The organism is Rhodococcus opacus (genome assembly GCF_012396235.1).
Classification (GTDB): domain Bacteria; phylum Actinomycetota; class Actinomycetes; order Mycobacteriales; family Mycobacteriaceae; genus Rhodococcus_F; species Rhodococcus_F opacus.
Map to the genome: position 1 here is coordinate 173,015 of NZ_JAAXPA010000010.1, position 57,671 is coordinate 230,685.

Annotated in this window: 53 protein-coding genes (2 of these 53 running past the window's edge); 41 read left to right on the forward strand and 12 right to left on the reverse strand. The window is 68.8% G+C overall.

The window, feature by feature from the left end:
• Nucleotides 1-1,615, reverse strand: partial view of a transglycosylase domain-containing protein gene (locus tag HGB39_RS16030; RefSeq protein ID WP_005262572.1) — the 5' portion only. 449 nt of this gene lie to the left of the window's left edge; only the first 1,615 of its 2,064 coding nucleotides appear in the window; it begins with the start codon at nucleotides 1,613-1,615; its stop codon lies beyond the left edge, outside the window.
• Between the two features lie 172 nt (nucleotides 1,616-1,787).
• Nucleotides 1,788-2,072 (reverse strand): hypothetical protein, encoded by a 285-nt coding sequence (locus HGB39_RS16035; RefSeq protein ID WP_005568900.1) that lies wholly within the window; start codon nucleotides 2,070-2,072, stop codon nucleotides 1,788-1,790.
• Between the two features lie 294 nt (nucleotides 2,073-2,366).
• Here HGB39_RS16035 and HGB39_RS16040 point away from each other — a divergent pair, with 294 nt between their 5' ends.
• From HGB39_RS16040 to HGB39_RS16055, 4 genes are all read left to right on the forward strand, one after another.
• Nucleotides 2,367-2,696 (forward strand): VOC family protein, encoded by a 330-nt coding sequence (locus HGB39_RS16040; protein WP_005568901.1) that lies wholly within the window; start codon nucleotides 2,367-2,369, stop codon nucleotides 2,694-2,696.
• A 247-nt stretch (nucleotides 2,697-2,943) separates the two neighbouring features.
• Nucleotides 2,944-4,791 carry a molecular chaperone DnaK gene (gene dnaK, locus HGB39_RS16045; RefSeq protein ID WP_005568902.1) on the forward strand — a complete coding sequence of 616 codons (1,848 nt, stop codon included), beginning with the start codon at nucleotides 2,944-2,946 and terminating at the stop codon, nucleotides 4,789-4,791.
• Nucleotides 4,788-5,459 carry a nucleotide exchange factor GrpE gene (gene grpE / locus HGB39_RS16050; RefSeq protein ID WP_005568903.1) on the forward strand — a complete coding sequence of 224 codons (672 nt, stop codon included), beginning with the start codon at nucleotides 4,788-4,790 and terminating at the stop codon, nucleotides 5,457-5,459. The genes dnaK and grpE overlap by 4 nt, the downstream gene beginning before the upstream one ends.
• Before the next feature lie 85 nt (nucleotides 5,460-5,544).
• On the forward strand, nucleotides 5,545-6,624 hold the full coding sequence (locus HGB39_RS16055; RefSeq protein WP_043790857.1) for a DnaJ C-terminal domain-containing protein: 1,080 nt from the start codon (nucleotides 5,545-5,547) through the stop codon (nucleotides 6,622-6,624).
• A 57-nt stretch (nucleotides 6,625-6,681) separates the two neighbouring features.
• Here the strand turns inward: HGB39_RS16055 and HGB39_RS16060 are convergent, their stop codons facing one another.
• Together HGB39_RS16060 and HGB39_RS16065 are read right to left on the reverse strand one after the other, a co-directional pair.
• Nucleotides 6,682-7,212 carry a DinB family protein gene (locus tag HGB39_RS16060; RefSeq protein ID WP_005568905.1) on the reverse strand — a complete coding sequence of 177 codons (531 nt, stop codon included), beginning with the start codon at nucleotides 7,210-7,212 and terminating at the stop codon, nucleotides 6,682-6,684.
• 25 nt (nucleotides 7,213-7,237) lie between these two features.
• Nucleotides 7,238-8,107, reverse strand: a complete 870-nt coding sequence (locus HGB39_RS16065; RefSeq protein WP_064081066.1) for a helix-turn-helix domain-containing GNAT family N-acetyltransferase — start codon at nucleotides 8,105-8,107, stop codon at nucleotides 7,238-7,240.
• 101 nt (nucleotides 8,108-8,208) lie between these two features.
• Between HGB39_RS16065 and HGB39_RS16070 the strand changes: the two genes are divergently transcribed.
• The 4 genes from HGB39_RS16070 (at nucleotide 8,209) to HGB39_RS16085 (ending at nucleotide 12,527) form a co-directional block, all read left to right on the forward strand.
• Nucleotides 8,209-9,465, forward strand: coding sequence for an NAD(P)-binding domain-containing protein (locus tag HGB39_RS16070; protein ID WP_052024008.1), 1,257 nt, complete (start codon nucleotides 8,209-8,211; stop codon nucleotides 9,463-9,465).
• 235 nt (nucleotides 9,466-9,700) lie between these two features.
• The gene (locus tag HGB39_RS16075) at nucleotides 9,701-10,627 is read left to right on the forward strand and encodes an ATP-binding cassette domain-containing protein (RefSeq protein WP_054247873.1); all 927 of its coding nucleotides are present in this window, start codon (nucleotides 9,701-9,703) and stop codon (nucleotides 10,625-10,627) included.
• A complete protein-coding gene (locus tag HGB39_RS16080; protein WP_005574260.1) occupies nucleotides 10,624-11,433 on the forward strand; it encodes an ABC transporter permease in 810 nt (269 codons plus the stop codon). The genes HGB39_RS16075 and HGB39_RS16080 overlap by 4 nt, the downstream gene beginning before the upstream one ends.
• A gap of 476 nt (nucleotides 11,434-11,909) precedes the next feature.
• Entirely contained in the window at nucleotides 11,910-12,527 is a 618-nt protein-coding gene (locus HGB39_RS16085) for a sigma-70 family RNA polymerase sigma factor (protein WP_005574258.1), read from the forward strand.
• A gap of 544 nt (nucleotides 12,528-13,071) precedes the next feature.
• On the opposite strand, the gene HGB39_RS16090 is transcribed toward HGB39_RS16085, so the two are convergent.
• The 3 genes from HGB39_RS16090 to HGB39_RS16100 form a co-directional block, all read right to left on the reverse strand.
• Entirely contained in the window at nucleotides 13,072-13,446 is a 375-nt protein-coding gene (locus tag HGB39_RS16090) for a WhiB family transcriptional regulator (RefSeq protein WP_005574257.1), read from the reverse strand.
• Nucleotides 13,447-13,451: 5 nt separating this feature from the next.
• Nucleotides 13,452-13,742 carry an ANTAR domain-containing protein gene (locus HGB39_RS16095; RefSeq protein WP_005262351.1) on the reverse strand — a complete coding sequence of 97 codons (291 nt, stop codon included), beginning with the start codon at nucleotides 13,740-13,742 and terminating at the stop codon, nucleotides 13,452-13,454.
• A gap of 1,220 nt (nucleotides 13,743-14,962) precedes the next feature.
• Nucleotides 14,963-15,361: a RidA family protein gene (locus HGB39_RS16100; RefSeq protein WP_005574254.1), complete on the reverse strand. Its 399-nt coding sequence runs from the start codon at nucleotides 15,359-15,361 to the stop codon at nucleotides 14,963-14,965.
• 108 nt (nucleotides 15,362-15,469) lie between these two features.
• Between HGB39_RS16100 and HGB39_RS16105 the strand changes: the two genes are divergently transcribed.
• Nucleotides 15,470-16,513, forward strand: a complete 1,044-nt coding sequence (locus HGB39_RS16105) for an Rv2578c family radical SAM protein (RefSeq protein ID WP_005574252.1) — start codon at nucleotides 15,470-15,472, stop codon at nucleotides 16,511-16,513.
• Here HGB39_RS16105 and HGB39_RS16110 read toward each other — a convergent pair.
• The gene (locus tag HGB39_RS16110; protein ID WP_005574251.1) at nucleotides 16,500-16,922 is read right to left on the reverse strand and encodes a PPOX class F420-dependent oxidoreductase; all 423 of its coding nucleotides are present in this window, start codon (nucleotides 16,920-16,922) and stop codon (nucleotides 16,500-16,502) included. The two genes, HGB39_RS16105 and HGB39_RS16110, sit on opposite strands and share 14 nt — an antisense overlap.
• A 125-nt stretch (nucleotides 16,923-17,047) precedes the next feature.
• Here HGB39_RS16110 and HGB39_RS16115 point away from each other — a divergent pair, with 125 nt between their 5' ends.
• Nucleotides 17,048-17,503: a hypothetical protein gene (locus HGB39_RS16115; RefSeq protein WP_043793763.1), complete on the forward strand. Its 456-nt coding sequence runs from the start codon at nucleotides 17,048-17,050 to the stop codon at nucleotides 17,501-17,503.
• A 17-nt stretch (nucleotides 17,504-17,520) separates the two neighbouring features.
• Here HGB39_RS16115 and HGB39_RS16120 read toward each other — a convergent pair whose 3' ends face one another.
• The 3 genes from HGB39_RS16120 to ypfJ all read right to left on the reverse strand — a co-directional run bounded on the left by HGB39_RS16120 (nucleotide 17,521) and on the right by ypfJ (nucleotide 19,858).
• Nucleotides 17,521-18,237, reverse strand: coding sequence for an SRPBCC family protein (locus HGB39_RS16120; RefSeq protein WP_005574247.1), 717 nt, complete (start codon nucleotides 18,235-18,237; stop codon nucleotides 17,521-17,523).
• A gap of 2 nt (nucleotides 18,238-18,239) precedes the next feature.
• Nucleotides 18,240-18,866, reverse strand: coding sequence for an ArsR/SmtB family transcription factor (locus tag HGB39_RS16125; RefSeq protein ID WP_005262343.1), 627 nt, complete (start codon nucleotides 18,864-18,866; stop codon nucleotides 18,240-18,242).
• A 65-nt stretch (nucleotides 18,867-18,931) separates the two neighbouring features.
• Nucleotides 18,932-19,858 (reverse strand): KPN_02809 family neutral zinc metallopeptidase, encoded by a 927-nt coding sequence (ypfJ, locus tag HGB39_RS16130; RefSeq protein WP_005574245.1) that lies wholly within the window; start codon nucleotides 19,856-19,858, stop codon nucleotides 18,932-18,934.
• Nucleotides 19,859-20,001: 143 nt separating this feature from the next.
• Between ypfJ and aspS the strand changes: the two genes are divergently transcribed.
• The 14 genes from aspS to aroB all read left to right on the forward strand — a co-directional run bounded on the left by aspS (nucleotide 20,002) and on the right by aroB (nucleotide 38,673).
• Nucleotides 20,002-21,810, forward strand: coding sequence for an aspartate--tRNA ligase (gene aspS, locus HGB39_RS16135; protein ID WP_005574242.1), 1,809 nt, complete (start codon nucleotides 20,002-20,004; stop codon nucleotides 21,808-21,810).
• 70 nt (nucleotides 21,811-21,880) lie between these two features.
• Nucleotides 21,881-22,852 (forward strand): DUF389 domain-containing protein, encoded by a 972-nt coding sequence (locus HGB39_RS16140; RefSeq protein WP_005574240.1) that lies wholly within the window; start codon nucleotides 21,881-21,883, stop codon nucleotides 22,850-22,852.
• Nucleotides 22,852-25,431 carry a circularly permuted type 2 ATP-grasp protein gene (locus tag HGB39_RS16145; RefSeq protein WP_064080038.1) on the forward strand — a complete coding sequence of 860 codons (2,580 nt, stop codon included), beginning with the start codon at nucleotides 22,852-22,854 and terminating at the stop codon, nucleotides 25,429-25,431. The genes HGB39_RS16140 and HGB39_RS16145 overlap by 1 nt, the downstream gene beginning before the upstream one ends.
• Nucleotides 25,428-26,378 (forward strand): transglutaminase family protein, encoded by a 951-nt coding sequence (locus HGB39_RS16150; protein WP_005573021.1) that lies wholly within the window; start codon nucleotides 25,428-25,430, stop codon nucleotides 26,376-26,378. The genes HGB39_RS16145 and HGB39_RS16150 overlap by 4 nt, the downstream gene beginning before the upstream one ends.
• A gap of 65 nt (nucleotides 26,379-26,443) precedes the next feature.
• On the forward strand, nucleotides 26,444-27,619 hold the full coding sequence (locus HGB39_RS16155) for a phosphotransferase family protein (protein WP_043793408.1): 1,176 nt from the start codon (nucleotides 26,444-26,446) through the stop codon (nucleotides 27,617-27,619).
• Nucleotides 27,620-27,673: 54 nt separating this feature from the next.
• Entirely contained in the window at nucleotides 27,674-29,107 is a 1,434-nt protein-coding gene (locus HGB39_RS16160) for a replication-associated recombination protein A (RefSeq protein WP_005262330.1), read from the forward strand.
• Between the two features lie 122 nt (nucleotides 29,108-29,229).
• Entirely contained in the window at nucleotides 29,230-31,902 is a 2,673-nt protein-coding gene (alaS, locus tag HGB39_RS16165; RefSeq protein WP_005573023.1) for an alanine--tRNA ligase, read from the forward strand.
• Between the two features lie 2 nt (nucleotides 31,903-31,904).
• A complete protein-coding gene (ruvX, locus tag HGB39_RS16170; RefSeq protein ID WP_039950486.1) occupies nucleotides 31,905-32,441 on the forward strand; it encodes a Holliday junction resolvase RuvX in 537 nt (178 codons plus the stop codon).
• Entirely contained in the window at nucleotides 32,438-34,147 is a 1,710-nt protein-coding gene (locus HGB39_RS16175) for an endolytic transglycosylase MltG (protein ID WP_054248843.1), read from the forward strand. Before ruvX ends, HGB39_RS16175 begins: the two co-directional genes overlap by 4 nt.
• Nucleotides 34,137-34,964 carry a shikimate dehydrogenase gene (locus HGB39_RS16180; RefSeq protein ID WP_054248842.1) on the forward strand — a complete coding sequence of 276 codons (828 nt, stop codon included), beginning with the start codon at nucleotides 34,137-34,139 and terminating at the stop codon, nucleotides 34,962-34,964. Before HGB39_RS16175 ends, HGB39_RS16180 begins: the two co-directional genes overlap by 11 nt.
• Before the next feature lie 34 nt (nucleotides 34,965-34,998).
• Complete coding sequence (locus tag HGB39_RS16185; RefSeq protein ID WP_064080204.1) at nucleotides 34,999-35,658, forward strand: prepilin peptidase; 660 nt, start codon at nucleotides 34,999-35,001, stop codon at nucleotides 35,656-35,658.
• A 75-nt stretch (nucleotides 35,659-35,733) separates the two neighbouring features.
• Complete coding sequence (gene aroC / locus HGB39_RS16190; protein WP_005262318.1) at nucleotides 35,734-36,921, forward strand: chorismate synthase; 1,188 nt, start codon at nucleotides 35,734-35,736, stop codon at nucleotides 36,919-36,921.
• A 38-nt stretch (nucleotides 36,922-36,959) separates the two neighbouring features.
• Complete coding sequence (locus HGB39_RS16195) at nucleotides 36,960-37,466, forward strand: shikimate kinase (RefSeq protein WP_005241678.1); 507 nt, start codon at nucleotides 36,960-36,962, stop codon at nucleotides 37,464-37,466.
• Nucleotides 37,467-37,560: 94 nt separating this feature from the next.
• On the forward strand, nucleotides 37,561-38,673 hold the full coding sequence (gene aroB, locus HGB39_RS16200) for a 3-dehydroquinate synthase (protein WP_007295895.1): 1,113 nt from the start codon (nucleotides 37,561-37,563) through the stop codon (nucleotides 38,671-38,673).
• 88 nt (nucleotides 38,674-38,761) lie between these two features.
• On the opposite strand, the gene HGB39_RS16205 is transcribed toward aroB, so the two are convergent.
• On the reverse strand, nucleotides 38,762-39,508 hold the full coding sequence (locus HGB39_RS16205; protein ID WP_005572579.1) for a B-4DMT family transporter: 747 nt from the start codon (nucleotides 39,506-39,508) through the stop codon (nucleotides 38,762-38,764).
• 136 nt (nucleotides 39,509-39,644) lie between these two features.
• Between HGB39_RS16205 and HGB39_RS16210 the strand changes: the two genes are divergently transcribed.
• From HGB39_RS16210 to rox, 17 genes are all read left to right on the forward strand, one after another.
• Nucleotides 39,645-40,748 (forward strand): M24 family metallopeptidase, encoded by a 1,104-nt coding sequence (locus tag HGB39_RS16210; protein ID WP_005572578.1) that lies wholly within the window; start codon nucleotides 39,645-39,647, stop codon nucleotides 40,746-40,748.
• Between the two features lie 34 nt (nucleotides 40,749-40,782).
• Complete coding sequence (gene efp, locus HGB39_RS16215) at nucleotides 40,783-41,346, forward strand: elongation factor P (RefSeq protein ID WP_005241702.1); 564 nt, start codon at nucleotides 40,783-40,785, stop codon at nucleotides 41,344-41,346.
• Nucleotides 41,347-41,856 (forward strand): transcription antitermination factor NusB, encoded by a 510-nt coding sequence (gene nusB, locus HGB39_RS16220; protein WP_005241711.1) that lies wholly within the window; start codon nucleotides 41,347-41,349, stop codon nucleotides 41,854-41,856.
• A gap of 140 nt (nucleotides 41,857-41,996) precedes the next feature.
• Entirely contained in the window at nucleotides 41,997-42,626 is a 630-nt protein-coding gene (gene pyrR, locus HGB39_RS16225; RefSeq protein WP_005572577.1) for a bifunctional pyr operon transcriptional regulator/uracil phosphoribosyltransferase PyrR, read from the forward strand.
• Nucleotides 42,627-43,571, forward strand: a complete 945-nt coding sequence (locus HGB39_RS16230; protein ID WP_064080203.1) for an aspartate carbamoyltransferase catalytic subunit — start codon at nucleotides 42,627-42,629, stop codon at nucleotides 43,569-43,571.
• A complete protein-coding gene (locus HGB39_RS16235) occupies nucleotides 43,568-44,911 on the forward strand; it encodes a dihydroorotase (RefSeq protein WP_064080202.1) in 1,344 nt (447 codons plus the stop codon). Before HGB39_RS16230 ends, HGB39_RS16235 begins: the two co-directional genes overlap by 4 nt.
• The gene (locus HGB39_RS16240) at nucleotides 44,908-45,474 is read left to right on the forward strand and encodes a PH-like domain-containing protein (RefSeq protein WP_005569136.1); all 567 of its coding nucleotides are present in this window, start codon (nucleotides 44,908-44,910) and stop codon (nucleotides 45,472-45,474) included. The genes HGB39_RS16235 and HGB39_RS16240 overlap by 4 nt, the downstream gene beginning before the upstream one ends.
• A complete protein-coding gene (gene carA / locus HGB39_RS16245; protein WP_005569135.1) occupies nucleotides 45,471-46,631 on the forward strand; it encodes a glutamine-hydrolyzing carbamoyl-phosphate synthase small subunit in 1,161 nt (386 codons plus the stop codon). Before HGB39_RS16240 ends, carA begins: the two co-directional genes overlap by 4 nt.
• Complete coding sequence (gene carB / locus HGB39_RS16250; RefSeq protein WP_005569134.1) at nucleotides 46,631-49,999, forward strand: carbamoyl-phosphate synthase large subunit; 3,369 nt, start codon at nucleotides 46,631-46,633, stop codon at nucleotides 49,997-49,999. Before carA ends, carB begins: the two co-directional genes overlap by 1 nt.
• Complete coding sequence (gene pyrF, locus HGB39_RS16255) at nucleotides 49,996-50,835, forward strand: orotidine-5'-phosphate decarboxylase (RefSeq protein WP_043790962.1); 840 nt, start codon at nucleotides 49,996-49,998, stop codon at nucleotides 50,833-50,835. Before carB ends, pyrF begins: the two co-directional genes overlap by 4 nt.
• Before the next feature lie 126 nt (nucleotides 50,836-50,961).
• A complete protein-coding gene (mihF, locus tag HGB39_RS16260) occupies nucleotides 50,962-51,282 on the forward strand; it encodes an integration host factor, actinobacterial type (RefSeq protein ID WP_005262298.1) in 321 nt (106 codons plus the stop codon).
• 8 nt (nucleotides 51,283-51,290) lie between these two features.
• Nucleotides 51,291-51,914, forward strand: coding sequence for a guanylate kinase (gene gmk, locus HGB39_RS16265; protein WP_043790960.1), 624 nt, complete (start codon nucleotides 51,291-51,293; stop codon nucleotides 51,912-51,914).
• A 41-nt stretch (nucleotides 51,915-51,955) separates the two neighbouring features.
• The gene (gene rpoZ / locus HGB39_RS16270; RefSeq protein ID WP_005569129.1) at nucleotides 51,956-52,261 is read left to right on the forward strand and encodes a DNA-directed RNA polymerase subunit omega; all 306 of its coding nucleotides are present in this window, start codon (nucleotides 51,956-51,958) and stop codon (nucleotides 52,259-52,261) included.
• A gap of 14 nt (nucleotides 52,262-52,275) precedes the next feature.
• Nucleotides 52,276-53,580 (forward strand): bifunctional phosphopantothenoylcysteine decarboxylase/phosphopantothenate--cysteine ligase CoaBC, encoded by a 1,305-nt coding sequence (gene coaBC, locus HGB39_RS16275; RefSeq protein ID WP_064080201.1) that lies wholly within the window; start codon nucleotides 52,276-52,278, stop codon nucleotides 53,578-53,580.
• A 132-nt stretch (nucleotides 53,581-53,712) separates the two neighbouring features.
• Entirely contained in the window at nucleotides 53,713-54,927 is a 1,215-nt protein-coding gene (metK, locus tag HGB39_RS16280; RefSeq protein WP_005241739.1) for a methionine adenosyltransferase, read from the forward strand.
• Between the two features lie 46 nt (nucleotides 54,928-54,973).
• Nucleotides 54,974-56,992, forward strand: coding sequence for a primosomal protein N' (locus HGB39_RS16285; RefSeq protein ID WP_081276510.1), 2,019 nt, complete (start codon nucleotides 54,974-54,976; stop codon nucleotides 56,990-56,992).
• A 171-nt stretch (nucleotides 56,993-57,163) separates the two neighbouring features.
• Nucleotides 57,164-57,671: the 5' portion of a rifampin monooxygenase gene (gene rox, locus HGB39_RS16290; RefSeq protein WP_054248883.1), read on the forward strand. The gene runs 920 nt beyond the window's last position; 508 of the gene's 1,428 nt are visible here — the first part of the coding sequence; it begins with the start codon at nucleotides 57,164-57,166; its stop codon lies beyond the right edge, outside the window.

Genomic DNA, 57,671 nt, shown 5'->3' on the forward strand with positions numbered 1-57,671 from the left:
ACCACTTGCCGTGTGAGGCCAGGGTCGCGGCGACATTCGACAATTCGAGCGGATTGATCCACACCGGGCCCAGGGTGAACGACCCCAGATTCTGGTCCTTCTGCATGTCGGCCAGGCTCTGGTCCCCGAACCCGGAGGTTCCCGGTTCGGTGTACGACCGCATGCCGAGGCGCACCGCCATGTCCACCGTCGCATCCACGCCGGTGGCCTGGAGAAGTTTCACGAACGCGGTGTTCGGGGACTGGGCGAGGGCGTCGGTGACCGACAGCGCCCGCGGATACGGGGCGGCGTTCTGCACGCAATAGGTCGCCGCAGGGCACCCGGGGGCACCGCCGTCGCCCATCCCGCGGGCGTCGAACCGCCCGGGCACGTCGAGGATCGCGTTGAGCCGCAAACCCTTCTCCATGGCTGCTGCGGTGGTGAAGACCTTGAACACCGATCCGGCACCGTGCCCAGACAGTGAATAGGGCAACTCCTGGACCGTCTCCGCGGCGGCTGCGTCCAGGCCGTAGTTGCGGCTCCCCGCCATGGCCAGGACCCGGTGTTGGTCCTGCCCGGGCTGCACGACGTTCATCACGCTCGCGATGTCCGGGAGTTTCGGGTCGGCGTAGGTGGACACCGCCGCCTTCACCGAACCCTGCACGGCCGGATCGAGGGTGGTGCGGATCAGGTAGCCGCCCTTTTCGAGTTGCTCCCGGGACAGCCCGGCGGTCTGGAGGTACTGCAACGCATAGTCGCAGAAGAACCCGCGGTCGCCGGCGGCGATGCATCCGCGGGGCAGGTTGTTCGGTTTCGGGAGCACCCCGAGCGGCGTTTCCTTCAGGGCGCGGATCTCGGCGGCCCGATCCGGAACATTCACGACCAGGGTGTCGAGAACGACATTGCGGCGCTCGAACACCCCCTCGGGGTTGGTGTAGGGGTTGAGCGCGGAGCTGGACTGCACCATACCCGCGAGCATCGCCGACTGCGCCAGGTTCAGGTCCTTGGCGTCGATGCCGAAGTACGTGCGGGCGGCGTCCTGCACCCCGAAGGAACCGTTGCCGAACGGCACCAGGTTCAGATACCGGGTGAGAATTTCCTCTTTGGAGAGTTCCTGATCGAGGGTCATCGCCATCCGGATCTCCCGGATCTTGCGGACCGGCGTGGTCTCGATCGCGGCACGGCGTTCGGCGTCGGTCTTGGCAACCACGTGCAGCAGGTAGTTCTTCACGTACTGCTGATTGATGGTAGAGGCACCCTGTTCGATCTGACCGCTGGTGGTGTTGGTGAAGAACGCCCGCATCGTGCCCTGCCAGTCCACCCCCTGATGTTCGCCGAACCGTCTGTCCTCGATGGAGAGAATCGCCAGTTTCATCTCGTTGGAGATCTGGTCGCTGGGAACCTCGAATCGGCGCTGGTCGTACAGCCAGGCGATCGGGTTCCCGGTGATGTCGGTCATCGTCGTCACCGCCGGCACCACTCCGTCGGCCAGTTCGGCCGAGGAATTACCGACGCTGTCGGCGGCACGGTTGGATGCGTACCCCAGCCCGGCGGCTACCGGGAACATCACCCCGGCCAGCATTACCCCCGCGGCCACGGTGGCGCCGGCGAGTTTGAGAACGGTCCTGGAATGCAATTACGGCACCTCATTCCGACGGGGTGCACCGGAACGAATCTACCGGTGCTGGAACGATAATCGAGCCGCGCGGCACGGTCGGGGAGAGGTGTGGCGCGCGTACCCGTGGCGGTCACGAGAGGGTGGCTGTGGCGTCAGATCCGATGATGGGACGGTAGCCGGTGCCGGTCGGTCACACCCGCAGCACACAGGTGCTGTTCCGCACGGACATGGGCGACTCGGCCGAGGTCGATGACGGTGCCCGGGCGCGGCCCGGCAGGGACAGCCGTGTGCCGACGGCACCGCGCCCCGGGGTGCGGCGCCGCGCGAGCGTCCCGACGAGATCTGGGAGGGTCTCGAGCACATCGCCCGCCGCATTGTTGTGACCAATCCGCACGACCATCCGCTCGGCGGCGATCACCGCCAGCACGGTGAGCAGCGCCGTGCGCCGCCGCGAGGATTGCCGACCGCCACACACAGGGCTCAAGGTAACACCGATAGCGCGTTCCCCAACGGGTTCCGGGGTCAGAGCATCAAAGGCGGTGAAGCGGTGGGCGATCCGCCACCGCTAGGGGAGGGCGGATCAGCGACCACGCCGAAACGGCCGGCCGAAACGTCACCGGAACCTGCGTGCGTCGATACGCTATGGCGGACACACACCGACAGAACGGTCAGGAATCGAGAAGAGCCCGCCCTCGCGCGCACAAAGCGTGGTTGCTGCCATCGCCGACGAGGCGGTCGCCGATGACCGCCGTAGCCCGAGGAGACGAACATGAGCCCCACGATCCGCAGCCTGGTGATCCCCGTGTCCGACCTGAACGCCGCCAAGGCGGTCTACACCGCGCTGCTCGGCGCACCTCACACCGACGAGTCCTACTACGTCGGGTACAACGTGGACGGCTTCGAGGTCGCCCTGAATCCAGGTGACGAGACCGCCGGCCCGGTTGCCTTCGCCGACGTCGAGGATCTCGACGCGACACGCGAAACTCTGCTTGCCGCCGGCGCAACCGAGCGCACCGCTCCGCGTCACGTCGCACCCGAGACACGGATTTGCGTGCTCGCCGATGCCGACGGAAACCCGTTCGGGCTGCGCGGCCGATAGACGTCGGCGTTGCCGGGCGCGAGCGGCGGCGCGGTCTCCGGTGGCTAGTTCGTCGAGGAGATCGAGATGGTGGTGCTGTGACGCCGAGCAACACGCACAATGTTGAGCGTTCTACGCTCAATTCTTCGCCTTGACCTCGATCTCTCCCGGGGAGAAAATTGAGTCGATAACACTCAAGTTCGGTGGGTGTGATGCCGAACGATCGGCGGAAGCACCACACCCACCCGGTGTGGTGCTGGAGGCGGTCATGGCTCGCGCGGTGGGTATCGATTTGGGGACCACGAACTCGGTGGTGTGCGTGCTCGAGGGCGGCGACCCGAAGGTGGTCGCCAACTCGGAGGGTGCGCGCACGACCCCGTCGGTGGTGGCATTCGCGAAGAACGGTGAGGTGCTGGTCGGCCAGCCCGCGAAGAACCAGGCAGTCACGAACGTGGACCGGACGGTGCGCTCGGTGAAACGGGAGATCGGCACCGACTGGCATGTGGCGATCGACGACAAGAAATACAGCGCGCAGGAGATCAGTGCCCGGGTGCTGATGAAACTGAAGAGGGACGCGGAATCGTATCTGGGTGAGGACATCACCGACGCGGTGATCACCGTCCCCGCGTACTTCGAGGACGCCCAGCGTCAGGCCACGAAGGAAGCCGGCCAGATCGCCGGTCTCAACGTCCTGCGGATCGTCAACGAGCCCACCGCGGCCGCACTGGCCTACGGCCTGGACAAGGGCGACAAGGAACAGACCATCCTGGTCTTCGACCTCGGTGGCGGCACCTTCGACGTCTCGCTGCTCGAAATCGGTGAGGGCGTCGTCGAAGTCCGGGCCACCTCCGGTGACAACCACCTCGGTGGTGACGACTGGGACGACCGGATCGTGAAGTGGCTCGTCGACAAGTTCAAGGCTCAGAACGGCATCGATCTGACCAAGGACAAGATGGCCCTGCAGCGTCTCCGTGAGGCCGCGGAGAAGGCCAAGATCGAACTGTCCTCCTCGCAGAGCACGTCGATCAACCTGCCCTACATCACCGTCGACGCGGACAAGAACCCGCTGTTCCTAGACGAGCAGCTGTCGCGCAGCGAGTTCGAGAAGATCACGTCCGATCTCCTCGACCGCACCCGGGCCCCGTTCCAATCGGTGATCAAGGACGCGAAGATCGCCGTCAAGGACATCGACCAGGTCGTGCTCGTCGGTGGTTCCACCCGTATGCCCGCCGTGACGAATCTGGTGCGCGAGCTTACCGGCGGAAAGGAACCGAACAAGGGTGTCAACCCGGACGAGGTCGTCGCCGTCGGCGCTGCCCTGCAGGCCGGTGTTCTCAAGGGCGAGGTCAAGGACGTGCTGCTCCTCGACGTCACCCCGCTGTCCCTCGGCATCGAGACCAAGGGTGGCGTGATGACCAAGCTCATCGAGCGCAACACCACCATCCCGACCAAGCGTTCGGAGACCTTCACCACCGCTGACGACAACCAGCCCTCGGTGCAGATCCAGGTGTTCCAGGGTGAGCGCGAAATCGCCTCGCACAACAAGCTGCTCGGCTCGTTCGAGCTCGCGGGGATTCCGCCGGCCCCCCGTGGGGTGCCGCAGATCGAGGTCACCTTCGACATCGACGCCAACGGCATCGTGCACGTGACCGCGAAGGACAAGGGCACCGGTAAGGAGAACACGATCAAGATCCAGGAGGGCTCGGGCCTGTCCAAGGAGGAGATCGACCGGATGATCAAGGACGCCGAGGCGCACGCCGCGGAGGACGCCCAGCGCAGGGAGGAAGCGGAGGTCCGCAACCAGGCCGAGTCGCTGGTGTACCAGACCGAGAAGTTCATCAAGGACAACGAGGACAAGGTACCCGCCGACGTCAAGGAGAAGGTCGAGTCGTCGATTGCGAATGCCCAGGAGAAGTTGAAAGGCAGCGATGTCGCGGCGATCAAAACGGCCATCGAAAAACTGGCCACCGACTCGCAAGCCCTGGGTCAGGCGATCTACGACGCGCAGGCGAAGGACTCGGCCGCTCCCGGCGGGGGGAACGGGTCCTCTGAAGGCACCGATGAAGTCTTCGACGCTGAGGTGGTGGACGAACCTGGACGGGAGGACACCCGATGAGTGGGAGCGAGCGCCGCAACGGCGACAAGCCGCCGCGGGAACCGATCTCGATCACCGACAAACGCCGCGTCGATCCGGAGACCGGCCGGGTACGTGGGCACACCCCGAGCGAGCCTGTCACCCCGACCCCACAACGGGAACCCGACCCGACCACGCCGGACGCCGAGATGCACCCTGGTGACCGGACCGATCGAACCGCGGGCGAAGACCCTGATCGAGTGACGGAGTTGACCGCCGATCTGCAGCGGGTGCAAGCCGAGTACACCAACTACCGACGCCGGATCGAACGCGACCGGCACGCGGCCGTCGAGGCCGCGACGGCGTCGGTGGCGGCGAAATTTCTCGGGATCCTCGACGACCTCGACCGCGCCCGCGAGCACGGCGACCTCGAAAACGAACCACTGCGTGCGATCGCGGCCAAGCTCGGTGCAATCCTGAGCGGCCTGGGAGTGGCCGCATTCGGCGAAGAGGGCGAGCGCTTCGATCCCACCCTGCACGAAGCGGTCCAGCACGAAGGCACCGGGGGTGATCCCGTTGTAGACCGGGTGCTGCGCCGCGGCTACACATTCGGTGACCACAAGGTGCTGCGGACCGCGACGGTCTCCGTCGTCGAGGGGGTGGCCCCGCCGGGAAATGTCACGGGCACGGCACCGGCCGGCGATTCCTGAGACGCCGACCGACAGCCTGACGGCGCCGGTCTCGGAGCGCACGGCGCTCTCGCGCAGCGGCCCCGCGAAGGAAGGAGGATGCCAAGTGTCGCAGCAGGAATGGTTCGACCGTGACTTCTACGCCGCCCTGGGTGTCCCTTCGACGGCGTCGGCCGAAGAGATCAAGAAGGCGTACCGCAAGCTGGCGCGGGAGCTGCATCCGGACGCCAACCCGGACAACACCGAGGTGGAGGAACGATTCAAGAAGGTCAGCGAGGCGCATGCGGTGCTCTCGTACCCCGCCAAACGCAAGGAATACGACCGCATGCGCAGGCTGTACCGGTCCGGGGCGTTCACCGGGACGGGTTTTCCTCCGCGCGCCGGGTCGGGCGGCTTCGACTTCGGGGACCTGTTCGGGAGCGGTTCACCCTTCATCGTGGGCGATCCTCTGGGCGGGGTCGGTGACGTGCTCGGGGATCTGTTCCGGCGCGCCGGAACCCGAACTGCGTCGGCCCGGCCGAGGCGGGGCAGTGACGTCGAGACCGAGACCCGGCTGTCGTTCCGGGAGGCGGTCGCCGGGATGGTGTTGCCGCTGCGGGTGAGTGGGCCGATGGTGTGCACCAGCTGTCACGGCTCCGGCACACGACCGGGAACCCGGGGCACGGGATCGATCGTCGACGCCCCGTGCCCGGACTGCCAGGGCGCCGGGATCGGGGACCGCACCCGCACCGTCTCCGTCCATGTTCCGCCCGGGGTGAGCGACGGGCAACGCATCCGGCTACCGGCGCAGGGCGAACCTGGTCTCGGCGGGGCGCCGTCGGGGGACCTGTACGTCACCGTGCGCGTGGACCCGGACCCGGTGTTCGCCCGCAGCGGCAATGACCTCACCGTCACCGTTCCCGTGTCGTTCGCCGAACTAGCCTTGGGGACAATGCTGTCCGTGCCCACCCTCGAAGGTCAGGTCAGTGTGAAGATCCCGCCAGGCACCCAGTCCGGGAGAACGTTCCGACTGCGCGGACGCGGGGTGCCCCACCGCGGCGACGCGGCGGGCGATCTGCTGGTCACCGTGGAGGTCGCGGTCCCGCCCGATCTCGGCCACGAAGCCGCTGAGGCGCTGCGGGCGTACGCCCGGGCAGAGGAAACAGGAGGATTCGACCCCCGCGCCGGCTGGGCCGACGGTAAGTGATGTCGGGAACGATCCCGAACATGCCCCGGTCCTCAGCGGTGTCACCTCGACACTCATTCAGTCGAGGGTGAGCTGGTGGCGGTGGAAGTCGAAGTGCAGGCCAGGGTAGCGGTAGAGCTGTTCGGCGGTCATGTAGTCGTCGAAGAACGGATCCCAGCGGACTGGAAAGTACATGCCACGGTGCAGGTTCGCGTCCGTCTCCCGGGCCAAGGAACGTTGCAGCGACGCAATGAGGCGGTCGAAGTGGCGGCCCATCCGGCGTCGGTTGTAGACGCGCGCCGCCAGGGCGGAGCCTCGATAGTTGACCTCGTCGAAGACTGGGGTGGCGGCATCGAGCGCATGCGCGAACCGTCGGCTCGCCCCCTCAGGCAACCAGGAGAACATCCGGATCAGCAGGAGCAGCCGGCGAACCACCATGTAGCCGAAGACCATGTGGAACAGCAGCTGCTCGTTGGTCCACCGGGTACCGGACGAACGCCGCGAGAGCTCGACGGAACTCGCGGCGTCGAGCAACTCGTGCAGCACGCTGCGGGCGCGCTCGAGGTCCGCGGCGATCGCGGCACGATCGACAGGTGGCTGCTCGGACATGATGCTCCCCAACTGATTCGGAAGCTTAGCCGGCGACGGGGGAGCGGCGTTCGAGGACGACGGTGTCGCGCCAGATGCCGTCGAGTTGGGCGATGCGTTCGCGGACACCGAGGGTCCGGAATCCGGCGGAGTGGTGCAGGGCGATGCTGGCACGGTTCTCCGGGAAGATCGAGGTCTGCAAGGTCCACAGCCCGGCCTCGTCGGCGGCGATCACCTGGGTGCGCAGCAGGACTTTGCCGACACCGCGCCCGCGCATCCCGTCGGCGACGTAGATCGAGTTCTCGGCCACCCCGGCGTAGCAGGCCCGCCCGGACGTCGGGGACAGGGCGGCCCAGCCGACCACGACGTCGTCGATCTCGGCGACCCACCGATGCCCGGGAAGCCATTGCGCGTCCAGGGTTTCCCGGGCGGGGACTTCGGTGGTGAAGGTGGCGTTGCGGGTGGCGATGCCCTCGCCGTAGATCCGGCGCACCGGCTGCCAATCCTCGTTGCGCATCGGGCGAACCGTGACGTCTTGGGGCAGGTCGTCCGGGCAGCAGGGGCGCGCGGTCAGCACCCCCATCACTGCGTCGGCGGCGTGCGGCAGACCGGTGCAGCAGGACGGGTTGACCCTGACCACAGTGCTGGTGCCGTTCTTGTGGACAGACACGAACCCGACATCGGCGAGCCTGCGCACGTGGTGCGAGACGGTGGGCTGGCCGATGCCCAGTGCCTCGGCCAGCGCGCCAACGGTGATCCCGGCCGGGCGGGAGGCGACCTGATGCAGCAGCCGCACCCGGGTGGGATCGGCCAGACAGGCGAACCACCCGGCGTAGGCCAGCGCGTCCTCCGGCGCCAACGCATCCACCTGATCGGCGCCGGAGGTGTGGACGGCCGGCATGTCCAGGGAAGTCATACCTCACTATATCGATATTGATCGATGGTTGCCTTCATCGACACGCATCGATACTCTCTGGGGTCAGAGGATCGATGAACATCGATGGAAGGATGATCGAGATGAGCACCTTGCCCGTAGTCGTCGTCGGCGGCGGACCGATCGGCCTCGCTGCCGCGGCGCAGCTGTGTGAGCGCGGCCTGACCCCGCTGGTCTTCGAACGCGGTCTCGCGGCCGGTGCGGCGATCTCCGAGTGGAACCACGTGCGGCTGTTCTCCAGTTGGGCTGAGCTGATCGACCCGGCCGCCCGCCGCCTGCTCGACACCACCGACTGGACCGCCCCTGACGACGACGCGTACCCGACCGGCCAGGACTGGACCGACAACTATGTGCAACCCCTCGCCGCCGCCCTCGGCGACATCGTGCAGCTGGGCACCGAGGTGATCGGCGTGGCCCGCCGCGGCCGGGACCGGGTCGTCGACGCCGGCCGCGACACCGAACCCCTGTCCGTGCACATCCGTCGCGCCGACGGCACCGAGGACCGCGTCCTCGCGCAGGCTGTCATCGACGCTTCCGGCACATGGGGCACCCCCAATCCGCTCGGTGGTGAAGGCCTGCCCGCGCTCGGCGAGCGCGCCGCCACCGAGGTCATCGAGTACCGGGTCCCGGACGTCGACGACCCCGACGTGCGGGACCGGTACGCGAGCAAGCACATCGTGATCGCCGGCAGCGGCCACTCCGCGCTCACCGCGATCGTGGCGCTGGCCGATCTGGAGCAGCAGGCCCCGGGCACCCGGATCAGCTGGGTGCTGCGCCGCGGCGACGTCGGCTCCACCTTCGGCGGCGGCGACGACGACGAGCTGCCCGCCCGCGGCGCCCTCGGCCTACGCGCCAAGCGAGCGGTCGACGAAGGACTGCTGACGGTGGTTCCCGGGTTCCGCACCGCCACCATCGAACCCGACGGCGACAGCGGCCGGGTGGCGTTGATCTCCGACACCGGCGCCCGCATCGAGGACGTCGATCAGGTGGTGGTGCTCACCGGATTCCGGCCCGACCTGTCCTGGCTCTCGGAAATCCGCCTCGGCCTGGATCCGGTGCTGCAGGCCCCGGTCGAGTTGGCGCCGCTGATCGACCCGAACGTGCACTCCTGCGGCACCGTCTACCCGCACGGGGTCGCCGAACTGTCCCATCCGGAGCCGAATGTGTTCCTGGTCGGGATGAAAAGCTACGGCCGCGCCCCGACGTTCCTGGCGATGACCGGGTACGAGCAGGTCCGCAGCATCGCCGCCGCCCTGGCCGGCGACCACGACGCCGCCGCCCGCGTCGAACTCACGTTGCCCGAGACCGGCGTCTGCGGTGGCGCCGGGGTGCCTGCCTGACCGCGCCCGGTGCCGCGGCTGATCGAACGGGGCTCCGTCCCGTCTCCGGCCGCTCACCGGGCATCCCGCAATACCGGCGCCTAGTTCTGTGGCAGGTGCGTCCAACTCGAAGTTGGTTCGTCTGAAGAAGCGGACTCTCACTCACCACCGGGTGGGAGCACACCTTCCGAGAGGAACTTCCGATGACCACCCACCCGATTACCCGCCCCGCCCCTTACCGGTTCGGGGGTGTGCGATGAGCGCCCCGGCCGTCGTGATCGAAGATGTGCACGTCGCCTACGGCACAACGTGGGCTCTCGACGGCGTCGACCTGGTGGCCGCCGCCGGGACCACGCTCGGGGTGCTCGGCCATAACGGTGCCGGCAAGACCACCCTGATCCGCACCCTCACCACCCTGGTGCGTCCCACCATCGGCCGCGTGCAGATCGAGGGCCTGGACGTTGTCGCCGACGCTACCGAGGTCCGTCGCCGGATCGGGGTGACCGGCCAATACGCCGGGCTCGACGAATTCCTCACCGCCCGGGAGAATCTGGAGCTGATCGGCCGCCTGACCGGGCTGCGGCGCACCGCCCGAGCGCGGGCCGACGCGTTGATCGACCGGCTCGGTCTGGACGAGTACGCGGCTCGGCGGGTCGGGGAACTCTCCGGGGGCTCGCGCCGCCGGATCGATCTGGCCGCCAGTCTCGTCGGATCCCCGTCGGTGCTTTTCCTGGACGAGCCGACCACGGGCCTGGACCCCCTCGCCCGCGCCGGGCTGTGGGACGTCGTGGACGAGCTCACCGAGGCGGGCACCACGGTCGTGCTCACCACCCAGTACCTCGAGGAAGCGGACCGGCTCGCCGACCACATCGTGGTCCTCAGCCGGGGCCGGGTCGCCGCCCGCGGCACCCCGACCGATCTGAAACGGATCGTCGGCGGCAAGGTCGTCAGCGCGACCGTTCCCGCCCATCAGCTCGCCGCGCTGCCGTTCATCCCGGACACCGACCGGGTCGACGACAACCGGGTTCGGGCGTCGGTCACCGTCGACGACGCCCCCGCCGCGATCGCGCTGGTCGCCGACCTGCACGACCGCGGCATCGAGGTCACCGACCTGGACGTAGCTTCCCCGAGCCTCGACGACGTCTTCACCCACCTCGCCCACAGCGCCGGAGCCCACAAATGACCACCATTCGCACCACGGCCGAGCGGTCCCCGATCGGGGACCAGCTCGCCGCGCTCACCGTCCGGAACCTGCGCACCAGCTCGCGTGTTCCGCAGCTGTTGATGTTCTCGCTGACCATGCCGATGGCGATGCTGGTGCTGTTCAGCCAGGTGTTCCGCAGCGTCGCGGCCGGACCCGGCTTTCCGGCCGGGGTCAGTTACATCGTCTTCCTCACTCCGGCGATGCTCGCCGTCTCCACCGTGATGGCCGGCACCAACGCCGGAGTCTCCGCCGCGATCGATCACACCAACGGTGTGCACGACCGCTTCGCTGCCCTGCCGATGCGGGCGGCGTTGCCGGGGGTGGCCCGCACGATCAACGAGGCCGTCTTCACCCTCGCCCGGGCTGCGTTGCTCGGGATCGCCGCCGTGGCTTTGGGTTTCGAGTTCCACGGCACTGCAGGTGATGCCGTCGCCGCGGTCATCGTGCTGGTGGTGCTGGCTGGGGCGATGAGCGCCCTGTTCGGGCTGATCGGGGACCGGCTCCGCCGCCCGGACGTCGTCCAGTTCGCCGGGATGATGGTGATGATGCCGCTGATGTTCGTCTCGAGTGCGTTCGCGCCGATCGAGACCATGCCCGGCTGGATGCAAGCCATGGCCACGGTGAATCCGGTCGCGCACGCCACCGACGCCCTACGCGGCCACGTCCTCGGCACCGCCACCGCCGGCGACACCGCCGCAGCCCTGGTCGCGGCGATCGGGTTGTGGGCGGTGGTGACCGCCGTGCCCGTGCTGACCCGCCTGGTTCGGTCGGCACGCACCCGCTGAACGACGAACCCGCCCTGCCCATCCCGCAACGGGAGGGGCAGGGCGGGTTTGGTGTGTGCCCTCCTGGTCCGGAGCCGGGCACTCTTCTGGCCCCTACCCCGGTGGAGTGGGGTAGAGGCTGGGAGAGCGCTGTGGTCAGCGGATGCGCCCGGTGCGGGCGTCGACGGCGCTCATGCGGCGGCGTCGAGCAGATGCAGTTCCTCCGCCACGATCAGATCGACCTCTTCGCTGGTCAGACCCGACAACAGATGTGTGGTCAGCATCGCTCTCACCTCCTCACCGCGCTTCTACTGGTACGTCGAACCGGAGAACCCGGAATCGACATCGACACCCATACAGACGAGGAACTTCGGATTCGGACGCACTGCGTCCGATCGCGGTCACTGTCGTCCGAACCTCTGGAAGGACCCTGACCCGAGGGGTCGCCACCGCGCCTCGGGGCGAGGATCCTGTAAGACGGAGAGGAACCACAGATCATGAACGAGGACACGGCCACCACCGCGACGACACCAGCGGATCTCGACCAGCTCTGGCGCCGCTTCTCGAGCGACTTGCGGGCCTTCATCGCCCGCCGGGTCTCGCGTCCCGAGGACGCCGACGACATTCTGTCGATCGTGTTCCTGCGGATGGCCAAGAGCCTGGACAACCTGCGCGAGCAGGACCGCCTCCTCGGCTGGATGTATGCGATCACCCGCAACGCGATCACCGACTACTACCGGTCCGCGCCCCATCGCCGCGAGCTGGCGGTCGATACCGTCCCCGACAACCCCCTCGACGGCGAACCGGACGCCGACGAGACGGCGGAGAAGGAACTCGCCTCCTGCCTGGTACCGATGCTCTCGAGGCTGCCCGCCGAGCAGGCCGCGGCGGTGAAGATGGTCGACCTCGACGCCCGAACCCACGCCGCGGCCGCCGGGGAGGCCGGGATCTCGGTGTCCGGGATGAAATCCCGGGTCCAACGCGGCCGCGCTGCCCTCCAGTCCCAATTGCACGCCTGCTGTCAGATCAGCCAGGACCGGACCGGTCACGTGCACGACTACCAGCCTCGCAGCGGATCCTGCGCCTGCGGAGCCACACCCACGGATGGCCGGTAGACCGGAGCATCGGCTCTGCTGACAGCGATCGCACCGCCGTTGTTGCCGAACTAACGGCTACTGGCAGCCGCATCCGCCGCCCGCCGTCGCCGCCGGACCGCAGCACGTCGACTTCTCACTGTGATCGCAGCAGGTGGCTTGTCGTTCGGTGCTGCAACACGTGGGCGCCGCAGCCTGAGGGGTTGCGTCCGTCCGATCCGTCGACGGGTTTTCGAACTCATTGGGGTTGGTCATGGTGACTCCTCGATCCGTGGGGATGGGTACCAGAACAGACGGAGGAGATCGAGGATGGACGCACTGGCCCCTCGGCAGTAGCCGGTCAGGTGAGCACAGCGGCGGGTGCACCGCCCGGTGCGCCGGTGACGGCATACACGGCGCCGTCGGCGTAGGCGGTCACGTACAGCGTGCCGGCGGTGTCCGGATCGACGAGCAGGAATCGGTGGGGTCCGAACGACCCGGAGGTCGAGTAGTCCGCGCCGGAGACGGATAGCAGATCGCCGTCCGCGACGTCCCACAGGTCTCCGAACGGTCTACGGCCGAAGAGTCAATGCCGAGCGTCGTATTCGCGGGACGGTCGGTCACGGGTGGGGTGCTGGGAGCCGAGTGGTCGGCGCTCACCGCGGTGGAGTCGCTTGGTGTGCCTTCGTCGGTCCGTTTCCGTCATGCCACCCCACACACCATAGGGTTCACCCACCGCGAGTGCGTGATCGCGGCACTGTTCGAGCACGGGGCAGGGCAGGCAAATCTGCCGGGCCTGTGCTTCGCGCCGGTTGCGGGCGTGGCCGCGTTCAGCGTCGGGTGAGAAGAACACTGCCAGATCGTTACCACGGCACGCGGCACGTGCCTGCCAGTCACCGGAATCGCGTGTGACGTTGTCCCTGCGCGTGGGGGAATCGTCGAGGGGCGGAGGATGCGGCATCGTGTTCATTCGAACACCGCCGGCGTCGTGGGCGCCGCACGTTGCGGAGGGACCGCAATGCGAGGTTCCTGCTGCTCTCTCCGGCCGTCAACGGCCGATGGCCTGGACAGGACGTGCTCGGCCGCGTTGGCCACGCTGGCGTGGTTGCGGCGGGCAATGTCGAGGAGAGCATCAAAGGCGGCATCCCGGCTGCAGCCATAGTGCTCGGCCAGGAGTGTTGCCGCGGCGGACAGTTGCGGTGCCCGCGCGTTGTCCGAAGGGTCCCGTCCGTCTGCGGCAGCGGTGTCAGTGGGCATGGAGAGTCCTTTCGCTGCGTACGCGGTCCAGGCGGCATGGGCGGCCACGCATCACCGCCGGCGCGGCGGGTTCTCTCTCCAGAGTCGTCGGCGAGACGATCGGAGAACACCGACATTCACCTAGTCATACCTAGGCGCGTGGTACGACGAGATTCAGCATCCGGCCACGATGCGCCACGCGTTGCAGTTCACCGACGCCGTTCGATACGGCGAGTCTCGGCGATCGCCGTGCTGGTCGACTCGGCGGAAACGACTCGTCCGGGGGTGGTCGGGGGCCGACACCGCCGATGATTGGCGGTGTCGACGAGGTGACCAACGGGACGGCGCCGAGCGATTCCCCCGAACCCGAGGCGGCGATGGCGAAACTGTCAACACCTCGATGCTGGGCCGCAACCGGGTGGGTTGACGCAGAACCGACAACGGTCACCCGGTGCGCCGGGGCCGGGATCCATCGTGCTGACACCTCATTGCGTGGCGACCGAAAGTCCGCACACCGACTGCACATTCCTCACCGGTGTCTGTCGACGACGCGCCCAGACAGTCGTCGATCCACATGCGGGTGGACCGGTGTGACCACGACAGAGGTCAGACTCCCGATGATGGGCTTCCGGGCACCGGGCTGACGGTGTCGCTGTCCCACGTTGTCTTCTGATCGGGAGTTGGCGGGGAGTGCTTCAAGTTCAGGGGCGGAGAGACGGCCTCGACGCAGTCCGCTGACGCACAGAGGCAGGTCGTCATGAGGTCGATGGCGATCGCCACGCACCATGCGTGATCCTCGGGCCACCACAGATGCGCGCTCATTTCGCGAGCGGTGATGCGGCCGGGTTGGTACGTGCCCATTTCTGGACGAATGGCGCGGTACGCGCTGATCGAATGCAACGGCAGTGGATGGGCCTGAGCTGACCCACGTGCCACGGCGACGGAAGACCGCACCTTGCGACTACCTCACACACCAGTCGTCGCGTTCGGGAGATACGGGATCTGCACTGCCCGAAACCCGAGCTCGCTGATGGTGGCCCGTGCTCGGCCCTCGGTGTTACTTCCTTCGGGAAGCCGGTGTTCCTCGAAAGCATCGGGGGCCGCCTGGTGCGAAGCCCCGGGCGGCCCCACCTCCTCGTCCTCGGACCCGCTATGGTGCCGCCCGGTCGGAAGTCGAGACGGTGCTGATCACGCTGTTGCGTGCGGCGTGAGCGCTGGGTGAGGGGCCGCCTCCGAGTGGGTCAGTCGCGGATGACGGCGTCGGCCTCGATCTCGATGAGCAGGCCGGGGGCGATCAACGCGCTGACCTCCAGGATCGTGGTGGCGGGACGGATTTCGCCGAAGACCTCGCCGTGAGCGATGCCGGCCTCTTCCCACCGGCTCATGTCGGTGAGGTACATGCGGGTGCGGATGACATCGGTCGTGCTCGCGCCGGCCTCGGTGAGTGCTGCCTCGATTCGGCGCAGTGCCTCCCGGGTCTGTTCTCCGAGATCGTCTCCACCGACGGGACCGTCGGGGCCTGAGGCTGTGGTGCCTGACACGGACACGAGCTGACCGATCCGCACGGCTCGGGAATAGCCGATCTTGGCTTCCCACTCGGAACCGGACGAGACGTTGTTTCTGTTCGACATGAGCGACATTGTCGCAAGCGCCGATCCGGCGCTCACCAGCGCGGTCGTACTCGACGGTCCGGTCTCCTCGCGGGTCGAAGTCTTGACACCGGTTAGAACAAATGTTCGCATGTACCCATGAGGTGGGATGGGCAAGCGGTCGACGCCGACGACGGTGCATTGCCGGGGCTGGAGCGCGCCGGGCTCGTGCGCAGCGTGCAGACGCCCGAGTTCGACGGCATCACCTTCCACGAGGTGCTCTGCAAGAGCGCGCTGAACAAGATGCCCGAGGAGTCGCAACTGCCTTTCCGCTTCACTGTCAACGCTTTTCGCGGATGCTCACACTCGTGTCGCTACTGCTTCGCACGGCCCACCCACGAATACCTCGACCTCGACGCGGGCCGCGATTTCGACAGTCAGATCGTCGTGAAGACCAACGTCGCGGCGGTGCTGCGCAAGGAACTGGGGCGTAGGTCTTGGAAGCGGGAACACGTCGCTCTCGGCACCAACACCGATCCCTATCAGCGAGCGGAGGGCCGGTACCGTCTGATGCCCGGCATCATTCGGGCGCTGGCCGAATCCGCCACTCCGTTCTCGATACTCACCAAGGGGACGTTGCTGCGGCGCGACCTCCCGCTGCTGACGCTCGCAGCCCAGCAAGTGCCGGTGAGCATCGGCGTGTCGCTGGCGATCCACGATCCCGACCTCCAGAAGTCGATCGAGCCGGGCACACCCTCGCCGAAGGCGCGCCTCGATCTGATCCGGGCGATCACCGACGCCGGACTGCCCTGCAATGTGATGGTGGCCCCCGTCATTCCCTTCCTGACCGATTCGGTACGGCATCTGGACGGTCTACTCGAATCGATCGCCGACGCCGGCGCCTCGGGTGTGACCGTCTTCCCGATGCACCTGCGGGGCAGCACCAAAGGCTGGTTCATGAACTGGCTGTCGACGGAGCATCCCGCGCTCGTCCGTCAATACCGGCAGTTGTACGGGCGGGCGGCCTACGTTCCGCCCGAATACAAGTCGTGGCTGAAGCAGCGAGTCGACCCACTCGTCGACCGGTACGGTCTGGGCGGCGGGGCGAACCATCGGGAGGCCGGGCGCACCGAGGCCGTCGAGTCCGATCGCGGTGAACCGGTCGGTGTCGGTCGTCCCGGACCGGCGCTCACTCTGTTCTGACGTGAACGGTCCGCCTCGGCTCGTACCATTCGGCGCCGGCAGGTTCTCCCGCCATGTTCCAGCTCCACGAGATGGTCGGTGCGATGCGCACGTAGAGACCGGGACCGACCATTCCGTCCCGCTCCACCGGCTGATCGGCCGTGCCGTAGACCCGGATGGATCGCGCGACGAACGGCTCGAACGACACCAGGTCGTCGACGACCAGCGACACCTTGTCGTTCCCGGCCCGGATGTTCCGGAACTTGCGGGTACCGGTGACGGACGGTCCGGAACCTCCCACCCAGAAGTCCGTTCCGTCGAACTCGAACGCGAGGGGAACCACGTCGGGTTGCCCGTCTGCGCCCACGGTGGCGACGCGGGCGATCGGCTGCGACCGCAGGTAGGCGATCTCTTCGTCCGTGAACGACATGGAAACTCCTCGAAGTCAACCGATGTTCCTGCGTCGACACTAGCCAAGCGGACGAGTAACGCTCCCCGCATTCCCGGAGACAAGGGGAGAGGGGTTCGCCCGACGCACAACGACCGAGGAGCGCCATGCCTGTGGGAAATCTGGTTGTCCGATCGGCGGTGGTGGGTTCGCTCGCCGCGGCCGCACTGCTCGGTGCACCGGCCGCCGCCGCGGCGGATACGGCGACCCTGACCCCCACCTACACGATCGGCCACGGTCTGAGCCCTGGCGACATCAGCGTGTGCGGAGGGCGGATCGACGCCCAGGCGTCGTCCGACTACCCGGAGCCGCACGGGCCGAACTACGTTCTGTTGAAGACGTACTTCGTGGGCACCTCCCGGGTCTGCCTGGTCGACGGAACCCTGCACTGGCGCAACCTCGACACCGGCGCCTCCGGAACGAAGCAGTGGGCGTTGAGCGGATGGGACGGTCCGGGCGCACCGACAGCCGTGTACTTCGATCCGGGGCCGGGCCGGGTCGGCATCGAGATCACCACCAGCACCCCGAACATTCCGGGTCGGGGCGAGTTCACCGCGTCCTGAGCGTCGTTGCCGCGGGTTCAGGCGAACACGTTGTCCAGCCAGGACTGCCACGCGTCCTGCGACTTCTCCTGGTCGGCACCCGCGGCGAACAGGTGGTGCGCCGCGTCGACCGTCCCGCCGAACGCGTTCCGGCCGTAGAACCGGTACAGCGCATCGGCGGTCCGGATGCCGATGAAATGCGGCGTCAGGTAGTCGACGACGCCGTCGACGGTGCCGAAACCGGGGACGTCGACGGACACGGTGTCGCCGGTGGTCGAGGTGTCGGTCAGGCCGAGCGCGCCGCGGAGGGTGGCCATTGCGCCGGGACCGGTGGACGTATCCGGGCCGCCGGTCGTGATGTAGGTGGCCGCCCGGCCTGCGAAGTACTGGACGTACTGGCAGAGGCTGTGAAGGTAGAACGTGGTGTGCTTGTCGGCGCCGTCGTACTGCGCGTCCCAGTCGTCGGTGAAGATGCCGCTGTGGACGTAGCGCAGCGCCGCGGTTCCGCCGTCGCGGGCCTCGATGAGGTATTCGAGGGCGTTGAACCAGCCGTCGGGACCTTCCTGGCGCACGGCGAACTTCTGCGGCGGCTCCCACGCGACGACGGTCGGGTCGTCCGGTCCCTCGCTGCCGACGCCGGGATCGAGTTCGGAGGGGAACATCCACCCGCCGGTGCCGCTGGTGACGGCGGCGAACACCTCTTCCGGGGTGGCGTTCAGGACGACCTCGCGGCGAATCTCGAAGTTCTCGGACATGGCTAGCTCTCCTCGTGGCGGTTGTCGGGTGACTTCGCTTGCTCGGACGGTGTTTTCAGGCTGGGGTGCAGTGCGACGACGAGTCGGTGTCTGCGGCCGTTCGGGGCGTTCTCGTCGTGGTATCGGGCCACCAGGTGCTTCACGGACTCGCCGAGTTCGTCGGCGAAGGCGGACCGGTCGGCCGCGGACGCGAACCGGATGTCGCTGTCGATCGCGTAGGTGGCCAGCGGCTGACGCGCCGCCGTGGCACCGGCGATCAGCTCGCCGACCTCACGCACCAGGCGCGCGGCCAGTGCCACCAGCCAGCGGGCCGACAGTTGGTCCGGCGACCGGTCGGGATCGGGGGCGAGGGCGGCGAACGCAGCGGGGGAGATGACGTACGACGCCGCGGTGGCCTGGAAGACCCGTTCGGTGACGTTGCCCTTCTTGCGTTCCTCGACGAGTTCGACGAGGCCGTGCTCCTCGAGCGCCCGCAGGTGGTAGTTGGCCTTCTGTCGCGTCAATCCGACCGTCGCGGCGATGGAACTCGCCGAACCGGGTTCGGCCAGCGCCGCCAGCAGCCGTGCCCGGACCGGGTCCAGGGAGATCTCGGCGGCGCCCGCTTGATCGATCACTGCTACGTCCAACATGCGTCAACTCTCGCACCGACAGTAAATTCTGTCAAGACAAATATAATTGTCGGTGATGCAAGTGGTCAGCGCAGCGCCGGCGGAGTGTTCAGATCGCGTGCCGAATAGGTGTCGCAGGCCTGGACCTGACCCGTCCGGTACCCGGTGGCGAACCACTTCTGGCGCTGCTCCGAGGAGCCGTGCGTCCAGCCCTCCGGATTCACCCGAGCGCCCGCGGACTGCTGGATCCGGTCGTCACCGACCGACGAGGCGGCGGAGAGGGCGTCGTCGATATCGGTGTCGGTGAGGGGGTTCAGGAACGGCGGCCCACCGTCGGGGCCGGGGAGGGTATCGGCGTAGTGGGCCCACACGCCCGCGTAGCAGTCGGCCTGCAACTCGGTTCGCACCGCGGCCGAGTCGGCGCCCCGCGGGTCGGCCTGCGCCCGCCCGATGTCGCCGAGCTGGTTCTGGATGTGATGGCCGAACTCGTGCGCCACGACGTACTCCTGTGCCAGCGGTCCGCCGCTGGACCCGAAGCGGTCGACGAGGAGCTGGAAGAAGCTGGTGTCGAAGTACGCCGTCGAGTCCGCCGGGCAGTAGAACGGTCCGACCTCGCTGGTGGCGTTGCCGCAGCCGGTGTTGACCGAACCGGAGAACAGCACGACCTCCGGCGGCACGTACGCCGTGCCGGTCTGTGGCGCGAGTTCCTGCTGCCACACGGAGTCGAGACTGCCTGCGGTGAACACCACCCGGCAGTTCACGTCGCGGTTGGCGTCCGCGCCGGTCTCGCATCCGGCGAGGCCGGCGCCGGAATTCTGGCCGGCGGAATCGGTGGTGCCGCTGAGGCCGCCGAGCAGCGAGCCGGGATCGCCGCCGAGGAGCAGTGCGAGGACCAGCACGATCAGACCGCCGGCGCCGCCGCCCATCGCGAACTTGCCGCCGAGACCACCGCCGCCCCCGCCCCCGACCGACACCCGGCCGGAGTCCATTCGGGCGCCCTCGTTGAAGGTCATGTGTCGTCGCTTTCTCGTGAGTTTTCCGGTGCGTGCCGATCGAGCCTCGCACGTGAAGCGGGTATGCGTTTCCGCTCACGCACGGTGTCTCCGTAGGATCTCAGCCAACGAAGTAGCTTGCCCCATGTTTCGAAAGGAATCCCGTGCTGCGCACACATCTCGCCGGTTCATTGCGAGCCGAGCAGGCCCAGCAGACCGTAACCCTCACCGGTTGGGTTGCCAGGCGTCGTGATCACGGCGGGGTGATCTTCATCGATCTACGTGACGCGTCGGGTGTCTCCCAGGTGGTGTTCCGGGAGGGCGCCGCCGCCGAGCAGGCTCACCGTCTGCGCGCGGAGTACTGCGTCAAGGTGACCGGTGTGGTCGAGGTGCGTCCCGAGGGCAACCAGAACTTCGAGATCCCCACCGGGGCCATCGAGGTCAACGTCACCGATCTCGAGGTCCTCAACGAGAGCGCGCCGCTGCCGTTCCAGCTGGACGATCAGGCCGGTGAGGAAGCGCGCCTGAAGTACCGCTACCTGGACCTGCGCCGTGAGGGACCCGGTCACGCCATCCGGTTGCGGTCCAAGGTCAACGCCGCGGCGCGCGCCGTGCTCGCGCATCACGAGTTCGTCGAGGTCGAGACACCCACGTTGACGCGGTCGACGCCGGAGGGCGCCCGCGACTTCCTGGTTCCCGCGCGACTGCAGCCGGGCAGCTTCTACGCGTTGCCGCAGAGCCCGCAGCTGTTCAAGCAGCTGCTCATGGTCGGTGGCATCGAGCGCTACTACCAGATCGCGCGCTGCTACCGCGACGAGGACTTCCGCGCGGACCGCCAGCCCGAGTTCACTCAGCTCGACATCGAGATGAGCTTCGTCAACCAGGACGACGTCATCCTCCTCGCCGAGGAGGTGCTGTCGTCGCTGTGGAAGCTGGTCGGGCACGAGATCAAGACGCCGATCGCGCGGATGACCTACGCGGAGGCGATGCGACGCTACGGCTCCGACAAGCCGGACCTGCGTTTCGGTGTCGAACTGGTGGAGTGCGCCGAGTTCTTCAAGGACACCACGTTCCGGGTCTTCCAGCAGGAATACGTCGGCGCTGTGGTCATGCCCGGCGGTGCGAGCCAGCCGCGTAAGCAGCTCGACGCCTGGCAGGAATGGGCGAAGCAGCGCGGGGCCAAGGGCCTGGCGTACGTGCTCGTCGGCGAGGACGGCACGCTCGGCGGACCGGTGGCCAAGAACCTCACCGACGCCGAACGCGAGGGGCTCGCCGCGCACGTCGGCGCGAAGCCGGGCGACTGCATCTTCTTCGCCGCCGGCGCCACCAAGTCGTCCCGTGCGCTGCTCGGCGCCGCGCGTGGCGAGATCGCCCGCAAGCAGAACCTCATCGACCCGGACGCGTGGGCGTTCGTGTGGATCGTCGACGCACCGCTGTTCGAGCCGACCGCGGACGCCACCGCGAGCGGCGACGTCGCGCTCGGCTACAGCGCCTGGACGGCGGTGCACCACGCGTTCACCTCGCCCAAGCCGGAGTCTTTCGACACGTTCGACACCGACCCGGGTTCCGCGCTGGCGTACGCCTACGACATCGTCTGCAACGGCAACGAGATCGGTGGCGGCAGTATCCGTATCCACCGCAAGGACATTCAGGAGCGAGTGTTCAAGGTGATGGGCATCTCCCACGAGGAGGCCGAGGAGAAGTTCGGCTTTCTGCTCGACGCGTTCGCGTTCGGCGCCCCGCCGCACGGCGGCATCGCGTTCGGCTGGGACCGCATCACCGCCCTGCTGGCCGGTGTCGACTCGATCCGTGAGGTCATCGCGTTCCCGAAGTCGGGCGGCGGCGTCGATCCCCTGACCAGTGCTCCGGCTCCGATCACCGCGCAGCAGCGCAAGGAGTCCGGGGTGGACGCCAAGCCGGAGCCGAAGGGCGAGGCCGCGGCGGCCAAGCTCGACGCACCCGCAGCCAAGTAGGCGGGCCCGCCGGCGCGATCTGCCGGCGGGACTCGATTGACCGGACGATGCGGAACAGCCGGGGGACACCATGTTGCACCTGCGAGTGATCTGTCCGGCCGAGCGCACCGAGGACGTCCTCGGTGTGCTCGCCGCGGAGCCTGGCGCCACCCACGTGGTGGTGCTGCGCGCCGCCGCGATCGACCCCGCCGGTGACGCGATCCAGACCGACGTGGCCCGCGAGGCCGCGAACGACGTGATCGACGCGCTCGAGGCCCTGGGAATCGACCGCACCGGTGCGATCACGGTGGAGCCCGTCGACACGGTGCTGTCGAAATCCGCACACGACGCGGAGAAGGCGGCTCCGGGTGATCCCGCGGACAGCGTCGTGTGGGAGGAACTGGTCAGCCGGACGCGCGAGGAGTCGACCCTCAACGGCACGTTCCTCGCGTTCCTCACCATCGCCTGCCTGCTGGCCGCGGTGGGGGTGGTGACCGACTCGCCGATCACTGTCGTCGGGGCCATGGTGGTGGGGCCGGAGTTCGGTCCGCTCGCCGCACTCGCCGTCGCGCTGATGAGGCGCAAGCTCGGTCTGGCCCGGCGGTCGCTGATCGCCCTGCTCTTCGGTTTCCCGTTCGCGATGGTGGCGACGCTGGTCGCGACGCTGCTGATGGAGCGGGTCGGCTGGATGGAGTTCGAGAGCATCGAGTCCCTCGACCAGGTCGATTTCATCTACCGGGTCGGACCGCTCTCACTGATCGTCGCGCTCCTCGCCGGCGCGGCCGGCATGCTCGCGCTCGTGTCCGCGAAGTCGGCGGCACTCGTCGGGGTCTTCATCTCGGTCACCACCGTTCCCGCGGCGGGATTCGCCGTCGTCGCGGTCACCGTGGGCGAATGGCGCGTCGCGGCGCTGGCGGCGCTCCAACTCGGCGTCAACATGGTGGGCATCGTGATTGCAGGCGTTCTGGTTCTGGCACTGCGATTGCGCAGCGGCGGCGATCCGCGCCGGCTCCTCGAACAGGCACGGAAAGAGCGCTCGCCGGCACAGAGGCGGAGGGCCTGATGATCGTCTCACCGCACGACGGCGCGGGCTACGACGAACTCTTCGACGACGGCGGCGACGTCCGGGAACCGTGGGCGGAGTTGGCGCAGGACTTCACCGGCGGCGGGCCGGACTCCGTCCGCCGCCTGCAGTCCCGCATCCGGCTTCTCGTCGACAATCACGGGATCACCTACAACCCCCTCGACGGGTCGGACGCCCCGACCGCGCCGCCGCGGTGGGAGATCGACGCGGTCCCGCTGATAGTCGCGGCCGAGGAGTGGGAGCAGCTCGCGGCGGGCTTCGTGCAGCGCTCCCGCCTCCTCGACGCGGTCCTCGCCGATCTGTACGGACCGATGGCGCTCGTCCGGAGCGGCGCCGTGCCGGCCCGCACGGTGTTCGGGCACCCGGGTTACGTCCGTGCGGCGCACGGCATCACGGTGCCGGGCCGCCATCAACTGTTCCTGCACGGACTCGACGTCGGCCGCGGGGCGGACGGCACCTTCCACGCGCTGCGCGACCACACGCAGTCCCCGGCAGGCGCCGGCTACGCGATGGCGGACCGCCGCGTCGTCGCCAGGGCGATGCCCGGCATCTACGAGACGGTGGGCCCGCGCCCGCTGTCCTCGTTCGCCCAGTCGATGCGGCTCGCGGCGATCGATGCCGCCCCCGCGGGCACCGAGGACCCCCTGGTCGTGGTCCTCAGCCCTCGTACCCGGTCCGAGGCGGCATTCGATCAGGCGTATCTCGCGACAGTCCTCGGCTTCCCGCTCGTGGAGAGCGCAGACCTGGTCGTCCGCGACGGCCACGTGTGGATGCGCTCCCTCGGCAATCTGGAACGTGTCGACGTCATCGTCCGGCGGGTGGACGCCGACCTCGCCGACCCGCTCGACCTGCGCCCCGACTCCCGGTCCGGCGTGGTCGGGCTCGTCGAGGTGCTGCGCCGGGGAGCGGTGACCGTCGTCAACCCCCTCGGCAGCGGAATCCTCGAGAACCCGGCCCTCACCCGGCTGCTCCCGGACCTGTGCCGTCGTCTCTTCGACGAGGACCTGCTGCTGCCGTCCGTGCCGAGTTTCTGGGGTGGCGACCGGTCGGAGCTGTCGCACATCCTCGCGAATGCCTCGTCGATGGTGCTGCGTGCGGTGCACGGGGGTTCGCCGATCGTGCCCGCCGAGCTCGGTGACGCCGACCGGGACACCCTGCTGGACCGGGTGCGGGCCGAACCCGAGCGGTGGGTCGGGCAGATCGTGCCGGACCCCTCGTATGCGCCCGCAGCCGACGGATCCGGGGACGTCTTCCTCGCACCGGTCGGAATGCGGCTGTTCGGTGTCGCGCAGCAGGTGGGATTCACCCCGATGGCCGGAGGTCTCGGCACGTCCCTCGTTCCCGGGGCCGAGCGCGGGGACCGGCGCCACGCCGGCGCGAAAGACGTCTGGATCCGGCTGGCCCAGCGCACCGCGTCCACCGATCCGGGGGACGGCGCCGACCGGGACGGGGAAGCCCTGCCCACGTATGCGGCGACGACGTCCGATCTGATGACGTCGCCGCGCGCACTGACCGAACTGTTCTGGATGGGCCGGTTCGCCGAGCGCGCCGAGGGTGCGGCACGCCTCATGATCGCCGTCGGCGAGAAGTACCGCGACTACCGCCTGCGACCGTGGCTCGCGGGCGGGGGAAGCCTCCCGATCCTGCTGGACACGGTCCTGCGGGTCGCCGACGCCGGGAAACGCCCGGAGGGGCCCGGTCACGGCGCCGACTCCGGCTCGGATCCGGCCGCCGACCAGCGACGGGTGCGCTCGGAATTCCGTTCGCTGACGATCGACCCCGACCGGGACGGGTCGCTCGCGCACGCGGTCCGCGGCGTCGAGCAGGCCGCGCGGGCCGTGCGCGGGCAATTGTCGAACGACATCTGGGCCGTCCTCAGTTCCGTCGAACGCGCGCTCGGACAGGTCGCCGCCGACACGGTCGACGACGGGTCCGTGCTGTTCGAGGCGCAGTCCGCGGTGCTCGGCGGGATGCTCGCCCTGTCGGGAGTCGCTGCGGAATCACTGGTCCGGGACACCGGCTGGCACGTCATGGACATCGGCAAACGGATCGAACGGGCATCCACCCTGATCGCGCTGGTGGAGTCCACGCTGCGACGGAAGACGGATCCGGCGACCGAGCGGGCGGTGATCGAATCGCTTCTCGTCGCCACCGAGAGTTCCGTCGTCTACCGCCGCCGCAATCGGAGCATCCGCCCGGCCGCCGTGGCCGAGTTGCTGCTGTTCGACGTGAAGAACCCGCGGTCGCTGGCGTTCCAGCTCGAGGCGCTCCGTGCGAATCTGGCCGCACTGCCGGACGCCTCGGGTGCGTCGCGTGCGGAGCGGCTCGTCGAGGACATGGTCAATACCGTGCGACGCGTCGACCCCGCTCGACTCGAATCGGTGGACGCGAACGGGTCCCGGAAGGAGCTGGGTGGGCTGACGACCACGATGCGCGCACTGCTGAGCGAACTGTCCGACGTGATGCTGAAAGGTCAGCTGTCGCTGCCGGGTGGCACCCAGCCGCTGTGGGGCAGCGGGACGACGTGGAGCGCCTCGCAGGGAGGGGTTCCCGCATGACCGACGCGTCGCCCCGTACGGACGAGGTAGCGGAACGGCCGGTGCTGCGCCGATACAAGATCACCCACCGCACCACGTACACGTACTCGGGGCCGGTGTCCTCGTCGTACGGCCGGGGTTACCTCCTGCCCCGTGACACCGAGGAACAGCGGTGCGTGAGTTCGATCGTCGACATCTCGCCGGTGCCCGCGGACCGCTCCACCGGGTCCGACGTCTACGGCAACCGGGACCTGTACTTCCAGGTGAGCGCGCCGCACGAGGAACTGGTCGTGGCGGCCGAGTCCGAGATCGAGGTGTACGGTCCGGACAAGACCAGGCTCGCCGCCGCACCGGCGAACGCGCCGTGGGAGTTGTCCCGCCCCGTGGGAACCGAGGGGGCGATGGCGCAGCAGTTCGTGCTGGACCTCGAACCCCCCGAGATCAGCGATGCGGTCCGCGAGTACGCGGCGCCGAGTTTCCCGCCGGAACGGCCCCTCGTCGACGCGGTGGTCGATCTCACCACTCGCATCCACCGCGACTTCCAGTACAAGTCGGGCTCGACGTCGATCTCCACGCGTGTCGCGGAGGTGCTGGAGAAGCGGTCGGGGGTGTGCCAGGACTTCGCCCGGCTCGCCATCGCCTGCCTGCGGTCGCGCGGACTCGCGGCCCGGTACGTGTCCGGTTATCTGGCGACGCAGCCGCCGCCCGGCAAGGAACGGATGATCGGCGTCGACGCGACCCACGCCTGGGCGGCCGTGTGGATGCCGGGGGACCGGTGGCTCGCCTTCGACCCCACCAACGACCAGCTGGTCGACGAGCGGTACACCGTGGTCGCGTGGGGTCGGGACTACGCTGACGTGCCGCCGCTGCGGGGTGTCATATACACAGAGGCACGAAACAGCACCATTGCGGTGTCGGTTGACGTGGCGCCGATCGAAGTGCTCGCGCCGGATCAGCCGAAATGCTGAAATTCATCCGGGCTTCCGGTGGAGGACTCGATGATCCGTGTCACTAGCAGGTAAGTTGGTCCGCGATGACTGCAATACTGGCAGACCCCGTTTCAGAGGTAGTTGCCGCAGCCGAGAAGCTGCTCACCCGTCGCACAGGGGCACCCGTGACACTGGTGGATCCCGTGGATCTCGGCGGTAGTGGCCGCACCATCGTGCTTCGTGTGCGCGTGGCGGAGAATCCGTTCTCCCTGCCGCGGACGTTGGTGATCAAGCAGGTCCGTGAGGAGTCCGGGGTGTCCGGCGCGCGGGCCGTCGATCCCGACGATCTCACCGGCGACAGCCGCAGCGCCTTCCTCCGGGAGGCCGTCTCGTACCAGTTCGCCACGGCGCTGGCGACGGACAGCCGCCCCGGAGCCGAACTGCTCGCCTCCGACCTCGACGCCCGGCTCCTCGTGCTCAGCGACCTCGGGGACGCCACCCCGATCAGCGCCCTCCTCGAGCACTCCGACTCCGACACCGTCACGAACACCTTGATGGCCATGGCCCAGGCACTTGGGCGCATGCACGCAGCCACCGTGGGCCGCGAGGAGGACTTCACCGCGCTGCTGCGCCGCGCCGAGGTGGCGCACTGCGACGACACCGTGGCCGAGCAGGTGGAGCGTGCGGTGCCCGCCGTGCCCGGCCTGCTGTCCGAGATCCTCCGCGTCGACGTCTCGCCGGATCTGACCGATCAGGTGGCGCGTGCCGCGAAGCTGTTCGAGAGCGGCCGGTTCCGGGCGTTCAGCCCGTCCGACCTGTGCCCGGACAACATCATCGTCAACGACGAGGGCGTGCGGTTCCTCGACTACGAGTGGGGCGGTTTCCGCGACGCCATGCTCGACATCGCGTACGCGTTGGTCTCGTTCCCCGGCTGCCTGTGCAGCATCGACCTGTCCGAGGACCGGACACAGGCGATGATCGAGGCCTGGCGCGCGGAGGTCGTGGGGATGTGGCCCGCGCTCGCCGACGACAACGTGCTCGCCGCCCGCATGGTCGAGGCGCAACTGATCTGGGTGTGGCTCAGCACCTACCTGTTCCTGCCGGAGAACCACACGCGGATCGCCGCCGTCCGCGAGCACCACCTGTCCGTGCCGCGGTCCGAGGCGCTGACCCAGCGCTGGGACAAGCTGGCGCGTTCGGCGGATCACGCCGGGAACACGGTGGTCGCCCACCATGCCCGCGTCATCGCCGACAAGATCCGGGGACTGTCCGTCGGCTGACCCGCGGTCCGGCCGGACTGGGTCGGACGGTGCGGTTCCAGTAGCGTCGAACTTGTGAGCGATCTTTTCGGTTCGGATGTCGGCGAGGACGAGTCGGCAGGCCTGTTCGAGACGGCGCAGCCCGACGAGGCGGCGGCCCCGCGATCGGTTCCCGGTCCGGTGTCGGTCGACCACCACGCACCGCTGGCCGTGCGCATGCGTCCCCGCACGCTCGGCGAGGTGGTCGGGCAGCAGCATCTCCTGGGCCCCGGTGCGCCGCTGCGACGCCTCGTGGAGGGGTCGGGGGCCGCGTCCGTCCTCCTGTACGGTCCGCCCGGCACGGGCAAGACCACGCTGGCGTCGCTGATCTCGGGGGCCACCGGCCGCCGCTTCGAGGCGCTGTCCGCGCTGTCCGCCGGGGTGAAGGAAGTGCGCGGCGTCATCGAACTGGCCCGCCGCCGCCTCCTCGCGGGCGAGCAGACGGTGCTGTTCATCGACGAGGTGCACCGCTTCTCCAAGACCCAGCAGGACGCCCTGCTGGCGGCGGTGGAGAACCGGATAGTGCTGCTCGTGGCCGCCACCACCGAAAACCCCTCGTTCTCCGTGGTGTCCCCGCTGCTGTCCCGCTCGCTCGTCCTGCAACTGCAGTCGCTGACGGCGGACGACATCGAGAACCTCCTGGAGCGGGCCCGCACCGACGAGCGGGGTCTCGGCGGGGAGATCGAGATCGCGGGTGACGCGATGGATCATCTGGTGCGCCTCGCGGCCGGCGACGCCCGCCGGGCGCTCACCGCGCTCGAGGCGGCGGCGGGTGCTGCGCTCGACCAGGCCGGTGACGCGGACCGTCCGGTGCTGCTGGACCTCGCGACCGTAGAGGCGAGCGTCGACAAGGCGGCCGTCCGCTACGACCGCGACGGCGATCAGCACTACGACGTGATCAGCGCGTTCATCAAGTCGATCCGCGGCTCGGACGTCGACGCCGCCCTGCACTACCTGGCGCGGATGCTGACCGCGGGCGAGGACCCCCGCTTCATCGCGAGGCGCTTGGTGGTCCATGCCAGCGAGGACATCGGGATGGCCGACCCCACCGCGTTGCAGACGGCGACCGCCGCGGCGCAGGCGGTGCAGCTGATCGGTATGCCCGAGGCCCGCCTGGCCCTCGCGCAGGCCACGATCCACCTCGCGACCGCTCCCAAATCGGGGGCCGTCATCGCCGCGCTCGGCGCCGCGATGGCGGACGTCGCCGCCGGAAACGCCGGACTCGTCCCGCCGCATCTGCGCGACGGCCACTACGCGGGGGCGGCGAAACTCGGCAACGCCGTCGGGTACCGCTATCCCCACGACCACCCCGACGGGGTACTGGCGCAGCAGTATCCGCCGGACGAGCTGGTCGGTGTCGACTACTACCAGCCCACCACTCACGGCGGTGAGCGGGACATCGCGGGGCGCGTGGACAAGTTGCGCGCCATCGTCCGCGGCACGAACCGTCAGGGTGGCCGGTTAAGCTGAATGTGGCCGAACCGCCGGGTGTGCCCGGCTGCCCGGCGACCGCACCCCAGCGGCTGGACCCCGGTTCGACCCTGTAGTTCGACCCATCGTTGCCCTCGAGACAGACAATAAGGATCACTGACGTGCAGACCCACGAGATTCGCCGGCGCTTCCTCGACCATTTCGTCAAGGCAGGCCACACCGAGGTACCCAGCGCCTCGCTGATTCTCGACGATCCGAACCTGCTGTTCGTCAACGCCGGGATGGTGCAGTTCGTGCCGTTCTTCCTCGGCCAGCAGACGCCGCCGTACCCGAGGGCGACCAGTGTCCAGAAGTGTGTGCGCACCCTCGACATCGAGAATGTGGGCATCACCACACGGCACAACACGTTCTTCCAGATGGCAGGCAACTTCTCGTTCGGCGACTACTTCAAGCGCGACGCGATCAAGCACGCGTGGTCGCTGCTGACCTCGAGCGTCGCCGACGGGGGTTACGGCTTCGATCCCGAGCGCATCTGGGTGACGGTCTACCTCGACGACGACGAGGCCCGCGACATCTGGCGCGACGAGGTCGGCGTTCCCGAATCGCGAATCCAGCGCCGCGGCATGGCCGACAACTACTGGTCCATGGGCATTCCCGGCCCCTGCGGCCCGTGCTCGGAGATCTACTACGACCGCGGCCCCGAGTACGGCAAGGAAGGCGGCCCGGAGGCCGACGAGGACCGCTACATCGAGATCTGGAATCTCGTGTTCATGCAGAACGAGCGTGGCCTCGGCATCAGCAAGGACAACTTCGAGATCCTCGGCCCGCTGCCGAAGCAGAACATCGACACCGGCATGGGCGTCGAACGCGTCGCGTTCCTGCTCCAGGGCGTCGACAACGTGTACGAGACCGACCTCGTGCGCCCGGTCATCGCGAAGGCCGAGGAACTGTCGGGCCGCAAGTACGGCGCCGTCCACGACGACGACGTGCGCTTCCGGGTCATCGCCGACCACGCGCGCACCGCCGCGATGCTCATCGCCGACGGCGTGAACCCCGGCAACGACGGGCGCGGCTACGTCCTGCGCCGCCTGCTGCGGCGCATCGTCCGGTCCGCGAAGCTGCTCGGCGCCGACAAGCCCAGCATGCGTGAGTTCATCACCGTCGTCCGCGACACGATGGCACCGTCGTACCCCGTCCTCGACACCGACTTCGGCCGCATCGAGACGGTCGCGGTGGGGGAGGAGACCGCGTTCCTCAAGACCCTCACGTCCGGCTCGAAGCTGTTCGAAGGCGCCGCCGAGTCGGTGAAGGCGTCCGGCAAGTCGACGATCGGCGGCGACCAGGCGTTCGCGCTCCACGACACGTACGGTTTCCCGATCGACCTGACCCTGGAGATGGCCGCCGAAGCCGGCCTGACCGTCGACGAGGAGGGCTTCCGCACGCTGATGGCGGAACAGCGGCAGCGCGCGAAGGACGACGCCCAGGCCCGTAAGCACGCGCACGCCGACCTGACCGTCTACAAGGAACTCCTCGACCGCGGACCCACCGAGTTCACCGGATTCCACGAATTGGTCTCCGAGGCACACGTTCTCGCGCTGATCTCGCAGGGGCAGCGGGTCCCCGTCGCGACGGCCGGCCAGGACGTCGAGGTCATCCTCGACCGCAGCCCCCTGTACGCGGAGGCGGGTGGACAGATCGCCGACCTCGGTACCCTCACCGGCCCGGGACTGCGGGTGAAGGTCAACGATGTCCAGAAGATCGCCAAGAAGCTGTGGGTCCACAAGGTGACCGTGCAGGAGGGTCAGCTCACCGAGGGCGACGTCGTGCTCGCGCAGGTCGACGCCGCGTGGCGCAAGGGTGCCACCCAGGGGCACTCCGGCACGCACATGGTGCACGCCGCGCTGCGACAGGTCCTCGGCCCCAACGCGGTTCAGGCCGGCTCGCTGAACAAGCCGGGCTACCTGCGTTTCGACTTCTCCTGGCAGGGCGCGCTGACGGAAGCGCAGAAGCAGGACATCGAGGTCGTCGCGAACGAGGCGGTGGCCGCCGACTACTCGGTGAACACATTCGTCACCGACCTCGACAAGGCGAAGTCGATGGGCGCGATGGCGCTGTTCGGCGAGAACTACGGCGACGAGGTGCGGGTAGTCGAGATCGGCGGACCGTTCTCGATGGAGCTGTGTGGTGGAACTCACGTGGGCAGCTCCTCGCAGATCGGCAACGTCACACTGCTCGGTGAGCAGTCCGTCGGTTCCGGTGTGCGCCGCGTCGAGGCCTACGTCGGGCTCGATTCGTACCGTTACCTGGCCAAGGAGCGCGCGCTCCTCGCCGGTCTGTCGTCGTCGCTGAAGGTGCCCTCGGAAGAAGTGCCTGCCCGCGTCGAGGCGCTGGTGGAGCGACTTCGGGTGGCGGAGAAGGAACTCGAGCAGACCCGTGCGCAGGCGGTTCTCGCCGCGGCGGGCACGTTCGTCGACAAGGCGCAGCGGGTCGGGCCGGTGCTGCTGGTCGCGGACTCCGCCCCGGCCGGTGTCGGCGGCAACGACCTGCGTGGGCTCGTCACAGACATCCGCGGCCGGTTCGGCACCCAGCCCGCCGTGGTCGTGCTGCTCGGCGACGTCGACGGCAAGGTTCCGTTCGTGGTGGCCGTGAACAAGGCGGCTCAGGAACTCGGCGTGGCGGCCGGCGACCTCGTGAAGGGATTCGGTCCGAAGATCGGCGGCCGCGGAGGCGGAAAGGCCGACATGGCACAGGGTTCCGGTTCCGACACCAGCGGAATTGCGGCCGCCCTCGACGCTGTCCGGGGACAAGTGGCGGACAAGGTGGGGAGCCAGTAGCGGTGGATCACGCGGAACAGGGTCCGGATCGACCGGGAGTCGACGACCCTGGGCGTGGTCGGCGCATCGGCATCGATGTGGGCAGCGTCCGGATCGGCGTCGCGTCGAGCGACCCCGACGGGATCCTCGCCACCCCCGTGGAGACGGTGCCCCGGTCCAAGGAGCGGGGACCCGACGCGCCGGATATCCGGCGCATTGCCGACATTGTCGAGGAATACGAGGCCGTGGAGGTTATCGTCGGTCTGCCGCAGACCTTGCGGGGTGAACGGGGGAAGGCCGCCTCGATCGCTACTGTGTTCGCGAAGCGATTGCGAAGGAAGGTCGACCCGGTACCGGTGCGGATGGCGGACGAACGTCTGACGACCGTCACTGCCGCGCGGGCGCTTCGCGAGAGCGGTGTCAGTGCGAGGGGCCAGCGTCCTGTGATCGACCAGGCTGCGGCGGTGGCGATCTTGCAGGGATGGTTGGACGAGCGGAGCAGGTCGGTGAATGCAGGGGATTCAGGTGGGGACGTGCAGCTACCGGAGGGAGGCCAGTGAGCAATCATCGGCGACCCGTAGGTGAGCGACCCGAATTCCAGTACGTCCCCCGCGAACCCCGACGGCACCGCTACCTCGACGAGGACGACGACCAGGTCGACTACGCGCCGCCCGCCGAGGACGACGACGTCGTCACCACGGGGCGCCACGCGGTGGTGTACGACGACCGTCACGTCGACGAACCCCACGCCGACTACACGGAACCGGTGTACGAGCAGTCCGCGTACGAGAACCCGGTATACGAGCAGCCGTTCGATCCCGAGCCCGTCTACGAGGACGGATACGGTCCCCGTTCGTACGGCGACGCCCACGCCTACCGGGCACCGGCAGTCGACGACCGCGCGTACGACGAGCCCGCCTACGCCGACGAGCCGGTGCATGTCGACGAGCAGTACGAGGCCCACACCTATCCCGACGACCGCTACGACACACCGCCCGACGAGCCCGATGTCGCGTTCGCGGAGGCCGAGACGCAGATAATCTCGGCGATCCCCGAGGAGATCCCACCGACGCGCGCCCACGCCCGCACGCAGGCCCGCCGCCGCAAACAGGCCAAGGGCCGCGCACGCCGAGGAAAACTGTTCGGCGCCCTCGCGGCCGCGACGGTCCTGATAGTGCTGGTCGGCATCGTGTTCGTCGGCGGCAAGATGTTCTTCGGCGGTCCCGACGCCCCCGCGGACTACGCGGGTCCGGGTGGTCCCGAAGTGGTCGTGCAGGTCCATCCGGGCGACACCGCCGAGGAGATCGCCTCCACTCTGGCCGAGCGGGACGTCGTCGCCAGCGGATCAGCCTTCTTCAACGCCGCAGTCCAGAGCAACGCGATGAACTCGGTGCAACCCGGCTTCTACAGCCTCTCGACCCAGATCCCGGCAGATGATGCCGTGCAAGAACTGGTCGACCCTGCCTCCCGCGTCGGGCAGATGATCATCTCCGAGGGCAGGCAACTCCACGACACCACCGATGTGCAGACGGGGGCCAAGAAGAAGGGGATCTACACCCTGATCTCCGAGGCTAGTTGCATCGGTGAGGCCGGCCAGGAGCAGTGCATCGGTTACGACGACCTCAACGCCGCCGGTGCGGGCGACCTGTCCGCGCTCGGGGTTCCCGACTGGGCGAAGGACGCGGTCGCCGGTGTTCCGGACCGCGATCGTCAGCTCGAGGGACTGATCGCCGCGGGCAGCTGGGATTTCGATCCGACCGCCGGCCCCGCCGCCATACTCCAGAGGCTGGTCACCGAGAGTTCCGCGAGCTACGAGAAGACCGGCATCCTCACCGCGGGCAACCAGGTCGGCCTCACGCCGTACAAGATGCTGATCGCGGCGTCACTGGTGGAGCGGGAGGCGATGCCGGACGACTTCTCGAAGGTCGCTCGCGTCATCCTCAACCGGCTCGCCGTCAACCAGGCGCTGCAGTTCGACTCGACGGTCAACTACGCGCTCGACACCACCGAACTGGCCACCACCGACGCCGACCGCGCACAGGTGACACCCTGGAACACGTACGCCAGCCCCGGGCTGCCCGCGACGCCGATCTCCTCGCCGAGCATCGGAGCGTTGCAGGCCGTCGAACAACCGGCGCCGGGCGACTGGATCTACTTCGTGACGGTCGATTCGAAGGGCACGACCCTGTTCACGAAGAGTTACGACGAACACCTGGCCAACATCGACCAGGCCCTGAACAACGGGATTCTCAACAGTGGACGATGAAGTGGTGACCGCACGCAAAGCTGCGGTGCTGGGCAGCCCGATCGCGCATTCGCGCTCGCCGCAACTGCACCTCGCGGCGTACCGGGCGCTCGGTCTCACCGGGTGGACGTACGACCGGATCGAGTGCGACGGGGAGCGGCTGCCCGGCCTGGTGTCCGGGCTCGGCCCGGAATGGGTCGGTCTGTCCGTCACGATGCCGGGCAAGATCGCCGCACTCGAATTCGCGTCCGAGCGCACCGAACGGGCGGTGGCGATCGGCTCGGCGAACACCCTCGTCCGTTTCGAGGGTGGCTGGCGTGCCGACTGCACCGATGTCGACGGGGTCAGCGGTGCGCTCACCGCGGGTGGTGTCGGAACCATCGCGGGCGGCGAGGCGGTCGTCGTCGGCGCCGGGGGAACGGCGAGGCCCGCGCTCGTGGCGCTCGCCGACATGGGCGTGAAATCGGTGACCGTGGTGGCACGGGACGCGGGTCGCGCGGCAGGTGCACTGGGGTGCGCGGAATCGGTGGGGCTCGACGTCCGGTTGCTCGGCTTCGACAGCCCGGAACTCGGTGCCCGGTGCGCGGCGGCGTCCGCGCTCGTCAGCACCGTTCCGTCCGCCGCGATCACCGAGTACGCGGACATTCTCGGGCGGGCGCCGTTCGTGCTCGACGCGATCTACGACCCGTGGCCGACCCCGCTGGCCGCGGCGGTCGAGGCGGCCGGGGGAACCGTCGTCGGCGGGCTCTCGATGCTCCTGCACCAGGCGTTCGGGCAGGTGGAGCAGTTTACCGGTCGCCCGGCGCCGCGCGAGGCGATGGCAGCCGCTCTGGGCTAGTTGTCCACAGGCCGGACCGCCGTCCACAGGTCGGTTGTCGTGCCAGGTCACGGTGATCGACACCGTGACCCGGTCACGCATGCTGCTCGGTATGTGGTGGCTGATCGCGGCGAGTGTGGTGGCAGGTGCGGGTGTGGGATGGGCAGCCCGGTTGACGTCCGGCCTGTTCGTGGGAAGGGTGCGGCCGGGCTGGTGCGAGGCGGTGTGCGCCGTCGGCGTCGCCGTCACGGTGTGGGCCTGCTCCGCCGCATCCGCCCCGTGGGTGCTGCCGTGTGCGCTGGCGTTCTGGTGGTGGTGTGTGAGTCTCGCCGCCACCGACCTGTGTGCGCGGAGGCTGCCGAACCTACTGACCCTGCCCGGATTCCTCGCGATCGTCGTCGGCGGTGCCGCGACCGGATCCGCGGCCGCCGCCGTGATCGGCGGGTTCCTGCTGGCGGCCGCGTATCTCGCCCTGTACCTGGGCGCACCTGGTGCGGTCGGTGCGGGTGACGTGAAACTCGCACTCGGAGTCGGCGCGGCCGCCGGGCTGGCCGGGGGAGAGGCCTGGGTGCTCGCGGCCGGGCTCGCGCCGGCGCTCACAGCGCTGGCGGGCGGCATCGTCCTCGCCGTCCGGCGTTCGCCGTCGCCGCTCCCGCACGGCCCCGCCATGTGTGCCGCGACACTGGTTGCGCTGTTCGCCGCGCACGTCGCCTGAGCGGGTCCGCGCACGGCACGCGGTTGGGAGGACCACCGTCACTGCCGGGCGCGGCGACATGGAAGGATATTGGGCGTGCTGCGCTGGATAACTGCCGGAGAATCCCATGGTCCCGCCCTCGTCGCGATGCTCGAGGGGATGGTCGCGGGCGTCGAAGTGACGTCCGAGGACATCTCGACCCAACTCGCGCGACGCCGCCTCGGCTACGGCCGCGGTGCGCGGATGAAGTTCGAGGCCGACAAGGTCACCATCGTCGGTGGTGTGCGCCACGGGCGGACGCTCGGCGGTCCGATCGCCGTCGAGGTGGGCAATACGGAGTGGCCCAAGTGGGAAACCATCATGTCCGCGGACCCGGTGGACGCCGAACTGCTCGCCGATCAGGCGCGGAATGCGCCGCTCACCCGTCCGCGCCCCGGTCACGCCGACTACTCGGGCATGCTCAAGTACGGATTCGACGACGCCCGCCCGGTTCTCGAACGCGCGAGTGCACGCGAGACCGCGGCCCGGGTCGCGGCCGCGACGTTCGCCCGTAGCTTCCTCCGCCAGGTGTTCGGCGTCGAGGTGCTGTCCCACGTGATCTCCATCGGCGCGTCCGACCCGTACGTCGGCCCCGAACCCACCGGGTCGGATCTGGCGGCGATCGATGCCAGCCCGGTACGCGCCTTCGACAAGGCCGCCGAGGAATCGATGATCGCCGAGATCGAAGCCGCCAAGCGTGACGGCGACACCCTCGGCGGGGTCGTCGAGGTCGTCATCCACGGCCTCCCCGTGGGTCTCGGATCGTTCATCAGCGGCGCGGACCGCCTCGACGCCCGTCTCGCGTCCGCTCTGATGGGAATCCAGGCCATCAAGGGTGTCGAGGTCGGCGACGGCTTCGAGACCGCGCGCCGTCGCGGCAGCCAGGCGCACGACGAGATGCGTCCGGGCCCGGACGGAATCCTGCGTTCGACCAACCGCGCGGGCGGTCTCGAGGGCGGCATGACCAACGGGGAGGCGCTCCGCGTTCGCGCGGCGATGAAGCCGATCTCGACCGTCCCGCGCGCACTGGCCACCGTCGACATGTCGACCGGTGAGGAAGCCGTGGCCATTCACCAGCGGTCCGACGTGTGCGCGGTGCCCGCCGCCGGTGTCGTGGCCGAGGCGATGGTCGCGTTGGTCGTCGCCCAGGCGGCACTCGAGAAGTTCGGGGGCGACTCGGTTGCCGAGACGACCGCCAACTACGAGCGTTACGCGTCGGGCGTCGCAGCTCGGCTCGCGCGATGACCAGCCGGTCTGCCGTCGCGTCGGGGCGGTGACGGATGATGGCACCGAAAGCCGTGCTCGTCGGCCCCCCGGGGGCGGGTAAGTCCACGATCGGGCGGCGCCTCGCGCAGGCCCTGGACCTTCCGTTGTTCGACACCGACGTGGCGGTCGAGGAAGAGGCGGGACGCACGATCGCCGAGATCTTCGTCCAGGAGGGCGAACCCGCCTTCCGTGCGCTCGAGGAAGAGATCGTCCGGAAGGCCATCGAGAGCCACGAGGGGATCGTGTCGCTCGGCGGTGGATCCATCCTCTCCGAGCGCACCCGGGAATTGCTGAAGGGCCACACCGTGATCTATCTCGAGATCAGCGTGGCCGAGGGGCTCAAGCGCACGGGGACCAACACCGCGCGCCCCCTTCTCGCCGGTGGCGACCCCCGCCAGAAGTACACCGAGTTGATGCGCAAGCGCCGACCGCTGTACCGGCAGGTGGCGTCCATCCGGATACGCACGGACGGTCGGAGCCCCGCCCGTGTGGTGCAGCAGCTGGTGGCGAAACTCGCCGAGTGATCGGCGACCCCGGCGGAGTCGCCGAGTGATGGGCGACCCCGGCGGAACAGAGACATCCGAGAATCTCGGACAAGACGGAGCGGAGCAGCAGACAGTGACCGAACCGGTACGCGTACAGGTGCAGACGGCGAACCCCTACCCGGTCATCATCGGGCGCGGATTGCTCGGCGAGCTGGTGGACGAACTCACCGGCACGAGGACGGTGGCGATCTTCCATCAGCCGCCGCTGGCGGAGACGGCGGAGGCGGTGCGCGCGGCGCTCGCCGAAAAGGGAATCGATGCGCACCGCATCGAGATTCCGGACGCGGAGGACGGCAAGGATCTGGCTGTGGCCGGCTTCTGCTGGGAGGTCCTCGGCCGGATCGGGCTGACCCGCAGCGACGCCGTGGTCAGCCTGGGCGGCGGCGCGGCCACCGACCTCGCCGGGTTCGTCGCGGCGACGTGGATGCGCGGTGTGCGCGTGATCCACGTGCCCACGACGTTGCTCGCGATGGTGGATGCGGCGGTCGGCGGCAAGACCGGCATCAACACCGAGGCCGGCAAGAACCTGGTGGGTTCCTTCCACGAGCCGTCGGCGGTGCTGATCGACCTGGCGACGCTCGAGACGGTGCCACGCAACGAGATCGTCGCCGGGATGGCGGAGGTCGTGAAGACCGGCTTCATCGCCGACCCGGTGATCCTGGATCTCATCGAGAAGGACCCCGAAGCCGCTCTCGACCCCACGGGAACCGTTCTGCCCGAACTGATCCGGCGGTCCGTGGAGGTCAAGGCCAAGGTCGTTGCCGCCGATCTGCGCGAGTCCGATCTGCGCGAGATCCTCAACTACGGGCACACCCTCGGGCATGCGATCGAGCGGCGTGAGCGCTACCGCTGGCGCCACGGTGCGGCGGTCGCCGTCGGGCTCGTCTTCGCGGCCGAGCTGGGGCGTCTGGCGGGACGACTGGACGACGCGACGGCGGATCGGCACCGCACCATCCTGGAACTGGTGGGTCTGCCCACCACGTACGACGCGGACGCGTTCGGCCAGTTGGTCGAGGGAATGCAGACCGACAAGAAGAACCGGGCGGGCGTCCTGCGGTTCGTCGTGCTCGACGGGCTCGCGAAGCCCGGACGGCTCGAGGGTCCGGATCCGTCTCTGCTCGTGGCCGCGTACTCCGCGGTGGCGCGGGAGGAGAAGCCGGGCACCGGCGGTGGCGTCCTGCTGTGACGTAGCGGCACGAAAGCGAGAGGCGGCGGTGTGAGCGAGTGCGCTCACACCGCCGCGTCGTCTGTCGGTGTGGTGAAGCCGAGGGCTGTTACTCGCCGCGGCGAGGGTCGTCGGTGGTGCGCTTCCCGAGGTCGACAGGATCCTGCCACCCGGTGTCCCCGCCCTGCGGCTGATCGAGGTCGGACGTGTCCTCGCGGTAGTTGTGCACCGGTTCGAACACGGCCGTGTCGGCGTCGGACCCGGCGTAACCGGTGTCCGCGGTCTGCTCGTAGGCCTGGCCGGGGTAGTTCTGTCCGTAGCCCTCGTCGTCGGCGACGGCTGCTGCTGCGGTTCCCCCCGCTGCGGCCCCTGCGGCCGTTCCGGCACCGTGCACCGCCGGCCGACGTTCGCTGCGGTCCTTCTCCGTCTTCCTGGACTCGCGGCTGACGAAGAACCGGCCGAGGAACACGGCGAGCATGGCCGGCACGAAGATCAGCAGGACCGTGAACGCGGCCCCGGACGTGATCTCGAAGAAGAACGAGTTCTGGGTGACGTTGAGGGACGGAATCAGGTTGGCCAGCCAGCTCCCTACACCCGCGACGATGCCGCCGAGCAGGGCCGCTTTCAACCACAGCATCGTCAGGTCGGCGCCGTCCTCCGGCTCGGGGTTCCGGCGACGGTCCCGGATGCCGTCGATGCCGGCCCAGATCAGTGCCACGAACACGACGATCAGCAGTGCGAGCCATCTCAGAGCGGAACCCTGGAGGGGCCACTGTGTGATCGACACACCGAGGATCACACGAACGAAAACATGTATCAGGGCCATGCCGAGGCCGCGTACCACCCACGCATTCATGGGCACAGCGTAACGAGCGGGTTTTCACCCGTGTGGTCTAACCCACACGGGCGCGCTCTGGAACCTGTTCTCGCCACTGGACGGGTGCCGTCGATCCGCGCCCTCCGGGTGGCGATTTGCCGGTACGTTTGACGACATGCCTGCTGATCATGGTTCGCGGCGCGCAGCGCTGCGCGCGGCCCTCGCCGCCCGGGATCTCGACGCGCTTCTGGTGACGAATCTGGTGAACATCCGCTATCTCACCGGGTTCACCGGGTCCAACGCCGCCCTGCTCGTGCATGCCGCCGACGCCGAGGGCGCCGAGGAGCGCACCGTCATCTGCACCGACGGCCGCTATCTCACGCAGGTCGGGGAACAGGTTCCCGATCTGCGGGCCGAGATCGCCCGCGCCAGCGCCGCGCACCTCATCGAATCGGTGGGGCGGCGGAGTCCGTCCTCGCTGGCGTTCGAGAGTCACGTGGTCACGGTGGACGAGTTCGCGGCCTGGTCGGTGCTCGCGCCGGACGCGCGGCTCGATCCCGTTCCGGGTCTCGTCGAGGAACTGCGGATGGTGAAGGACGATTTCGAGGTCGGTTTGCTGCGGGCGGCGTGCCTGGCTGCCGACTCCGCGCTCGCCGAGCTGATCGAGCGTGGGGGCCTGCGCCCCGGGCGTACCGAGAAGGAGGTGGGCCGGGAACTCGAGGCGCTGATGCTCGCGCACGGTGCCGACGGCATCTCGTTCGAGACCATCGTCGCGGCGGGCGCCAACTCGGCGATCCCGCACCATCGCCCGACCGAGGCGGTGCTCGCCGGCGGTGATTTCGTGAAGCTGGACTTCGGTGCCGAGGTCGGCGGGTACCACTCGGACATGACCAGAACGTATGTCCTGGGGCAGGCCGCCGACTGGCAACGGGACGTGTATGCGCTGGTCGCGCGGTCGCAGGAGGCTGGACGGCACGCGCTGCGCCCGGGGGCAGAGGTGTCCGCCGTGGACGGTGCTGCCCGCCGGGTCATCGAGGACGCGGGCTACGGGGAACTGTTCCTGCACGGGCTCGGACACGGCGTCGGCCTGGAGATCCACGAAGCTCCGGGAATCGGCAAGCTGGGCACCGGTACACTTCTGGACGGTGCGGCGGTGACCGTCGAGCCGGGCGTGTACTTCTCCGGGCGCGGAGGCGTGCGGATCGAGGACACGCTCGTGGTTCGTGAGCAGGGACCGGAGCTGCTCACACTCACCACCAAAGACCTGACTGTCGTGTAGACGGTTTCGACCTTATCGAGGAGACGCGAAGCAAGTGGCTTCCACTAGTGATTTCAAGAACGGCCTGGTCCTGCAGATCGAGGGCCAGCTGTGGACGATTACCGAGTTCCAGCACGTGAAGCCCGGCAAGGGTCCCGCGTTCGTGCGCACCAAGTTGAAGAACGTGCTCTCGGGCAAGGTCGTCGACAAGACGTTCAACGCCGGCGTCAAGGTGGACACGGCCACGGTCGACCGCCGCGACATGACGTACCTGTACCACGACGGCACCGACTACATCTTCATGGACGGCGACACGTACGACCAGATCTCGATCAGCGAGGCCACGGTGGGCGACGGTGCCCGCTTCATGCTCGAGAACATGGCCGTGCAGGTTGCGACGCACGAAGACGTTCCGCTGTTCGTGGAACTGCCCGTCACCGTCGAACTGGTGGTCCAGCACACCGATCCCGGTCTGCAGGGCGACCGCTCCACCGGTGGCACCAAGCCGGCCACCCTCGAGACCGGAGCCGAGATCAACGTTCCGCTGTTCATCAACACCGGCGACAAGCTGAAGGTCGATTCCCGCGACGGCAACTACCTCGGGCGTGTGAATTCCTGAGTGTCCGGTACGCATAAGAAACTCGGCGCACGGCACAAGGCCCGCAAGCGCGCCGTCGATTTCCTCTTCGAGGCCGAGGCGCGAGATCTCGATCCGGTCGATCTCGCGACCGAACGCGCGGACCTGTCCGGTAAGGACGATTCCGTGGCACCGGTCGCTCCGTACACCGTCACCGTGGTGACCGGGGTCGCGGAGAACCTGGACCGCATCGACGAGGTGATCTCGTCCCACCTGCAGGACTGGACGCTCGAGCGGCTGCCCGCCGTCGACCGCGCCATCCTGCGCATCGCCGTGTGGGAGCTGTTCCACGCCACCGACGTGCCTCCGGTCGTGGCCGTGGACGAGGCGGTGGAGCTGGCCAAACAGCTGTCCACCGACGAGTCGCCGGGGTTCGTGAACGGCATCCTCGGTCAGGTCGTGCTGGTGGCCCCGCAGGTGCGGTCGGCTGCGGCCGCGACGTCGCGGCGCGCCGAGACCGCCGGCGGCGAGTCGACCGACGCAGGCTCGTAAGTTCGTGTCCCGCTGCGGGCCCGCGACCACGGGCCCGCAGGTCAGGGGTCCGGGCCTGGCGCAGTCGACGCGCTGATAAGCTGTCCGCGTCAGGCATCCTTTAACGATCCGTCCAGTGAGGCGGAGAAGGAGGTCGTTGTATGCGCGTGCCCGAAGGGTCTCGCCCCGCCGGGGAACCGGCGGATTCAACACCAGAGTCGTCCCCGTCCGTCGAACCCGCACGCGAGCTGCTGTCCGCAGCCGATGTGGGACGGACCATTGCGCGAATCGCGCACCAGATCATCGAGAAGACCGCGCTGGACGCCGCCGACGGTGACGCGCCGCGTGTCGTCTTGATCGGCATCCCCACCCGGGGCACGACGCTCGCAGCGCGCCTCGCCGGGAAGGTCGAAGAGTTCTCCGGGGTGCGCCCAGCGGTCGGCTCCCTCGACATCACCCTGTACCGCGACGACCTGCGCACCAAACCGCACCGCCCCCTCGAGCGCACGTCGGTGCCCGAGGGCGGTGTCGACAACACTCTGGTCGTGCTGGTCGACGACGTGCTGTTCTCCGGCCGCACCGTCCGCTCGGCACTCGACGCCCTCCGTGACCTCGGGCGGCCGCGCGCCGTTCAGCTGGCCGTCCTCGTCGACCGCGGTCACCGCGAACTGCCGCTGCGCGCCGACTACGTGGGCAAGAACGTGCCCACCGCCCGCACCGAGGACGTCAAGGTGCTCCTGAGCGAACACGACGGCCGCGACGCGGTCATGATCTCCGGGGGGAAGAGCTAAGTGAAGCACCTGTTGTCGATCGCGGACCTGACACGGGAATTGGCTGTCGAACTCCTCGACGAGGCCGAACGCTTCGAACAAGCCCTCCTCGGACGTGAGGTGCGGAAGCTCCCGACGCTGCGCGGCCGGACGGTCATGACCGTGTTCTTCGAGAATTCGACCCGGACCCGCGTGTCGTTCGAGGTCGCCGGGAAGTGGATGAGCGCGGACGTCATCAACGTCAGCGCCTCGAGTTCGTCGGTGTCCAAGGGCGAATCCCTCCGGGACACGGCGATGACGCTGCGCGCCGCCGGCGCCGACGCTCTGATCGTGCGCCACCCCGCGTCGGGTGCGGCCCACCAGATCGCGAAGTGGACCGGGCATCAGGACGACGGCGGCCCGGCGGTCGTCAACGCCGGCGACGGTACCCATGAACATCCCACCCAGGCGCTGCTCGACGCGCTCACACTGCGTCAGCGTCTCGGCGACATCGAGGGCAAGCGCATCGCCATCGTCGGCGACATCCTGCACAGCCGGGTCGCGCGGTCGAACGCACTGCTGCTGTCGATGCTCGGCGCCGAGGTGGTCCTCGTCGCGCCGCCCACGTTGCTCCCCGTGGGGGTGTCCACCTGGCCGGTGTCGGTGGCGCATTCGCTGGACGCGGAGCTTCCCGGCCTCGACGCCGTCCTCGTGCTGCGTGTGCAGGCGGAACGGATGAACGGTGGGTTCTTCCCGTCCCAGCGGGAGTACTCGATCAATTACGGCCTGTCGGAGAAGCGGCTCGCGCTGCTTCCCGAGCACGCGGTGGTGCTGCACCCAGGTCCGATGCTGCGCGGCATGGAGATCGCGTCGGCGGTGGCCGATTCGACGAGGACCGCCGTGCTGCAGCAGGTGACCAACGGTGTGCACATGCGGATGGCGGTGCTGTTCCGACTGCTGGTCCGAGCGGAGGAAGTTGCGGGATGAGTGACAGTGCAGTGACAGGAGAGACAGTGCTCATCAAGAACGTGTTGCTGTACGGCGAGGGCGAGCCCACCGACGTTCTGCTCGGTGACGGCGTCATCGTCGCGATCGGCGCGGACGCGGGCAAGGACAGCGCGCCGGACGTCGAGGTGATCGACGCGGCGGGGCAGATCCTGCTCCCCGGTTTCGTCGACCTGCACACGCACCTGCGTGAACCCGGCCGCGAGGACACCGAGACCATCGATTCCGGTTCGGCCGCCGCCGCGCTCGGCGGGTACACCGCGGTGTTCGCGATGGCCAACACCAGCCCGGTCGCCGATTCGGTGGTCGTCACCGATCACGTGTGGCGCCGCGGTCAGGAAGTCGGGCTCGTCGACGTGCACCCCGTCGGCGCCGTCACCGTCGGACTCGAGGGCAAGCAGCTCGCCGAGATGGCCACGATGGCGTCGGGGACCGGCCGGGTGCGGATGTTCTCGGACGACGGCCATTGCGTCTACGACCCGCTGATCATGCGCCGGGCGCTCGAGTACTCGAGTTCGCTCGGGGTGCTCATCGCGCAGCACGCGGAGGAACCGCGGCTGACCGTCGGCGCCGTCGCGCACGAGGGCCCCACCGCCGCCCGGCTCGGGCTCGCGGGCTGGCCGCGCGCCGCCGAGGAGTCGATCGTCGCCCGCGACGCGCTGCTCGCCCGCGACGCCGGGGCGCGGGTGCACATCTGCCACGCCTCCACCGCGGGCACCGTCGAACTGATGAAGTGGGCACGCGGCCAAGGCATTTCGATCACCGCCGAGGTCACCCCGCACCATCTGCTGCTCGACGACTCCAGGCTCGAGACGTATGACGCCGTGAACAAGGTGAATCCGCCCCTGCGGGAGGCGAGCGACGTCGCCGCGCTCCGGGCCGGACTGGCCGAGGGGATCATCGACTGCGTCGCGACCGATCACGCACCGCACGCCGAGCAGGACAAGTGCTGCGAGTTCGCGGCCGCCCGACCCGGAATGCTGGGTCTGGAGACCGCGTTGTCGATCGTCGCGCAGACGATGGTCCGCACGGGCCTGCTCGACTGGCGCGGCGTGGCCCGGGTGATGAGCGAGCGGCCCGCCGAGATCGTCGGGCTCGACGACCAGGGTCGCCCGATCGAGGTCGGCGAGCCCGCCAACCTCGTGCTGATCGACCCGGACGCCGAATGGACGGTCCACGGCCCCGATCTCGCCAGCGTCGCCCACAACACGCCGTACGAGTCGATGACACTGCCGGCGCGGGTGACCACGACGATCCTCCGTGGCCGGATCACCGCGAGCGACGGCCAGGCCCGCGTCCCGGTGCGGAACGGCAGGGGATGACGGTGGAGAGAATTCTGTGGATAGTCGGCCTCGTCGCGTTCTGGGCGCTGGCCATCTTCCTCATGTACATCGGGTGGCGCGGTCGTGCCCGCCGTCAGGCCGACCGGGTCGGGCAACTTCCCCCCGTGCCCGCGCATCTCGGCGAGCAGACGATCGCCCCGGCCACCGGACTGTATGTGGGCAGCACCCTGGCCCCGAGCTGGCAGGACCGGATCGCGGTCGGCGACCTCGGTTTCCGGGCGACGGGGGAAATCTCCCGATACGCGGCCGGGATCCTGCTCGAACGTGACGGGGCGTCGGCGATCTGGATTCCGCAGGACGCGGTCCGCGCCGTGCGCACCGAGCGCGGTCTCGCGGGCAAGGTCATGAGCAAGGACGGCGTCCTGGTGATCCGGTGGGAACTGCCGACGGGCACCGAGATCGACACCGGTTTCCGGAGCGACGACAAGTCCGTGTACCCCGCCTGGGTCAGCGCAGGGGAGCCGGACGGCAAGACAGACAGTGAAGATTCAGCGAATGCGGCGAGCTCTGGTGAGGTCGAGCAGAACGGAGAGAACGCATGAGCGGCTACGACACCGACTCTGCAGTACTGGTCCTCGAGGACGGTCGGATATTCCGGGGCACCACGTTCGGTGCCGTCGGCCAGACCCTCGGTGAGGCTGTCTTCAGCACCGGCATGACCGGCTATCAGGAGACCCTCACCGACCCCAGCTACCACCGCCAGATCGTCGTGGCCACCGCGCCGCAGATCGGCAACACCGGATGGAACGACGAGGACGACGAGTCCGTCGGTCCCACCGGCAGCAGCGCCGAGGCGAAGATCTGGGTCGCCGGGTACGTCGTCCGCGACCCCGCCCGCCGCACCTCCAGCTGGCGCGCCACCGGCTCCCTGCAGGACGAGCTGGTGAAGCAGGGAGTCGTCGGGATCGCCGGCATCGACACCCGCGCACTGGTCCGCCACCTGCGCACCCGCGGCTCCATGCGCGCCGGGGTGTTCTCCGGCGACGCACTGGCCGACACCGACGTGCTGCTCGACCGCGTGAAGAGCCAGCCGTCGATGCTCGGCGCGGATCTCGCCGGTGAGGTCAGCACCACCAGCGGTTACGTCGTCGAGCCGACCGGGGGAGAAGCGCGCTTCACCGTCGCGGCGATCGACCTCGGCATCAAGACCAACACCCCCCGCATGTTCGCCGAGCGCGGCATCCGGGTGCACGTGCTCCCGTCCAACGCGACGCTCGAGCAGATCCTCGACCTGAAGGCCGACGGCGTCTTCCTCTCCAACGGTCCCGGCGACCCGGCGACCGCCGACGGTGCCGTGCACCTCACGAAGGAAGTCATCGGGCAGGGCCTGCCCCTGTTCGGTATCTGCTTCGGCAACCAGATCCTCGGGCGGGCTCTGGGTCTCGGCACCTACAAGATGAAGTTCGGTCACCGGGGCATCAACATCCCGGTTGTCGAACACGAGACGGGACGCATCGCGATCACCGCGCAGAACCACGGGTTCGCGCTCGAGGGCGAGGCCGGGCAGGAGTTCGACACCCCGTTCGGCAAGGCCGTGATCAGCCACACCTGCGCCAACGACGGTGCCGTCGAGGGGGTCCGCCTGCTCGACGGATCCGCCTTCTCGGTGCAGTACCACCCCGAGGCCGCGGCGGGCCCGCACGACGCCGCGTACCTGTTCGACCGCTTCACCAGCCTGCTCGAGGGAGTCAAGAACTAATGCCACGCCGTACAGATCTCTCCCACATCCTGGTGATCGGCTCCGGGCCGATCGTCATCGGCCAGGCCTGTGAGTTCGACTACTCCGGAACCCAGGCCTGCCGGGTGCTGCGCGAGGAGGGCCTGCGGGTCAGCCTCGTCAACTCCAACCCGGCCACGATCATGACCGACCCCGAGTTCGCGGACGCCACGTACGTCGAGCCGATCACCGCCGAGTTCGTCGAGAAGGTCATCGCCCTCGAGGCCGAGAAGGGCCACCCGATCGACGCCGTCCTCGCGACCCTCGGCGGCCAGACGGCCCTGAACACCGCGGTGGCGCTGCACGAGCAGGGCATCCTCGAGAAGTACGACGTGGAGCTGATCGGCGCCGACTTCGACGCCATCCAGCGCGGCGAGGACCGGCAGAAGTTCAAGGACATCGTCGCGAAGGTCGGCGGCGAGTCCGCGCGCTCCCGGGTCTGCTACACGATGGACGAGGTCCGCGACACGGTCGCCGAACTGGGCTTCCCCGTCGTGGTGCGGCCGTCGTTCACGATGGGCGGCCTCGGCTCCGGCATGGCCTACGACGACGAGGACCTGACGCGGATCGCCGGCGGCGGTCTCGCCGCGTCGCCCACCGCCAACGTGCTGATCGAGGAGTCGATCCTCGGGTGGAAGGAATACGAGCTCGAGCTGATGCGCGACGGCCGCGACAACGTCGTGATCGTGTGCTCGATCGAGAACGTCGACCCGGTCGGCGTGCACACCGGTGACTCGATCACCGTCGCCCCCGCCATGACGCTCACGGACCGTGAGTACCAGGCGATGCGCGACCTCTCGATCGACATCCTCCGCGAGGTCGGAGTGGACACCGGTGGCTGCAACATCCAGTTCGCCATGGACCCCACCGACGGGCGCCTCGTCGTCATCGAGATGAACCCGCGCGTGTCGCGGTCCAGTGCGCTCGCGTCCAAGGCGACCGGCTTCCCGATCGCGAAGATCGCCGCGAAGCTCGCTATCGGCTACACCCTGGACGAGATCGTCAACGACATCACCAAGGAAACGCCGGCCTCCTTCGAGCCGACCCTCGACTACGTCGTCGTCAAGGCTCCGCGGTTCGCGTTCGAGAAGTTCCCCGGCGCCGACGACACCCTCACCACCACGATGAAGTCGGTCGGTGAGGCCATGTCCATCGGCCGCAACTTCACCGAGGCGTTCGGCAAGGTGCTGCGCTCGCTGGAGACCAAGCGGGCCGGGTACTGGACCGGACCCGACGTGGAGGCCACCGACCTCGACAGCCTCCTGGCGGAACTGAGCATCCCCCGCGACGGCCGCGTCTACGGCCTCGAGAAGGCGTTCGCTCTCGGTGCCACCGTCGAGCAGCTGTTCGACGCCACGAAGATCGACCCGTGGTTCCTCGACCAGATCCTGCAGATCCACGAGCTCGGCGACGCGTTGCGTGAGGCGCCCGAGGTGACCGAGCGGGTATTGCGCCGCGCCAAGCACCACGGCCTGTCGGATCGGCAGATCGCGGCCCTGCGCCCCGAGATCGGCGGCGAGGACGCCGTCCGGGCGCTGCGTGAGCAGTGGAACGTCCACCCCGTGTACAAGACGGTCGACACCTGCGCCGCCGAATTCGAGGCGAAGACGCCGTACCACTACTCCACGTACGAACTCGACCCGGCGGCCGAGTCCGAGGTGGCCCCGCAGACCGAGCGTCCGAAGGTCCTGATTCTCGGTTCCGGACCGAACCGCATCGGTCAGGGCATCGAGTTCGACTACTCCTGCGTCCACGCCGCACTGACGCTGTCGGAGGCCGGCTACGAGACGGTGATGATCAACTGCAACCCGGAGACCGTCTCCACCGACTACGACACCGCCGACCGCCTGTACTTCGAGCCGCTCACGTTCGAGGACGTGCTCGAGGTGTACCGGGCGGAGTCGCTGTCGGGCACCGTCGCCGGGGTGATCGTGCAGCTCGGCGGTCAGACCCCACTGGGTCTGGCGAAGCGGCTGAAGGCCGCGGGTGTGCCGATCGTCGGCACCAGCCCGGAGGCGATCGACCTCGCGGAGGATCGCGGCGAGTTCGGCAAGGTGCTGGTCGAGGCCGGTCTGCCCGCTCCCAAGTTCGGCACCGCCACCACGTTCGCCGGGGCCCGCGAGATCGCGGCCGGTATCGGGTACCCGGTGCTGGTGCGCCCGTCGTACGTCCTCGGTGGCCGCGGCATGGAGATCGTCTACGACGAGGCGTCGCTGGAGAGCTACATCTCCCGCGCCACCGAGATCTCCGACGACCGTCCCGTCCTGGTCGACCGGTTCCTGGAAGACGCCATCGAGATCGACGTCGACGCGCTCTGCGACGGCTCCGAGGTGTACCTCGGCGGTGTGATGGAGCACATCGAGGAGGCCGGCATCCACTCGGGCGACTCGGCCTGTGCGCTGCCGCCGATCACCCTCGGCCGCGCCGACCTCGAGAACGTCCGCCGCTCCACGGAGGCGCTCGCCAAGGGCATCGGCGTCAAGGGCCTGCTCAACGTCCAGTACGCCCTGAAGGACGACATCCTGTACGTCCTGGAGGCGAACCCCCGCGCCAGCCGCACCGTGCCGTTCGTGTCGAAGGCGACGGCGGTGCAGCTCGCCAAGGCGTGCGCCCGCGTCATGCTCGGCGAGTCCATCGCCGATCTGCGTGCGAGCGGTGTGCTCCCGGCCACCGGCGACGGCGGTTCGACCCCGGCGGACGCACCCGTCGCCGTGAAGGAGGCCGTGCTGCCGTTCAACCGGTTCCGGCGCGCCGACGGCACCGGTGTGGACACCCTGCTGAGCCCGGAGATGAAGTCGACCGGCGAGGTCATGGGCATCGACGCCGACTTCGGCACCGCGTTCGCGAAGAGCCAGACGGCCGCGTACGGCTCGCTGCCCACGTCGGGGTCGGTGTTCGTCTCCGTCGCCAACAAGGACAAGCGGTCGCTGATCTTCCCGGTCAAGCGGCTCGCCGACCTGGGGTTCCGGATCCTGGCCACCGAGGGCACCGCGGCGGTTCTCCGCCGGAACGGGATCACCTGCCAGGAGGTGCACAAGCACTCCGGCGAGAAGCTGGAGGCGGGTGAGCGCACCATCGTCGAGATGATCCGCGACGGCGAGGTCGACATGGTGATCAACACGCCGTACGGCAACTCCGGGCCGCGCGTCGACGGCTACGAGATCCGCAGCGCGGCCGTCGCCATGAACATCCCGTGCGTCACCACCGTGCAGGGTGCGTCCGCCGCGGTGCAGGGCATCGAGGCCGCGATCCGCGGCGACATCGGGGTCCAGTCGCTCCAGGCGCTGCACGCGCGGCTGCGGTCGCCCGCCGTGGTCGTGGCTCCCGCGACCGGGTCCGCGTCGTCGTGAGCGGACACCATCACCACCACTCCTGGGTGCATCGGCTGACGTCGGCGGTCGAGCACCGGGGGCGGTTGTGCGTCGGGATCGATCCGCATCCGGGCCTGCTCGAGGCGTGGGGGCTGCCCGTCTCCGCCGAGGGGCTGGAGACGTTCGCGGAGATCTGCGTGGAGGCCTTCGTCGGTGAGGTGGCCGTCGTGAAGCCTCAGGTGGCGTTCTTCGAAGCGTACGGCTCCGCCGGGTACGCGGTGCTCGAACGCACCATTTCGGTCCTCAGAGAGGCAGGGACGCTCGTCGTCGCCGATGCCAAGCGCGGGGACATCGGGTCGACGATGGCGGCGTACGCGCAGTCCTGGCTGGGTGCGGAGTCGGCCCTGTCCTCGGATGCGGTGACGGTGTCGCCGTATCTGGGATTCGGGGCGCTCGACCCGGCGCTGTCGCTGGCGGCGGAGCAGGGCCGCGGGCTCTTCGTGCTGGCCCGGACGTCCAATGCCGAGGGCGGCGACCTGCAGGCGGCGCAGACCGCCGGGGGAGTGTCCGTGGCCCAGTCCGTGGTGGACGCGGCGGCCCGGCACAACGACGCGCAACCCGGTCTGGTGGGTCTGGTGGTGGGTGCGACACGCGGACACGGCCTGGATTTGTCGAATTTTTCCGGACCGATTCTCGCGCCCGGTCTCGGCGCCCAGGGCGCGACTCCCGGTGATCTCGCCGACATTTTTCCCGATTCTCGAAAACTGTTGTTGCCGAACAGTTCTCGTGGTGTTCTCGGTGCCGGACCGTCGGTGACGGCACTGCGTGAAGCGGCCGTCACGGTCCGCGACGAGATCGAGTCCGCACTCTCATAGCCCACCCGAATCCGGCTCTGACCTCGGGGGGTGGGTTCGCAATCGGCGCCGGGCGTGAGTACGGTCGCTATCGCTGCTGGTTATCCAGTGGTTTGGACTATTTGCCAACGACGAGACGGAGGAACCGTGGCCCTTCCCCAGTTGACTGATGAGCAGCGCGCTGCTGCTTTGGAGAAGGCAGCTGCTGCCCGCAAGGCCAGGGCTGAGCTCAAGGAGCGCCTGAAGCGTGGTGGCACCGACCTCAAGCAGGTTCTCAAGGACGCCGAGGACGACGAGATCCTGGGCAAGATGAAGGTGTCGGCACTGCTCGAGGCGCTGCCCAAGGTGGGCAAGGTCAAGGCGCAGGAGATCATGACCGAGCTGGAGATCGCTCCGACCCGTCGCCTCCGTGGCCTCGGCGATCGGCAGCGGAAGGCCCTGCTCGCCAGGTTCGACTTCGAGGCCTGAGCACGACAGTGGTAGCTGACGCACAAGTGTCAGAGAGTAAGACCGCAGTGCGGAGGGGTCGGCTGGTAGTACTGGCCGGCCCCTCGGCCGTCGGTAAGTCCAGCGTGGTGCGACTCCTGCGTGAACGGATGCCGGAGCTCGTCTTCAGCGTGTCCGCGACGACGCGCGACCCACGCCCGGGCGAGGTGGACGGCAAGGACTACCGGTTCACCTCTCGCGACGAGTTCCAGCGGATGATCGAATCCGGTGAGCTGCTCGAATGGGCCGAGATCCACGGCGGACTCCAGCTGTCGGGAACCCCGGCCGCACCGGTCCGCCGGGCGATCGAACAGGGCAAACCGGTGCTCGTCGAGGTCGACCTCGCCGGTGCGCGGGCCGTCCGCGCCGCGATGCCGGAGGCGCTGCTCGTCTTCATGGCGCCCCCGAGCTGGGACGTGCTGGTCGAGAGATTGACCGGCCGGGGCACCGAATCCGCCGACGTCGTGGAGCGGCGTCTCGCGACCGCGAGAGTCGAGCTGGAGGCGCAGGACGAGTTCGACGCGGTCATCGTGAACGAGGATGTCAGCCGATCGTGCGACGAGTTGGTATCCTTGTTGGTTGGACGACCGGAACAGTCCGAGTCGACCCACTAGATCTCACATCAACTAGCCAGAACTATTTCAGGAGATACCGAGTGAGCAGCACCCCCGCAGTAGCGTCCGCAACACCCAGCCACGGCGCCCTGCCGGCTTACGACACCCCGCTCGGCATCACCAATCCTCCGATCGACGAGCTTCTCGCTCGCACGTCGTCGAAGTACGCGCTGGTGATCTACGCGGCCAAGCGGGCGCGTCAGATCAACGATTACTACAACCAGCTCGGTGACGGCATCCTCGAGTACGTCGGCCCCCTCGTGGAGCCGGGCCTTCAGGAGAAGCCGCTGTCCATCGCGCTGCGTGAGATCCACGCCGATCTTCTCGAGCACACCGAAGGCGAGTGAGCGGAGGATCTGCCGTGCCTGAACAGGCAGCGGGCCCGGTCTCCGGGCACGTGACGGATTCACCGGAACCGGTTCCCGCGGGGGCAGCGCGCAAGCGGATCGTGGTCGGTGTCGGCGGCGGCATCGCCGCGTACAAGAGCTGTGCCGTCATTCGGGCCTTCACGGAGGCCGGGCATCATGTGCGGGTCATCCCGACGGAGTCCGCGCTCGAGTTCGTCGGCAAGGCGACGTTCGAGGCGCTGTCGGGCAACCCCGTGCACACGGGTGTGTTCACCGACGTTCCGCAGGTTCCGCATGTTCGTCTCGGGCAGGAAGCGGATCTCGTCGTCATCGCGCCCGCCACCGCCGACCTCATGGCGCGCGCTGTGGCGGGACGCGCCGACGACCTCCTCACCGCGACGCTGCTCACCGCGCGATGTCCCGTGGTGTTCGCTCCCGCGATGCACACGGAGATGTGGGAGCACCCGGCCACCGTCGCGAACGTCGCCACGCTCCGCGCACGCGGCGTGACCGTCATCGAACCCGCATCCGGCCGCCTCACGGGCAAGGACACCGGCGCAGGCCGGCTGCCGGAACCCGATGAGATCGTCGGGTTGGCGTCGTTGCTGGTCGAGCGTTCCGACGCGCTGCCCCGTGATCTCGAGGGCCGGCGGGTCCTCGTGTCCGCGGGCGGCACCCGTGAACCGCTCGACCCGGTGCGGTTCCTCGGTAACCGCAGTTCGGGCAAGCAGGGCTACGCGATCGCCCGGCTCGCCGTGCAGCGCGGGGCCGAGGTCACCCTCGTCTCCGGCTACACCGCCGGCCTCGCCGACCCGGCCGCCGTCGACGTGGTGCACGTCCGCACGGCGGAAGACATGCGGGTGGCGGTCGCCAAGCACGCGCCCGGATTCGACGCCGTGATCATGGCCGCGGCAGTGGCCGATTTCCGGCCGTCGACGACGGTGGCGAGCAAGATCAAGAAGGGTGCGGGCGAGCCCGACTCGATCGCACTCACCAAGAACGAGGACATCCTCGCCGGCCTGGTGCAGTCCCGGCGGGACGGCGAGATCCCGTCGAAGACCGTGATCGTCGGATTCGCGGCCGAGACGGGCGACGCCGACGGCGACGTCCTCACGTACGCGCGGGCCAAGCTCGCGCGTAAGGGCTGCGACCTCCTCGTCGTCAACGCGGTCGGCGAGGGCAAGGCGTTCGAGGTCGACCACAACGACGGGTGGCTGCTCGGAGCCGACGGTTCCGAGTCCGCGCTCGAGCACGGATCGAAGGCGTTGATGGCGAGCCGGGTGCTCGACGCCGTCGACCAGCTGTTCCGGACGCTCTGACGGAAAATCCGGCAGAGTTTCGGTGATTCGAAAGGTGTCACTCCCGCCGGGGTGGCGCTAGGGTCGTTCGCGGTATTACGCAGCTAAGCTGTTTTCAAGTGCTGTTCAGGACAACTGTCGAGAGGGAATTCTGTGAGCCAGTCCGGTAGTCGGCTATTCACCAGTGAGTCTGTGACCGAGGGGCACCCGGACAAGATTTGTGATGCGATCAGCGACTCCATCCTCGACGCGCTCCTCACCGACGACCCGCGCGCCCGCGTCGCCGTCGAGACACTCGTGACCACCGGACAGGTCCACGTCGCCGGCGAGGTCACGACCACCGCCTACGCCGACATCCCCAAGATCGTGCGCGACACCGTGCTCGAGATCGGGTACGACTCCTCGGCCAAGGGCTTCGACGGCAACTCCTGCGGCGTCAACGTCGCGATCGGCGCACAGTCCCCGGAGATCGCCCAGGGCGTCGACCACTCGCACGAGGTCCGCACCGGCGAACTGAGCGACGACGAAATCGACCGTCAGGGCGCAGGCGACCAGGGACTGATGTTCGGGTTCGCCACCACCGACACCCCGGAACTGATGCCGCTGCCGATCGCGCTGGCGCATCGCCTGTCGCGTCGTCTCACCGAGGTCCGCAAGTCCGGTGTCCTGCCGTACCTGCGCCCGGACGGCAAGACCCAGGTCACCATCGAATACGACGGCGACAAGGCTGTTCGCCTCGACACCGTGGTCATCTCGACGCAGCACGCCGCGGACATCGACCTCGACAACCTGCTGACCCCGGATCTGCGGGAAAAGGTTCTCGGATCGGTTCTCGCCGAAATCGACATGCCCGAACTCGACGTCTCGGACATCCGCCTGCTCGTCAACCCGACGGGCAAGTTCGTGCTCGGCGGCCCGATGGGTGACGCCGGCCTGACCGGTCGCAAGATCATCGTCGACACCTACGGCGGCATGGCCCGCCACGGCGGCGGCGCGTTCTCCGGCAAGGACCCCTCGAAGGTCGACCGGTCGGCGGCCTACGCCATGCGCTGGGTGGCCAAGAACGCGGTGGCGGCAGGCCTCGCGGACCGGATCGAGGTCCAGGTGGCGTACGCGATCGGCAAGGCGGCGCCGGTGGGTCTGTTCGTCGAGACGTTCGGTACCGAGAAGACGGATCCGGCGCGGATCCAGCAGGCGATCACCGAAACGTTCGACCTGCGACCCGGCGCCATAATCCGCGATCTCGACCTGCTGCGTCCGATCTACGCGCAGACCGCTGCCTACGGTCACTTCGGTCGCACCGACATCGACCTCCCGTGGGAGAGCATCGACCGGGCGGAGAAGCTGCGGGCAGCCGCAGGCCTCTGATCGGTAGTCACGGCGCGGCGGGCGCCGCTGCGGTAGGGGCCGCGGAGTGAGCGCGGAAAAGGTTGCGGCAGAAGTAGATCCGGTTGCCCGGGTGCTGCCGCTGCTTCCGCTTGCCCACCTCGACCGCGAATTCGACTATCTCGTTCCGAAGGACCTCGACGAGCAGGCGCAGCCCGGGGTCCGGGTGCGCATCCGGTTCGCCGGACGTCTCGTCGACGGGTTCGTCGTCTCCCGGAACGCGACCAGCGACCACCAGGGCCGTTTCGGCTGGCTCGAACGGGTGATCTCGCCCGAGCGGGTCCTGACCGAGGAGATCACCCGGGTGGTCGACCTCGTCGCCGGCCGATACGCGGGGACCCGCGCGGACGTCCTGCGACTCGCGATCCCGCCGAGACACGCCCGCGCGGAGTCCGAGGCCGCGTCCGAACCCTCCGAGGTGCCGGACATCGCGATCGAGACCGGCGCGTGGGACCGGTACGTCCACGGCGGCGCTTTCCTGACCGCACTGTCGGCGGAGCGTGCCCCGCGCGCGGTCTGGCAGGCACTCCCCGGCGAGGACTGGCCGGCGCGTCTCGCGGAACTGTCGGGGCTCGTGGCCGCCACCGGGGCGAGCACCGTCGTCGTCGTGCCCGATCAGCGCGATCTCGACCGCGTGGTCGCGGCGGTGGAGAAGCTGCTGGGCAAGGACGCGGTCGTCGGACTCGCCGCCGGTCTCGGTCCGGCCCTGCGCTACCGGCGCTGGCTGGCGGCGCTGCGCGGAACGGCAAAGGTCGTCGTCGGGACCCGGAGTTCGGTGTTCGCGCCGACGCCGCGCACCGGGCTGATCGTGGTCTGGGACGACGGGGACGACAACCATTCCGAGCCGCGCGCACCGTATCCGCACGCCCGCGAGGTGGCGCTGCTCCGCGCGTACGCCAGTGGCTGCGCGGTGGTACTGGCCGGACACGCGCGCACCGCGGAGGCGCAGGCGCTGGTCGACTCGGGGTGGGCGCACGACCTCGTGGCCTCCCGGGACTCGGTGCGGGCGGCCGCCCCGAAGATCACCGCACTCGCGGACAGCGACCACGCCCTGGCCCGCGATCCCGGCGCACGCGCCGCCCGGCTGCCCGCGATCGCGTTCGCGGCTGCCCGGGAGGCGCTCGGCGCCGGCCGCGGAGTGCTGGTCCAGGTGCCCCGGCGCGGCTACGTGCCCAGCCTCGCGTGCGGCAAGTGCCGGGCGCCCGCGCGATGCCGACGATGCAACGGACCTCTCGCGCTGCCGTCCGCGGCCGGCCCGGACGGGGCGGGGACCCCCGCGTGCCGGTGGTGTGGCGTCGCCGACGCTGCACACCGCTGCCACGCGTGCGGAGCGAAGGCGCTGCGGGCCGTCGTGGTCGGTGCCGGACGGACCGCCGAGGAACTGGGACGCGCGTTTCCCGGGGTCGCCGTCCGGATGTCGGGGGGCACGGACGTCGTCGACGAGGTGAAGGAGGGACCCACCCTCGTGGTGTCGACGGTCGGGGCCGAACCGGTGATGCCGGGCGGCTACGGCGCGGCGTTGCTGCTCGACGGCTGGGCGCTGCTGGGCCGTCCCGACCTGCGCGCCGCCGAGGAGACGCTGCGGCGGTGGATGACGGCGTCGTCACTCGTACGCCCGTTCGCCGAGGGCGGTCAGGTGGTCGTGGTCGCCGATTCGGGGATTCCGACCGTGCAGGCGTTGGTTCGCTGGGATCCGGTCGGTCACGCCCGTGCGCAGTACGAGGAGCGGGCGGAGGTCGGATTTCCGCCCGCCATCCACCTCGCGGCGATCGACGGCAGCGCGAAGGCGATCGCCGACCTCCTGGAGCTCGCCGATCTGCCGGCGAATGCGGAATTGCTGGGCCCGGTCGAGTTGCCGGCGGGGGAGCGGCTGCCGTTCACCGGCGATGCGCCGGAGCCGGCGGACGTGGAGCGGATGCTGATCCGGGTGCCCCGTGGCGAGGGAAAGCCGCTGGCCAAAGCGCTGGGAGAGGCGCAGTCGGTGCGCAGCGCGCGTAAGGACTCGCAGCCTGCCCGGGTCCAGATCGACCCCATTCGGATCGGCTAGTTCCGCCCCCCGGGGGGACACAAAAGGAATGGCAAGGAGGTAATCCACTCCCTGCCACTTTCACCATATAACGCACCGGGGGCCTTGCGGCAAGACCCCGGTCGTGCCGCAGAATCTCCCACCGAAGCCAGAACCTGCGGAAATCAGTTCGCGGCGTATGTGGGGGTCTTCGTGATTGACGTGATCGTTGCCGGCGGCGGACCGACCGGCCTGATGCTGGCCTGCGAGTTGCGGCTGCACGGCGTGCAGGTGCTCGTGCTGGAGAAGGAGGCCGAGCCGACCAGGCATGTCCGGTCGCTGGGCCTGCACGTGCGCAGCGTCGAGGTGATGGACCAGCGCGGTCTGCTGGTGCGATTCCTCGCGCTCGGCAAGCAGTACCCCGTCGGCGGCTTCTTCGCCGGTATCAGCAAGCCGCGGCCCGACCGGCTGGACACCGCACATCCGTACATCCTCGGCATCCCGCAGCCCGTCACCGAGCGCCTGCTGATCGAGCACGCCACCGAACTCGGCGTCGAGATCCGGCGTGGCTGCGAACTGGTCGGGCTGAGCCAGAACGAGGACGGGGTTACCGCCCTGCCGACCGACGGCACACAGCTGCGCGCGCGCTACCTCGTCGGTTGCGACGGCGGCCGCAGCACGGTGCGCAAGCTGCTGGGCGTCGGCTTCCCCGGCGAGCCGA

Coding starts and splice junctions, on each gene's coding strand:
- HGB39_RS16040 (WP_005568901.1), top strand. CDS start 2,367: ATGAGCCCCACGATCCGCAGCCTGGTGATCCCCGTGTCCGACCTGAAC.
- dnaK (WP_005568902.1), top strand. CDS start 2,944: ATGGCTCGCGCGGTGGGTATCGATTTGGGGACCACGAACTCGGTGGTG.
- grpE (WP_005568903.1), top strand. CDS start 4,788: ATGAGTGGGAGCGAGCGCCGCAACGGCGACAAGCCGCCGCGGGAACCG.
- HGB39_RS16060 (WP_005568905.1), bottom strand. CDS start 7,212: ATGTCCGAGCAGCCACCTGTCGATCGTGCCGCGATCGCCGCGGACCTC.
- HGB39_RS16065 (WP_064081066.1), bottom strand. CDS start 8,107: ATGACTTCCCTGGACATGCCGGCCGTCCACACCTCCGGCGCCGATCAG.
- HGB39_RS16070 (WP_052024008.1), top strand. CDS start 8,209: ATGAGCACCTTGCCCGTAGTCGTCGTCGGCGGCGGACCGATCGGCCTC.
- HGB39_RS16075 (WP_054247873.1), top strand. CDS start 9,701: ATGAGCGCCCCGGCCGTCGTGATCGAAGATGTGCACGTCGCCTACGGC.
- HGB39_RS16080 (WP_005574260.1), top strand. CDS start 10,624: ATGACCACCATTCGCACCACGGCCGAGCGGTCCCCGATCGGGGACCAG.
- HGB39_RS16085 (WP_005574258.1), top strand. CDS start 11,910: ATGAACGAGGACACGGCCACCACCGCGACGACACCAGCGGATCTCGAC.
- HGB39_RS16090 (WP_005574257.1), bottom strand. CDS start 13,446: ATGCCGCATCCTCCGCCCCTCGACGATTCCCCCACGCGCAGGGACAAC.
- HGB39_RS16095 (WP_005262351.1), bottom strand. CDS start 13,742: ATGCCCACTGACACCGCTGCCGCAGACGGACGGGACCCTTCGGACAAC.
- HGB39_RS16100 (WP_005574254.1), bottom strand. CDS start 15,361: ATGTCGCTCATGTCGAACAGAAACAACGTCTCGTCCGGTTCCGAGTGG.
- HGB39_RS16105 (WP_005574252.1), top strand. CDS start 15,470: ATGAGGTGGGATGGGCAAGCGGTCGACGCCGACGACGGTGCATTGCCG.
- HGB39_RS16110 (WP_005574251.1), bottom strand. CDS start 16,922: ATGTCGTTCACGGACGAAGAGATCGCCTACCTGCGGTCGCAGCCGATC.
- HGB39_RS16115 (WP_043793763.1), top strand. CDS start 17,048: ATGCCTGTGGGAAATCTGGTTGTCCGATCGGCGGTGGTGGGTTCGCTC.
- HGB39_RS16120 (WP_005574247.1), bottom strand. CDS start 18,237: ATGTCCGAGAACTTCGAGATTCGCCGCGAGGTCGTCCTGAACGCCACC.
- HGB39_RS16125 (WP_005262343.1), bottom strand. CDS start 18,866: ATGTTGGACGTAGCAGTGATCGATCAAGCGGGCGCCGCCGAGATCTCC.
- ypfJ (WP_005574245.1), bottom strand. CDS start 19,858: ATGACCTTCAACGAGGGCGCCCGAATGGACTCCGGCCGGGTGTCGGTC.
- HGB39_RS16140 (WP_005574240.1), top strand. CDS start 21,881: ATGTTGCACCTGCGAGTGATCTGTCCGGCCGAGCGCACCGAGGACGTC.
- HGB39_RS16145 (WP_064080038.1), top strand. CDS start 22,852: ATGATCGTCTCACCGCACGACGGCGCGGGCTACGACGAACTCTTCGAC.
- HGB39_RS16150 (WP_005573021.1), top strand. CDS start 25,428: ATGACCGACGCGTCGCCCCGTACGGACGAGGTAGCGGAACGGCCGGTG.
- HGB39_RS16155 (WP_043793408.1), top strand. CDS start 26,444: ATGACTGCAATACTGGCAGACCCCGTTTCAGAGGTAGTTGCCGCAGCC.
- HGB39_RS16195 (WP_005241678.1), top strand. CDS start 36,960: ATGGCACCGAAAGCCGTGCTCGTCGGCCCCCCGGGGGCGGGTAAGTCC.
- HGB39_RS16205 (WP_005572579.1), bottom strand. CDS start 39,508: ATGAATGCGTGGGTGGTACGCGGCCTCGGCATGGCCCTGATACATGTT.
- HGB39_RS16210 (WP_005572578.1), top strand. CDS start 39,645: ATGCCTGCTGATCATGGTTCGCGGCGCGCAGCGCTGCGCGCGGCCCTC.
- pyrR (WP_005572577.1), top strand. CDS start 41,997: ATGCGCGTGCCCGAAGGGTCTCGCCCCGCCGGGGAACCGGCGGATTCA.
- HGB39_RS16235 (WP_064080202.1), top strand. CDS start 43,568: ATGAGTGACAGTGCAGTGACAGGAGAGACAGTGCTCATCAAGAACGTG.
- HGB39_RS16240 (WP_005569136.1), top strand. CDS start 44,908: ATGACGGTGGAGAGAATTCTGTGGATAGTCGGCCTCGTCGCGTTCTGG.
- carA (WP_005569135.1), top strand. CDS start 45,471: ATGAGCGGCTACGACACCGACTCTGCAGTACTGGTCCTCGAGGACGGT.
- carB (WP_005569134.1), top strand. CDS start 46,631: ATGCCACGCCGTACAGATCTCTCCCACATCCTGGTGATCGGCTCCGGG.